The sequence below is a fragment of the Erwinia persicina NBRC 102418 genome, from assembly GCF_001571305.1.
Lineage (GTDB): Bacteria > Pseudomonadota > Gammaproteobacteria > Enterobacterales > Enterobacteriaceae > Erwinia > Erwinia persicina.
Map to the genome: position 1 here is coordinate 1 of NZ_BCTN01000022.1, position 56263 is coordinate 56263.

General features: G+C 53.4%; 52 protein-coding genes and 1 tRNA gene. 40 read left to right on the forward strand and 13 right to left on the reverse strand.

All coding sequences use genetic code 11. The features are described from left to right. Window positions 1–48 precede the first annotated feature (48 nt). From EPE01S_RS19210 to nagB, 6 genes are all read right to left on the reverse strand, one after another. Window positions 49–125: transfer RNA gene (locus EPE01S_RS19210), tRNA-Met, on the reverse strand. Between the two features lie 220 nt (window positions 126–345). Continuing rightward, window positions 346–2010 (reverse strand): asparagine synthase B, encoded by a 1665-nt coding sequence (asnB, locus tag EPE01S_RS19215; RefSeq protein WP_062748389.1) that lies wholly within the window; start codon window positions 2008–2010, stop codon window positions 346–348. 276 nt (window positions 2011–2286) lie between these two features. After that, a complete protein-coding gene (locus EPE01S_RS19220) occupies window positions 2287–3039 on the reverse strand; it encodes an HAD-IIA family hydrolase (protein WP_062748489.1) in 753 nt (250 codons plus the stop codon). A gap of 18 nt (window positions 3040–3057) precedes the next feature. Next, window positions 3058–4281 carry a DNA-binding transcriptional regulator NagC gene (gene nagC, locus EPE01S_RS19225; protein WP_062748391.1) on the reverse strand — a complete coding sequence of 408 codons (1224 nt, stop codon included), beginning with the start codon at window positions 4279–4281 and terminating at the stop codon, window positions 3058–3060. Window positions 4282–4288: 7 nt separating this feature from the next. Continuing rightward, window positions 4289–5437 (reverse strand): N-acetylglucosamine-6-phosphate deacetylase, encoded by a 1149-nt coding sequence (nagA, locus tag EPE01S_RS19230; protein ID WP_062748393.1) that lies wholly within the window; start codon window positions 5435–5437, stop codon window positions 4289–4291. Between the two features lie 97 nt (window positions 5438–5534). Continuing rightward, window positions 5535–6335 carry a glucosamine-6-phosphate deaminase gene (nagB, locus tag EPE01S_RS19235; RefSeq protein WP_062748395.1) on the reverse strand — a complete coding sequence of 267 codons (801 nt, stop codon included), beginning with the start codon at window positions 6333–6335 and terminating at the stop codon, window positions 5535–5537. A gap of 334 nt (window positions 6336–6669) precedes the next feature. Between nagB and nagE the strand changes: the two genes are divergently transcribed. After that, window positions 6670–8619 carry a PTS N-acetyl glucosamine transporter subunit IIABC gene (gene nagE / locus EPE01S_RS19240; protein ID WP_062748491.1) on the forward strand — a complete coding sequence of 650 codons (1950 nt, stop codon included), beginning with the start codon at window positions 6670–6672 and terminating at the stop codon, window positions 8617–8619. A gap of 212 nt (window positions 8620–8831) precedes the next feature. Continuing rightward, entirely contained in the window at window positions 8832–10499 is a 1668-nt protein-coding gene (gene glnS, locus EPE01S_RS19245) for a glutamine--tRNA ligase (RefSeq protein ID WP_062748397.1), read from the forward strand. Between the two features lie 40 nt (window positions 10500–10539). On the opposite strand, the gene EPE01S_RS19250 is transcribed toward glnS, so the two are convergent. After that, window positions 10540–11418: a LysR family transcriptional regulator gene (locus EPE01S_RS19250; protein ID WP_072277486.1), complete on the reverse strand. Its 879-nt coding sequence runs from the start codon at window positions 11416–11418 to the stop codon at window positions 10540–10542. Window positions 11419–11510: 92 nt separating this feature from the next. On the opposite strand from EPE01S_RS19250, the gene EPE01S_RS19255 reads away from it, so the two are divergent. The 6 genes from EPE01S_RS19255 to EPE01S_RS19280 all read left to right on the forward strand — a co-directional run bounded on the left by EPE01S_RS19255 (window position 11511) and on the right by EPE01S_RS19280 (window position 19258). Further along, window positions 11511–12869, forward strand: coding sequence for an MFS transporter (locus EPE01S_RS19255; RefSeq protein WP_062748401.1), 1359 nt, complete (start codon window positions 11511–11513; stop codon window positions 12867–12869). Next, on the forward strand, window positions 12857–13246 hold the full coding sequence (locus tag EPE01S_RS19260) for a hypothetical protein (protein WP_062748403.1): 390 nt from the start codon (window positions 12857–12859) through the stop codon (window positions 13244–13246). The genes EPE01S_RS19255 and EPE01S_RS19260 overlap by 13 nt, the downstream gene beginning before the upstream one ends. A 118-nt stretch (window positions 13247–13364) precedes the next feature. Beyond that, a complete protein-coding gene (gene mtr / locus EPE01S_RS19265) occupies window positions 13365–14612 on the forward strand; it encodes a tryptophan permease (protein WP_062748405.1) in 1248 nt (415 codons plus the stop codon). A 218-nt stretch (window positions 14613–14830) separates the two neighbouring features. After that, window positions 14831–16234: a chitoporin ChiP gene (gene chiP / locus EPE01S_RS19270; protein ID WP_062748407.1), complete on the forward strand. Its 1404-nt coding sequence runs from the start codon at window positions 14831–14833 to the stop codon at window positions 16232–16234. A 27-nt stretch (window positions 16235–16261) separates the two neighbouring features. Next, window positions 16262–16582: a ChiQ/YbfN family lipoprotein gene (chiQ, locus tag EPE01S_RS19275; protein WP_062748410.1), complete on the forward strand. Its 321-nt coding sequence runs from the start codon at window positions 16262–16264 to the stop codon at window positions 16580–16582. Window positions 16583–16603: 21 nt separating this feature from the next. Continuing rightward, window positions 16604–19258: a beta-N-acetylhexosaminidase gene (locus tag EPE01S_RS19280; protein ID WP_062748412.1), complete on the forward strand. Its 2655-nt coding sequence runs from the start codon at window positions 16604–16606 to the stop codon at window positions 19256–19258. Window positions 19259–19315: 57 nt separating this feature from the next. Here the strand turns inward: EPE01S_RS19280 and fur are convergent, their stop codons facing one another. The 4 genes from fur to ybfF all read right to left on the reverse strand — a co-directional run bounded on the left by fur (window position 19316) and on the right by ybfF (window position 22169). Further along, window positions 19316–19759, reverse strand: coding sequence for a ferric iron uptake transcriptional regulator (fur, locus tag EPE01S_RS19285; protein WP_062748415.1), 444 nt, complete (start codon window positions 19757–19759; stop codon window positions 19316–19318). 394 nt (window positions 19760–20153) lie between these two features. Beyond that, window positions 20154–20684: a flavodoxin FldA gene (gene fldA, locus EPE01S_RS19290; RefSeq protein ID WP_062748417.1), complete on the reverse strand. Its 531-nt coding sequence runs from the start codon at window positions 20682–20684 to the stop codon at window positions 20154–20156. A 141-nt stretch (window positions 20685–20825) separates the two neighbouring features. Continuing rightward, window positions 20826–21107 carry a LexA regulated protein gene (gene ybfE / locus EPE01S_RS19295; RefSeq protein ID WP_062748419.1) on the reverse strand — a complete coding sequence of 94 codons (282 nt, stop codon included), beginning with the start codon at window positions 21105–21107 and terminating at the stop codon, window positions 20826–20828. Window positions 21108–21404: 297 nt separating this feature from the next. Then, window positions 21405–22169, reverse strand: coding sequence for an esterase (gene ybfF / locus EPE01S_RS19300; RefSeq protein ID WP_062748421.1), 765 nt, complete (start codon window positions 22167–22169; stop codon window positions 21405–21407). Between the two features lie 262 nt (window positions 22170–22431). On the opposite strand from ybfF, the gene seqA reads away from it, so the two are divergent. Further along, the gene (seqA, locus tag EPE01S_RS19305; protein ID WP_062748423.1) at window positions 22432–22974 is read left to right on the forward strand and encodes a replication initiation negative regulator SeqA; all 543 of its coding nucleotides are present in this window, start codon (window positions 22432–22434) and stop codon (window positions 22972–22974) included. A 24-nt stretch (window positions 22975–22998) separates the two neighbouring features. Beyond that, window positions 22999–24639 (forward strand): phosphoglucomutase (alpha-D-glucose-1,6-bisphosphate-dependent), encoded by a 1641-nt coding sequence (gene pgm / locus EPE01S_RS19310; RefSeq protein WP_062748425.1) that lies wholly within the window; start codon window positions 22999–23001, stop codon window positions 24637–24639. A gap of 45 nt (window positions 24640–24684) precedes the next feature. Here the strand turns inward: pgm and kdpE are convergent, their stop codons facing one another. Beyond that, window positions 24685–25368 (reverse strand): two-component system response regulator KdpE, encoded by a 684-nt coding sequence (kdpE, locus tag EPE01S_RS19315; RefSeq protein WP_062748427.1) that lies wholly within the window; start codon window positions 25366–25368, stop codon window positions 24685–24687. A gap of 288 nt (window positions 25369–25656) precedes the next feature. Here kdpE and EPE01S_RS19320 point away from each other — a divergent pair, with 288 nt between their 5' ends. The 11 genes from EPE01S_RS19320 to nei all read left to right on the forward strand — a co-directional run bounded on the left by EPE01S_RS19320 (window position 25657) and on the right by nei (window position 34870). After that, window positions 25657–25863, forward strand: a complete 207-nt coding sequence (locus EPE01S_RS19320; RefSeq protein ID WP_062748429.1) for a YbfA family protein — start codon at window positions 25657–25659, stop codon at window positions 25861–25863. 121 nt (window positions 25864–25984) lie between these two features. Beyond that, the gene (locus tag EPE01S_RS19325) at window positions 25985–26944 is read left to right on the forward strand and encodes a YbgA family protein (RefSeq protein ID WP_062748432.1); all 960 of its coding nucleotides are present in this window, start codon (window positions 25985–25987) and stop codon (window positions 26942–26944) included. 14 nt (window positions 26945–26958) lie between these two features. Then, window positions 26959–28392, forward strand: coding sequence for a deoxyribodipyrimidine photo-lyase (gene phrB, locus EPE01S_RS19330; RefSeq protein ID WP_062748434.1), 1434 nt, complete (start codon window positions 26959–26961; stop codon window positions 28390–28392). A 2-nt stretch (window positions 28393–28394) separates the two neighbouring features. Continuing rightward, window positions 28395–29138 (forward strand): type 2 GTP cyclohydrolase I, encoded by a 744-nt coding sequence (locus EPE01S_RS19335; RefSeq protein WP_062748436.1) that lies wholly within the window; start codon window positions 28395–28397, stop codon window positions 29136–29138. 178 nt (window positions 29139–29316) lie between these two features. Next, window positions 29317–29973: a 5-oxoprolinase subunit PxpB gene (gene pxpB / locus EPE01S_RS19340; protein WP_062748438.1), complete on the forward strand. Its 657-nt coding sequence runs from the start codon at window positions 29317–29319 to the stop codon at window positions 29971–29973. Further along, window positions 29967–30905, forward strand: a complete 939-nt coding sequence (gene pxpC, locus EPE01S_RS19345) for a 5-oxoprolinase subunit PxpC (RefSeq protein WP_062748440.1) — start codon at window positions 29967–29969, stop codon at window positions 30903–30905. Before pxpB ends, pxpC begins: the two co-directional genes overlap by 7 nt. Beyond that, window positions 30889–31626 carry a 5-oxoprolinase subunit PxpA gene (gene pxpA / locus EPE01S_RS19350; RefSeq protein WP_062748442.1) on the forward strand — a complete coding sequence of 246 codons (738 nt, stop codon included), beginning with the start codon at window positions 30889–30891 and terminating at the stop codon, window positions 31624–31626. The genes pxpC and pxpA overlap by 17 nt, the downstream gene beginning before the upstream one ends. A 67-nt stretch (window positions 31627–31693) precedes the next feature. After that, window positions 31694–32422, forward strand: coding sequence for a DUF969 domain-containing protein (locus tag EPE01S_RS19355; protein ID WP_062748444.1), 729 nt, complete (start codon window positions 31694–31696; stop codon window positions 32420–32422). Further along, window positions 32422–33411 (forward strand): DUF979 domain-containing protein, encoded by a 990-nt coding sequence (locus EPE01S_RS19360; RefSeq protein WP_062748446.1) that lies wholly within the window; start codon window positions 32422–32424, stop codon window positions 33409–33411. The genes EPE01S_RS19355 and EPE01S_RS19360 overlap by 1 nt, the downstream gene beginning before the upstream one ends. A gap of 7 nt (window positions 33412–33418) precedes the next feature. Beyond that, a complete protein-coding gene (gene pcp, locus EPE01S_RS19365) occupies window positions 33419–34060 on the forward strand; it encodes a pyroglutamyl-peptidase I (RefSeq protein WP_062748447.1) in 642 nt (213 codons plus the stop codon). An 18-nt stretch (window positions 34061–34078) separates the two neighbouring features. Further along, window positions 34079–34870: an endonuclease VIII gene (gene nei / locus EPE01S_RS19370; RefSeq protein ID WP_062748448.1), complete on the forward strand. Its 792-nt coding sequence runs from the start codon at window positions 34079–34081 to the stop codon at window positions 34868–34870. A 95-nt stretch (window positions 34871–34965) separates the two neighbouring features. Here nei and EPE01S_RS19375 read toward each other — a convergent pair whose 3' ends face one another. Further along, window positions 34966–36246, reverse strand: a complete 1281-nt coding sequence (locus EPE01S_RS19375) for a citrate synthase (RefSeq protein WP_062748449.1) — start codon at window positions 36244–36246, stop codon at window positions 34966–34968. 629 nt (window positions 36247–36875) lie between these two features. Between EPE01S_RS19375 and sdhC the strand changes: the two genes are divergently transcribed. The 19 genes from sdhC to cpoB all read left to right on the forward strand — a co-directional run bounded on the left by sdhC (window position 36876) and on the right by cpoB (window position 56099). Continuing rightward, window positions 36876–37265: a succinate dehydrogenase cytochrome b556 subunit gene (gene sdhC / locus EPE01S_RS19380; protein WP_062748450.1), complete on the forward strand. Its 390-nt coding sequence runs from the start codon at window positions 36876–36878 to the stop codon at window positions 37263–37265. Then, the gene (sdhD, locus tag EPE01S_RS19385; protein ID WP_062748452.1) at window positions 37259–37606 is read left to right on the forward strand and encodes a succinate dehydrogenase membrane anchor subunit; all 348 of its coding nucleotides are present in this window, start codon (window positions 37259–37261) and stop codon (window positions 37604–37606) included. The genes sdhC and sdhD overlap by 7 nt, the downstream gene beginning before the upstream one ends. Continuing rightward, the gene (sdhA, locus tag EPE01S_RS19390; RefSeq protein WP_062748454.1) at window positions 37606–39372 is read left to right on the forward strand and encodes a succinate dehydrogenase flavoprotein subunit; all 1767 of its coding nucleotides are present in this window, start codon (window positions 37606–37608) and stop codon (window positions 39370–39372) included. The genes sdhD and sdhA overlap by 1 nt, the downstream gene beginning before the upstream one ends. A 15-nt stretch (window positions 39373–39387) precedes the next feature. Beyond that, window positions 39388–40104: a succinate dehydrogenase iron-sulfur subunit gene (locus EPE01S_RS19395; RefSeq protein ID WP_062748456.1), complete on the forward strand. Its 717-nt coding sequence runs from the start codon at window positions 39388–39390 to the stop codon at window positions 40102–40104. Between the two features lie 229 nt (window positions 40105–40333). Next, window positions 40334–43141, forward strand: coding sequence for a 2-oxoglutarate dehydrogenase E1 component (gene sucA, locus EPE01S_RS19400; RefSeq protein ID WP_062748458.1), 2808 nt, complete (start codon window positions 40334–40336; stop codon window positions 43139–43141). Window positions 43142–43154: 13 nt separating this feature from the next. Continuing rightward, window positions 43155–44375, forward strand: a complete 1221-nt coding sequence (gene odhB / locus EPE01S_RS19405) for a 2-oxoglutarate dehydrogenase complex dihydrolipoyllysine-residue succinyltransferase (protein WP_062748460.1) — start codon at window positions 43155–43157, stop codon at window positions 44373–44375. A 90-nt stretch (window positions 44376–44465) separates the two neighbouring features. Then, a complete protein-coding gene (gene sucC / locus EPE01S_RS19410; RefSeq protein ID WP_062748462.1) occupies window positions 44466–45632 on the forward strand; it encodes an ADP-forming succinate--CoA ligase subunit beta in 1167 nt (388 codons plus the stop codon). Next, window positions 45632–46504, forward strand: a complete 873-nt coding sequence (gene sucD, locus EPE01S_RS19415; RefSeq protein WP_062748464.1) for a succinate--CoA ligase subunit alpha — start codon at window positions 45632–45634, stop codon at window positions 46502–46504. Before sucC ends, sucD begins: the two co-directional genes overlap by 1 nt. Before the next feature lie 627 nt (window positions 46505–47131). Further along, a complete protein-coding gene (gene cydA, locus EPE01S_RS19420) occupies window positions 47132–48700 on the forward strand; it encodes a cytochrome ubiquinol oxidase subunit I (RefSeq protein WP_062748466.1) in 1569 nt (522 codons plus the stop codon). Between the two features lie 15 nt (window positions 48701–48715). Further along, a complete protein-coding gene (gene cydB / locus EPE01S_RS19425) occupies window positions 48716–49855 on the forward strand; it encodes a cytochrome d ubiquinol oxidase subunit II (protein ID WP_062748468.1) in 1140 nt (379 codons plus the stop codon). A gap of 15 nt (window positions 49856–49870) precedes the next feature. After that, a complete protein-coding gene (gene cydX / locus EPE01S_RS19430) occupies window positions 49871–49984 on the forward strand; it encodes a cytochrome bd-I oxidase subunit CydX (protein WP_062748470.1) in 114 nt (37 codons plus the stop codon). Continuing rightward, the gene (gene ybgE / locus EPE01S_RS19435; protein ID WP_062748472.1) at window positions 49984–50280 is read left to right on the forward strand and encodes a cyd operon protein YbgE; all 297 of its coding nucleotides are present in this window, start codon (window positions 49984–49986) and stop codon (window positions 50278–50280) included. The genes cydX and ybgE overlap by 1 nt, the downstream gene beginning before the upstream one ends. A 246-nt stretch (window positions 50281–50526) precedes the next feature. Continuing rightward, window positions 50527–50931 carry a tol-pal system-associated acyl-CoA thioesterase gene (gene ybgC / locus EPE01S_RS19440; RefSeq protein ID WP_062748475.1) on the forward strand — a complete coding sequence of 135 codons (405 nt, stop codon included), beginning with the start codon at window positions 50527–50529 and terminating at the stop codon, window positions 50929–50931. 5 nt (window positions 50932–50936) lie between these two features. Next, complete coding sequence (tolQ, locus tag EPE01S_RS19445; RefSeq protein WP_171148735.1) at window positions 50937–51614, forward strand: Tol-Pal system protein TolQ; 678 nt, start codon at window positions 50937–50939, stop codon at window positions 51612–51614. Window positions 51615–51627: 13 nt separating this feature from the next. After that, on the forward strand, window positions 51628–52056 hold the full coding sequence (gene tolR / locus EPE01S_RS19450; RefSeq protein ID WP_062748479.1) for a colicin uptake protein TolR: 429 nt from the start codon (window positions 51628–51630) through the stop codon (window positions 52054–52056). 29 nt (window positions 52057–52085) lie between these two features. Beyond that, window positions 52086–53318 (forward strand): cell envelope integrity protein TolA, encoded by a 1233-nt coding sequence (gene tolA / locus EPE01S_RS19455; RefSeq protein ID WP_062748481.1) that lies wholly within the window; start codon window positions 52086–52088, stop codon window positions 53316–53318. Window positions 53319–53427: 109 nt separating this feature from the next. Then, entirely contained in the window at window positions 53428–54720 is a 1293-nt protein-coding gene (gene tolB / locus EPE01S_RS19460; protein WP_062748483.1) for a Tol-Pal system beta propeller repeat protein TolB, read from the forward strand. Between the two features lie 44 nt (window positions 54721–54764). Further along, on the forward strand, window positions 54765–55283 hold the full coding sequence (gene pal / locus EPE01S_RS19465; protein WP_062748485.1) for a peptidoglycan-associated lipoprotein Pal: 519 nt from the start codon (window positions 54765–54767) through the stop codon (window positions 55281–55283). 9 nt (window positions 55284–55292) lie between these two features. Next, window positions 55293–56099: a cell division protein CpoB gene (gene cpoB, locus EPE01S_RS19470; RefSeq protein WP_062748487.1), complete on the forward strand. Its 807-nt coding sequence runs from the start codon at window positions 55293–55295 to the stop codon at window positions 56097–56099. The last annotated feature ends 164 nt before the right edge of the window (window positions 56100–56263 follow it).

Below are 56263 nucleotides of genomic sequence, written 5' to 3' on the forward strand. Positions count from 1 at the left end.
CCTAAATCTGGTGCGTCTACCAATTTCGCCACTCCCGCGCAAAAAAGATGGTGGCTACTACGGGAATCGAACCTGTGACCCCAGCATTATGAGTGCTGTGCTCTAACCAGCTGAGCTAAGTAGCCATCTTTTTTCGCGTAACCTTCTGCGGCGTTGCGGGGCGCATTATGCGGAGTTGGCCTAAAAGCGTCAACAAGTTTTTTCCCGTTTTTTGTCACAATCGTGTTGTTTGACTGCCTTGTGACCAGGATGTCGATAAAATCAACGAATTCTGAAGTTAACAGACGCAACCGCTAATTAAAAACGGGCCGCAGGGGCCCGTTTGTGTTGCATAACAACCAACAATTAGTAAGCGGACTGGTGGACGCCGACGGCGCGGCCTGAAGGATCGTCCATGTTTTTGAAGGCTTCGTCCCATTCGATTGCCTTAGCAGAGGAACAGGCCACTGACGGACCGCCTGGGACGCATTCTGCCGCGCTTGGCAGCGGGAACAGCTCTTCAAAGATTTCGCGATACAGGTAGCCTTCTTTTGACGTCGGCGTGTTGTAAGCGAAGCGGAAGTGCGCGGTTTGCAGCTGCTGATCGCTGATCTGTGCGGCAGCCACTTCTTTCAGGGTGTCGATCCAGCTATAGCCTACGCCATCAGAGAACTGCTCTTTCTGACGCCAGGCGACGCTTGCTGGCAGGTAAGACTCAAAACACTCGCGCAGGATGTGTTTTTCCATTTTCCCGTTGCTGCCACACATTTTGTCCTGCGGGTTGATGCGCATGGCCACGTCCAGGAATTTCTTATCCAGGAACGGCACGCGCGCTTCCACACCCCAGGCCGACATCGCTTTGTTAGCACGTGCGCAGTCGAACATATGCAGAGCATGAAGTTTGCGTACGTTCTCTTCATGGAATTCGCGGGCGTTCGGTGCCTTATGGAAGTAGAGATAACCGCCAAAGACTTCATCAGCACCTTCACCGGACAATACCATTTTGATACCCATTGCCTTGATTTTACGCGACATCAGGTACATTGGCGTCGAGGCGCGAATAGTGGTCACATCATAGGTTTCAATGTGGTAAATCACATCACGGATGGCATCCAGGCCTTCCTGCACGGTGAAATGGATCTCATGGTGGACGGTGCCCAGGTGTTCTGCCACGGCTTTTGCTGCGGTCAGGTCAGGAGAGCCTTCCAGGCCGACGGCGAAGGAGTGCAGCTGCGGCCACCAGGCCTCGCTCTTATCTTGATCTTCTACGCGCTTGGCCGCAAAACGTTTGGTCACCGCAGAGATAATGGATGAATCCAGTCCGCCTGACAGCAGCACACCATAAGGGACATCTGACATCAGGTGACTTTTCACCGACTCTTCCAGCGCGTTTTTCAGCGCTGCCGTGTCGGTGGCGTTGTGTTCAACGGCATCATACTCGAACCAGTCACGCTGCCAGTAGCGGCGGATCTCACCATCGGTGCTGGACAGGTAGCTGCCTGGCGGAAACTCTTTCATGCTGCGGCAAACCGGTACCAGCGCTTTCATTTCTGAAGCCACATACAGGTTACCGTGCTCGTCGTTACCCATATACAGTGGGATGATCCCAATATGGTCACGGCCGATTAAATAGGTGTTCTTCACGCTGTCATAAAGGATAAAGGCGAACATGCCCTGCAGGTCATCAAGGAAGTCGATGCCTTTTTCCTGATACAGCGCGAGGATCACTTCGCAGTCAGACTCGGTCTGGAACGCATAGCGATCGCTCAGTTCAGCGCGCAGGGCCTGATGGTTATAGATTTCACCGTTTACCGCAAGGACGTGTGTATGGTCTGCATTGTACAGCGGCTGTGCGCCATTGTTGACGTCGACAATCGACAGACGCTCATGAACAAGGATCGCATTGTCATTCGCATAAACACCTGACCAGTCCGGGCCACGGTGACGCATCAGACGTGAAAGCTCCAGGGCCTTCTTGCGCAGTTCAGCAGGATCGCTTTTCAGATCGAGTACACCAAAGATAGAACACATATACAGCTCCCTAACGACTTACCTTGCGGTGATGATATTGGTTTAAAGCGACAGTTATCGCGTCATGACTATGAAAATGCGCTAAGCCGTCAGGTGATGCAAGTATTTTAGTCATTAGGTGAAAAATAGCCCGTTGCCCCGGCTTGATCCTTAGCGGATATTCATTTTTTTGGTCTTTTTATTGAGGAATGTGCAATAGATGATAAAAAGTGGATGAAAAATGTCCAGCGAGGAAAAAGGCATTGCCCGGCAGGCCGGGCAGGGAAGGTGTAAAGACTAGATAATGTCGATATCGGCAACCGAAGGGTAGATCCAGGTGGGGCGGAACGGCATGGCGTCGACGTCACTGAGCGTGGAAACCCCCGACAGCACCAGAATGGTTTCCAGTCCGGCCTGAAAACCGGCAAGAATATCCGTGCGCAGGTTGTCACCCACGATCACCGTCTCTTCTGAATGCGCCTGCATCTTGTTCAGCGCGGCACGCATAATCCACGGGCTGGGTTTACCGACGTAAAATGGCTGGCGGCCGGAGATCTTTTCGATACCGGCACACAACGCACCGCAGGCCGGCGAGAAACCGTGGCCGTGGCTGTCCGGATTGGTAGCGATAAAACGCGCACCGTTCGCCACGAACCAGGCGGCTTTATGCATCATGTCCCAGTTAAAGGAGCGGGTCTCACCCACGATCACAAAGTCGGGGTTGATATCCGTGATGGTAAAACCGGCCTTGTACAGCTCATGGATCAGGGCCCCTTCGCCGACGACATAGGCTTTCTTCCCTTCCTGGCGCTTCAGAAAATCTGCCGTGGCCATCGCTGAGGTATAGAAGACGCTGTCCGGCAGCTCAATGCCGGCGGAGGCAAAGCGGTTTGACAGATCCATGGCGGTTTGCGAAGGATAGTTCGTCAGCACCACCAGAGGCATATTATTGCCGACGATACGCTGTAAAAACTCGCGAGCGCCAGGTACGGCCGTATTATCGTGCATCAGCACGCCGTCGATATCGCAGATAACGTTCTTTATCGTCATGCGTTCAGATTCCATCATTTAATTAACTTCCAGCAGTCGTTGCAGCAAAATGCCATTGAGCATCGCCCGTTTTGCCAGAGCAAAAGCACCAATCGCCGAACGATGATCGATCGCCGAGCGCACCACCGGCAAATTTTTACGGAACGCATTTAGCGCCTGGGTATTAATGCAGCCTTCAATGGCAGGTAGCAGCACTTTGTCGGCTTCCATTATTTCACCCGCGATGACAATTTTTTGCGGATTGAACAGGTTAATGGCGATGGCGATGGCTTTACCAAGATGGCGTCCAACGTGCTCGATGACTTCCGCCGCCAAAGCGTCGCCACGGTTGGCGGCACGGCAGATGGGCTGAATGTGACAGTCGTCCAGTGTGAGACTGCTTGGATAGCCCTGGTTCAACAGATGTCGTACACGGTTTTCAATCGCACTGTTGGCAGCAATGGTTTCCAGACAGCCAAAGTTGCCGCAGTGACAACGTTCGCCCAGCGGATCGACCTGGATATGTCCCAGCTCTCCCACGTTACCGTTACTGCCGAGGAAAATATGCCCGTTGGCAATAATACCGGCCCCCGTACCGCGATGAACACGCACCAAAATGGAGTCTGCACAGTCACGCGATGCGCCAAAATAGTGCTCCGCCAGCGCCAGGCTGCGAATATCGTGGCCGACAAAACTGGTGACGTTAAACCGTTTTTCAAGGTTGGCAACCAGTGGCCAGTGACTGACATTAATATGAGGCATATAACGGATAATGCCGTTATTCGGGTCGACCAATCCGGGCAGAATGACGGAGATAGCGATCAGCTCGCGCAGCTTGCGCTGATGAAGTTCTGAAAAGTCGGCAATGGCCTTGAACAGCGCATTTTCCAGTGTTTCCTGAGTGCGTTCAGGCAGTGAGTAGTGCTCTTCCGCCAGCGATTTACCACTCAGATCGAACAGCGTGACAGTCGCATCATGACGGCCCAGTCTGACACCAATCGTGTTAAACCCCCGGGTTTCCGTGATGATGGAGATGGCACGACGGCCTCCGGTAGAGGCCTGCTGATCGACTTCTCTGATCAGACCACGGTCAATAAGCTGACGCGTGATCTTGGTAACACTGGCGGGGGCGAGCTGACTGTGCTCGGCAATCTGGATTCGAGAGATAGGGCCCTGCTGATCGATCAGCCGGTAAACGGCCGCACTATTAAGTTGTTTAACAAGATCAACATTTCCGATTTGTGCCTGGCCGCCGGTGGTCATTAAATATCTACTCGCTTAAGACCTCGTTACCATTAACGATGGTCCGGGTGATTTTGTAATCGCGGGTGAACACGGTCAGATTGGCCACTTTTCCGGCTTCAATCGTCCCTAAACGTGCCTCTACCCCCATTGCGCGGGCTGGGTAAAGCGTTGCCATACGAAGCGCTTCATCAAGTGCGATGCCGACATGTTCGACGCTGTTAGCTACCGCTTCGATCATAGTCAATGCAGAACCACTGAGCGTGCCATTCTCATCAACACACAGCCCGTTGCGATAGTATATTGTTTTACCAGCAAAAATGAACTGATCAATGGCAGCGCCTGCTGGTGCCGTCGCGTCGGTAACCAGGATCAGCTTGTCACCTTTGATTCGTTTAGCATTGCGAATGTTTGCGTAATGGACGTGGAGCCCATCGGCAATAATGCCGCACCAGACCTCAGAAGAGTCAAACAGCGCGCCGATCAGACCAGGCTCGCGGCCGCTGGTGGTCGGCATGGCGTTATAGAGATGCGTCGCAAAGGAAACCCCGGCGTCAATCCCGGCGAGGGCTTCATCATAGGTGCCGTGTGAATGGCCGGCAGAAATCACAATGCCGGCATCACGCAACTGACGGATTACAGCGGCATCGACTTTTTCCGGAGCGAGTGTGATTTTGCCGATCACATCGGCATTGGCGCACAGAAAGTCAACCAGCGCCTGATCGGGCGCCCGGATCAGATCGGGATTGTGCGTGCCTTTTTTCAACGGATTGAGCCACGGCCCTTCAAGATGTAGACCCAGCGCCTGATTGCTGTTCTGGGCCAGCCAGGCACGCATCACCTCAACAGCACGCTTCATCAGTTCATCTGTGCTGGTGATAAGCGTTGGCAAAAAGCTGGTGCAACCCGATTTCTCGTTGGCTTTTTGCATCGTTTGCAGCGTTTCAACGCTGATAGCGGCAATATCATCATTAAACTGCACGCCACCACAGCCATTTAACTGCAGATCAATAAAACCAGGAGCAATAATCGCGCCATCCACCTGACGCGTTTCAATGCCTGTGGGCAGATCTTCCAGTGGGCAGATGCGTTCAATCAGACCATTGGCGATGACAACCGCATGGCGATCGAGGATTTTGTGGCCAGTGTAAATGCGGCCCTGGGTTAATGCGTACATAGCTATTCTCCTGACTTTCCTGATATTGCTTGTCCTGCCGTCAGAAATTTTCTTCCGGCAGGCACCAATCTGTCATGACAGCGCCCGTCAGGGACGATCACAGATCTTTGATATTTCCTGCTTCCATCTCGCGGAAATATTTCACCGTTTTCATTTTCAACTCCATGGTGGCCGGTTCGTCACACACCACCACGGCTTTAGAATGGAGTTGCAGACAGCTGATAGTCCACATATGGTTCACGTTGCCTTCAACGGCGGCCTGCAGTGCCTGTGCTTTGAGATGACCGGTAACCAGGATCATGACTTCTTCTGCATCCAGCAACGTACCCACGCCTACGGTCAGGGCATACTTGGGGACCTGATCAACGTCACCGCCAAAGAAGCGTGAGTTAGCAATACGGGTCTCGTGAGTCAGGGTTTTGATGCGGGTACGTGAAGCCAGTGATGAAGCCGGTTCGTTAAAGGCAATATGACCGTCGTTGCCTACGCCACCCATAAATAAATGGATTTTGCCGTAAGCACGGATCTTTTCTTCATACTGGCGACATTCTGCGTCAATATCTGGGGCATTACCATTGAGAAGATTGATATTTTCAGTTGGAATATCAACGTGATCGAAAAAGTTACGGTACATAAAGCTGTGATAGCTTTCCGGATGCTCTTTTGGCAGGCCAACGTATTCGTCCATATTGAACGTCACTACATGCTTGAAGCTAACCTGGCCCGCTTTGTGCATCTCAATCAGGTGCTTGTACGCTTCCAGCGGGGTGCCGCCGGTAGGCAGACCCAGAACGAAGGGACGGTCAGCCGTTGGTTTGAACGCATTGATACGGTTAACAATATGGCGTGCTGCCCATTTTCCGACCTGGGCTGGCATTGCCAGAGGAATCAGTCTCATCTTGCACCTCGTAGTAGCAGAGTTGGGAATAGAGTAAAACGGTGATCTGTCTGAGCGCTGACTAAGCGTAACCCGATTGGCACAGGCTGACAGTGGGTTTTATCCGTTTTGATTTTTCGGATCATAAAATAAGTTTGTGCAGTTAGCCAGTCACATGCTAACAATAATGCGTTTTTAAGTGATTTTTGTCACATAAATGCAGGTTTAATTTGCGAAGCGAATTAATTTTTTTTTACACTTCGCTTCGTGGTGTGTAGTGTCGAACTGACAAAAAAAAGCCGTGAAAAAAAACAGACGGTTTTTGCCGCCCTAACCGGGCTCACAGGGGGAAATGGTGAATATTCTAGGATTCTTTCAAAGATTAGGGCGGTCGTTACAGCTGCCTATCGCAGTGTTGCCTGTTGCCGCACTGATGCTGCGCTTCGGCCAGCCTGATTTACTCAATATGCCGTTTATTGCGCAGGCGGGCGGGGCCATATTTGACAACCTCGCCCTTATCTTCGCGATTGGTGTGGCATCTACCTGGTCCAAAGACAACGCCGGCGCGGCAGCCCTTGCCGGTGCCGTGGGGTATTTCATTCTGACCAAGGCAATGGTCACCATTAATCCGACGGTCAATATGGGCGTGCTGGCGGGGATCATCACCGGTCTGGTTGCCGGTATGGCCTACAACCGCTGGTCTGACATTAAGCTGCCGGACTTCCTGAGTTTCTTCGGTGGCAAACGTTTCGTTCCGATTGCGACCGGTTTCTTCTGTCTGGTGCTGGCGGCGGTATTTGGTTATGTCTGGCCACCGGTACAGGCCGGCATCCATGCAGGCGGTGAGTGGATCGTCTCGGAAGGGGCCTTCGGTGCGGGTATCTTCGGCTTCGTTAACCGTCTTCTGATCCCAACGGGCCTGCATCAGGTACTGAACACTATTGCCTGGTTCCAGATCGGTGAGTTCACCAATGCGGCGGGTGCGGTCTTCCACGGTGATATCAACCGTTTCTATGCGGGTGATGGCACGGCGGGGATGTTTATGTCGGGCTTCTTCCCGATCATGATGTTCGGTCTGCCGGGTGCTGCGCTGGCAATGTACCTGGCGGCACCAAAGGCGCGTCGTCCGATGGTAGGCGGTATGCTGCTGTCCGTTGCCGTCACCGCATTCCTCACCGGCGTAACTGAACCGCTGGAATTCCTGTTCATGTTCCTGGCACCGATGCTGTATCTGATCCACGCCATCCTGACCGGGATCAGCCTGTTTGTTGCCACCTCACTGGGCATTCATGCGGGCTTCTCCTTCTCTGCGGGCGCCATCGACTATGCCTTAATGTATAAACTGCCGGCGGCCAGCCATAACGTCTGGTTACTGCTGGTGATGGGGCTGGTGGCGTTTATTGTTTACTTCGTGCTGTTCAGTGCGGTGATTCGCATGTTGAACCTGAAAACACCGGGCCGTGAAGATGAAGGCGACCTGCTGGTCAAAGATGAGGCCAACAGCAACACCGAAGAGCGGCTGGCTGATCTTTCCCGCCAGTACATTGGCGCGATTGGCGGATCAGATAACCTGAAGGGAATTGATGCCTGTATTACCCGTCTGCGTTTGTCAGTAAAAGATGCCTCGCTGGTGAATGATGCGCAGTGTAAACGCCTCGGTGCGTCCGGCGTGGTGAAACTGAATAAGCAAACCATTCAGGTCATTGTGGGGGCGAAAGCCGAATCCATCGCTGAAGAGATGAAAAAACAGATCGCGAAAGGGCCGGTGGCGGCAGCGGCGGCAGTGAGTGCTGCACCGATGACTCCGACGGCTGTACCTCAGGCTGTGCCTAATGTGGCGAAAGGAATTGTAGGTTCGCTGGTGGCACCGGTTAGCGGCACGGTCGTGGCCATTGAGCAGGTACCGGATGAAGCCTTCGCCAGTAAAGCCGTTGGTGACGGTCTGGCGATCAAGCCCACCGGCAGTACGGTGGTGGCACCGGCTTCCGGCACCCTGGTTAAGATCTTTAACACCAACCATGCCTTCTGCCTCGAAACGGAAAAGGGTATCGAAATCGTTGTGCATATGGGACTCGATACGGTGGCGCTGGAAGGTAAAGGCTTCACGCGTCTTGCCGAAGAGGGCGCGACGGTGGTGGCCGGTCAACCGGTGCTGGAGATGGACCTGGCATTCCTTAACGCCAATGCCCGTTCGATGATCAGCCCCGTGGTGGTCAGCAACATCGAAGATTTCGCCGGGATCACCCTGCTCGCCGGTGAAACGGTGGTGGCAGGCGAAACGCGGATATACGAAATTAAAGGCTAACAGCGTCATTGAGTGCGACTGTGGCAGGGCGGGAAGCGATTCCCGCCCTTTTTTATGTGATTCCCGCAACAAACGGTTGTTTCCCCTGTCAGCTTTGTGGATCATACTCCGATATTTCATAGCTAAATTATACTTGTCATTCTTCCGGTAGCCGCCTGGCGACAACCTGAAGAAATGAGAGCCAATGCCCAGCATTAATTGAGGAAATTGAGATGAGTGAGGCTGAAGCCCGCCCAACTAACTTTATTCGTCAGATTATCGACGAAGATCTGGCGAACGGTAAGCACAGTTCAGTGCACACCCGCTTCCCGCCTGAGCCGAATGGCTATCTGCATATTGGTCATGCGAAATCAATCTGCCTGAACTTTGGTATCGCTCAGGATTATCAGGGGCAGTGTAACCTGCGCTTTGATGACACTAACCCGGTGAAAGAAGATCTGGAGTTTGTTGAATCAATCAAGCGTGATGTGCAGTGGCTGGGCTTTAAGTGGAGTGGTGACGTACGCTACTCATCTGACTATTTCGAGCAACTGCACAATTATGCCGTTGAGCTGATTAGTAAAGGGCTGGCGTACGTTGATGAACTGTCACCGGAGCAGATCCGTGAATACCGTGGCAGCCTGACCTCAGCGGGTAAAAACAGCCCCTTCCGCGATCGCAGCGTGGACGAAAACCTTGCCCTCTTTGCTAAAATGCGCGCGGGCGGCTTTGCCGAGGGCACCGCGTGTTTACGAGCCAAAATTGATATGGCTTCCAACTTTATCGTTCTGCGCGATCCGGTGATCTACCGCATCAAATTTGCCGAACATCATCAGACCGGCAATAAGTGGTGCATCTATCCGATGTATGACTTTACCCACTGCATCTCTGATGCGCTGGAAGGCATTACTCACTCACTGTGTACGCTGGAATTCCAGGATAACCGTCGCCTGTACGACTGGGTGCTGGATAACATCACCATTCCGGTTCATCCGCGTCAGTATGAATTCTCTCGCCTGAATCTTGAATATGCCATCATGTCCAAGCGTAAGTTGAGTCAGTTGGTGACCGAGAACGTGGTGGAAGGTTGGGATGATCCCCGTATGCTGACTGTTTCGGGTTTGCGCCGCCGTGGCTACACTGCGGAATCCATCCGTGAATTCTGCCGCCGCATTGGGGTGACCAAGCAGGACAATATTGTTGAAATGGCCGCTCTGGAATCCTGTATCCGTGACGACCTCAATGAGAATGCCCCGCGTGCTATGGCAGTGATGGATCCGGTAAAAGTGGTGATTGAAAATCTGCCTGCGCACCACGATGAGGTGATCACCATGCCTAATCATCCGAGCAAGCCGGAAATGGGTACCCGCGAAGTCCCGTTCAGTCGTGAGATCTACATCGATCGTGCTGACTTCCGTGAGGAAGCAAACAAGCAGTACAAGCGGCTGGTGCTGGGCAAAGAAGTGCGTCTGCGTAACGCCTATGTGATCAAAGCCGAGCGCGTGGCAAAGGACGATGAAGGCAACATTACCTGCCTGTTCTGTACCTGTGATGTGGATACTCTGAGCAAGGATCCGGCCGACGGGCGTAAAGTGAAGGGCGTTATCCACTGGGTGTCAGCTGTTCATGCCCTTCCGGCAGAGTTCCGTCTGTACGATCGGCTGTTCAGCGTACCGAATCCGGGGGCGGCAGAAGACTTCCTGGCCAGCATCAACCCGGAATCTCTGGTGATCCGTCAGGGCTTCGTGGAGCCCGGGATGCAGCAGGCGGAGGCGTCAGCCCCATATCAGTTTGAGCGTGAAGGCTACTTCTGCGCTGACAGTGTCTACTCCAGTGCCAGCAATCTGGTGTTCAACCGCACCGTTGGCCTGCGTGACACCTGGGCGAAAGTCGGCGAGTAAGCTGCTACTCCGAAGAAAAGGGCGTTGATGCGCCCTTTTTTTATAATTCCGCACACAGATAATCAATAAACAAACGCGTTTTACGCGGCAGGGTGACCCCGGCGGCAAACACGGCGCTGACCGGCTGTACCGGAAGCTGCCAGTCACTAAACAGGATCTGTAACGCTCCGTCCGCCACATCCTCAGCCACCAGCCATTCAGGCAGTACCGCCACGCCCAACCCCTCCAGCGCCATCTGGCGCATAATCTGAGCAGAATTGGCGCTGTAACTTGCCTCACTTTTAATCTCGCAGTGTTCTTTATCCAGACTGAAACGCCAGCGGCCCGGATGGGGCAAATTGCTGTTATGTATCCACGGTAATGCGGCAGTCTCACTGAGGTTTTGCAGCGGGTAGCGGGCCACAAGGTGAGGGGAGGCCACCAGCCATATCCGGTATTCGCCCAGTTTGCGGCTCCTGAGTGAAGAGTCTCGCAGCGTGCCCAGGCGGATAGCGATATCCAGTTTGTGGCTGACCAGGTCGTCCAGCGATGCACCCACGTTATAACTGAGTTTCAGAGCGGGATGCTGCCGACAGAAACGGGCAACGAGGGGCATCAGACAGCGCTGACCATATTCCCAGGTTGAGGTGATACGCAGCTCACCGGAAAGGGGCTGGCTGTCATCGGTAACGCGGCTAACCGCCTGTTCGATTTGGGAAAATATCGTCCTGAACTCTTCATAAAGCTGACTTCCGCTTTCCGTCAGCGCCAGATTGCGGGTATTGCGTACCAACAGAGTCACGCCCAGCACCTGTTCCAGTGTTTTGACATGCAGGCTGACCATGGCCTTACTCAGACCGAGATTATCAGCGGCACGGGTAAAACTGCCGCTGTCGACGACTGCGAAGAACGTGTGGATCTTATCGAGATGGGTATGCACGGAATTGTTCACTTTTATAAAACAATATTTTCAATTTATGCCAGTCGATTTAGGTAGTCAATCACCGCTATGCTGCGCCCGGAGGTATGACTATGAGTTATCGTTACCGTGTTGCCGTCATTTTTTTGCTCGGTTTTTTTATTGATTGTATTAATATTTTTATGTCGGCTGTTGCCCTGCCGGAGATAGCCGGGCAGCTGAATATTGCCAGCGGATCGCTTAGCTGGGTGGCGAACAGTTATATCCTTGGGCTGACGGTGATTATTCCGGTCAGCGGCTGGCTGGCTGGCCGCTTCGGTGCACGCCCGGTGCTGGTGGTATCGATGATCCTGTTCAGCCTGGCGGCATGGGGTTGCGGTCGGTCCGATTCATTTACGTTACTGGTGCTGTGGCGTTTTTTACAGGGTATGGCGGGGGGACTGCTGATCCCGATAGGGCAGGCGCTGACGTTCAACCTGTTCCGGGGCAGGGAGCGGGCAACCATTTCTACGCTTATCATGTGTGTGGCGCTGATAGCCCCTGCACTTTCTCCCCTTTTAGGGGGAGTGATTGTGGACACACTCTCGTGGCGCTGGATTTTCTGGTGCAATATTCCGTTTAGTCTGGCTGCCGCTGTACTGGCCGCACTGTGGATAAAGCCTGAAACGCTGACGGCTATTCGCCCTGACATTTGGGGCATTCTGCTGGTCTGTCTGTCGCTGACTGCCGTGCTGCTTGGGCTCTCACGGCTGAGTGAGCCGGGTTCCGCGCTCCCGGCCTCGCTGTGGCTGCTGTCGGGGCTCTGTCTCGCATTCGCTTATCTGAAACATTACCGGCGTCAGGCGCAGGCGGTAATAGATCTGAGTCTGCTGCGTAACGCCCGGCTTCAGCTTGCAGTGGTGGTGTATTACGCGGTACCGGGCCTGTTTACCGGTGTAAACCTGCTGAATATATTTTATCTGCAACAGTGCCTGCATTTTTCTGCCGAGCGCAGCGGGGCTGTTATGCTGTTTTACGGCGGTGGTGCGCTGGTGGCGATGTTGCTGTGCGGTCGTCTCTACCATCGTCTCGGAACCGCCATCCTGTTCAGCACGGGCTTAGTGCTCCATGCCGTCGGTATCGCCATGCTGGCGCTGGTACAGAGGCCGGAACAGATCCTGGTGTTGAGCCTCGCCTACCTGTTGATGGGCATTGGCGGCGGAATAAGCGCCAATACGGCGCAAACCAGCGCCCTGACCGATTTTCACGATCGGCAGATGACGCGGGCCAGCGTGATATGGAATATTAACCGTCAGCTTTCATTCAGCCTGGGGGCGGCCCTGCTGACGGTGCTGTTCAGTTTACTTAATCACTTTTATCCTGCAGCGCAGTCATATCAGCAGGTTTATATCATAGCCGCCGTTACCGGGCTGCTTCCGCTGTGGATGATCTCCCGCCTCACCCGTCATAAGGATACCCTGTGTCAACATTAACCGAAAAAGCCCGTGAAAGTGTACTGGTGTTACATGAACAGATTGCTGCCGTATTTAATGGTAATGAAAGTCAGTTAACGCCGCTGCTTTCACACTTTGACCCCGACTTTGTGATGGTCACGCCCACCGGTAAGAGTCTGGCGATGCCTGAGGTAGCGGCACTGTTTGCACGCCTGGTCGGCGGGCGGCAGGGGCTGCATATTACCATTGAACAGTGTCAGACCCTGGCCCAGTTTGGCCAGGAGGTGGCCATTCAGTATCACGAACGGCAGCAGCAGGGGGAAAATCATACTCACCGAATTTCACTGGCGGTGATTAACTGTGGCGTTGAGCCACCGCGCTGGCGATATTTACAGGAAACGATGGTGACCAACTGATTACTGTACTAGTTCGCGAGTGTGAAAATGTGTAGACTATGCGGCATTATGGCCGTTTAGCCAGTGGATTATCCCGGCAAAGGGCATGTTTTTTTACTGCTTCCGCTAAGGGATTGTTATGGCTGTACCGGCTTCTGCTGTTCGCTTACCGTCGACACTGTGGGGAACACTGATTATCAGCGGCACCATCATTGGTGCCGGAATGTTTTCTCTTCCTGTGGTGATGTCCGGTGCCTGGTTTCTCTGGTCCTCGGCTCTGCTGATTGCCACATGGTTCTGTATGTTGCTGTCCGGGCTGTTATATCTTGAAGCCAGTCTGCATTATCCCGCCGGAGCCAGTTTCGATACCGTTACACGTGACCTGCTGGGGCGTGGCTGGAATCTGGTTAATGGCCTGTCGGTAGTCTTTGTATTGGGTATCCTGACCTACGCCTATATTTCTGCCAGCGGAGCGATTATACAGCGCAGCCTGGGGCAGTTAGATATCGGCATGTCGGCCCGGGTGGCTGGTCTGCTGTTTACGCTGCTGGTGGCACTGTTTATCTGGCTTGGGACGGCGGTGGTTAGCCGCATGACGCTGATTTTTCTTGGCGCAAAGGTCATTACTTTTTTGATGATTTTTGGCGGGCTGCTGTGGCATATCGAGCCGGTCAATCTGCTCGACAGCCAGGGAACGGAGAGCGATTATTTACGCTATCTGTGGGCCGTCGTGCCTTTCTGCCTGGCCTCTTTTGGCTATCATGGCAATATTGCCGGGTTGATCAGTTATTATCATAAAAATGCAGCACGCGTCAGCCGCTGTCTGGTTTTTGGCACGTTAATGGCTCTGGCGATCTATTTTATCTGGATCATTGGCACCATGGGTAATATTCCGCGCAGCGAATTCAAAGTGATTGCTGCGCAGGGGGGAAATATCGATGTGCTGGTCGGGGCGCTATCGGGTGTGTTGCATAATCGCTATCTGAATCTGATGCTGGACATCTTCTCTAACTTTGCTGTTGCCTGCTCTTTTCTTGGTGTCAGTCTCGGCTTTTTTGATTACCTTGCCGATTTGTTTAAGCTGGATAATTCTGCACTCGGACGATTGAAAACTACGCTACTGACGTTCAGCCTGCCGTTAACGGCTGCACTCATCTGGCCTGATGGTTTTTTGCTGGCTATTGGCTATGCGGGGCTGGCTGCGACCGTCTGGGCAGTCGTGACGCCTGCACTGCTGGCCAGACAGTCCCGGCGACGTTATTCCACTGCCAATTGGCGTGTCAGGGGAGGTAACGCGCCGATTATCCTGGTGCTGTTGTTTGGTTTGCTGAATGCGCTGGTGTCGCTACTCTCTTATGGCGGGTGGTTACCGCTCTATACGGGCTAAACTGTATAATAGTAAAATACCATTAGTAGAAATACGAAAGTGGTATTTTTATTTCCCGTGAGTTTGTGGTGTCGATCATGTTTTTACATTCATAATTTATTTTCAATTGATAATTCGCGTCGCGAAAAATAATATGCATCCGTGGGTGATACAAGGCGTTAATTAATTCATCGCCAAATGGAATTATTTTCCCATCCGATAAGAATAAGGATTATTCGATGCATAAAATTACCTCTGGGCGAAGTTCGCTAGCGATTCCGCTGGCGTTGAGTTTAATTTCATCTGGTGTTTTTTATTCTTCACCTTCTGTTGCTACTGGTTTTATTACAGATTCTGCACTTAATGGCAGCATTTACTACTGGCAGCGGCAGCGCGACCGTAAAGATCTCGAGCCAGCGAGTGATAAATATGGCCAGTATCAGCAAAACCTGCACCATTCTACCTTTAACGGCAGCCTGGATTTCTCTTCAGGATTGGCTGCTGACATTATCGGTTTAGACCTGGCGGTGTTTAGCGCTCTTGAAATGGCGAACAGCGGCCCAGCGGCTCCAAATGAAATTGGTTTCAGTAATGCGAAAACCCGCTGGGATGAACGCTGGAGCGGTGACCGTAGTGGCACCAGTATCTATAAGGCTGCAATAAAAGTTAAATATGATGATATATGGCTAAGGGCGGGGTATTTACAACCCACGGGACAAACTCTCCTGGCCCCACACTGGAGTTTTTTACCTGGCACTTATCTCGGTGCGGAAAGTGGATATCGGCATGATTTTGGCGATGCGGGTGTGTTGTCATTTTCGTATATGTGGAGCGACCGTTATAAAGCCCCCTGGTATGAAAATATGTATAACTTCCGCAAAGCCGATGGCTCTACGGGAATACGTTATCTGCATTCATTAGGGTTAAAATATGAATTCACCAACAAATTAGTTTTAGAAGGAGCGTTCGGACAGGCAGCAGATTACATGGACCAATATTTTGCTAAAGCATCTTATGCTTTTCCACTTATTGGCAATGATCTGCGCACCAGCTGGCAGTTCTATGGTGCCAAAGATAAAGAACATGGCGGTGCGGAAAATATTAATGATGTTTACGAGGGGCTGGCGTGGCTTCAGGCGTTGACTCTGGGCTATATCGCGGGGCCATTTGATTTTCGCCTTGAAGGAACCTGGGTAAAAGCTGAGGGTAATCAGGGCTATTTCCTTCAGCGTATGACACCCGGTTACGCCTCCTCCAATGGTCGCCTTGACGTATGGTGGGATGCCCGGTCCGACTGGAATGCCAATGGTGAAAAAGCGCTGTTTGCCGGGGTTATTTACGATCTCGTCAGTTGGCAGTTACCTGGGTGGGGTGTGGGTGCCTCTTATGCCTATGGCTGGGATGCGAAACCCAGCAGTAATCCGGTTTATAACCAGAGCTCGCGTTTAAAAGAATCGGCGTGGAACCTTGATTTACTCTATACGATTCAGGAGGGCGCGGCGAAAGGGACGTTGTTCAAGCTGCATTACACCCGCTATGACAACCACAGCAATATTCCCAGTTACGGCAGTGGGTACAACAATATTTTCCAGGATGAAAAAGACGTTAAATTTATCGTAATTGCGCCTTTCACCCTGTTTTGATTGCGCAGGACTGACAGGAGAATGGGTATGAAAGCAGGGATAACAATTTTCTTGATGCTGCTGTTGTGCGGCTGCATGTCGCAGATGCAGCGTAGCAATACGCCAGAGCGCGAAGCCTGGCGCAGCTGTATTAATCAGGCAAACAGCAGCGCTGAAAAGGTCAAGGCCTGCAAACCGCTACCTGGCTCTCTGCACCAGCAGCCACAGCACCAGCAGTTTGCCCGCCAGGAAAGTGTGCGAGTCCTTGACTATGAACGCTGCCTGGACGCGGAACAAATGGGCGGCGGTGAAGGTGTTAATGAACGCTGTGGCAAACTTTGGCAGGAAATTCAGCAGGCTAATCAATAATTGACAAGGAAGGATGCAATTATGAATGTTAAAAGAACCAGTCAGTTAGCACTGGCAGTTATCGCTATTCTGGGAAGCAGTACCGGTCTCGCGAGCCAGCAACTGGTGGATCAAATCAGTCAGTTCGGTGTTAGCTATCAGGTTACTGATAACCATGCTGCGCTCAACGGTGTGGACTGTGCTGTACTTGGGGCTGACTGGGCTTCCTGCAACCGCGCCACGATTACGCTGACGAACAATGGGCCAACAATCACCAGTAAAAACTGGGCAATCTATATGAGCAACGTCCATAAAACGCTGGCTGTTCAGAACGATCAGTTTCGAATGGTGCATATTGTCGGCGATCTGACCCGGCTGGAACCTACGGATAAATTTGTCGGTTTGGCACCCGGGGCTTCTGTCGTCATCCCGATTGTTAATGAGTACTGGCAGCTATTTAGCACGGACGTGATGCCACGCTGGTATGTGACGTCCGGTGATGCTAAACCAAAAATCATTCAGGCTACGGATACAGAAGATCTCTCTCGTTTCGTGGTTCCGATTGGTGATCAGTGGAAACGCACTCCTGAAGATAAAAATATTCTGATGGAAGCTGGCAGCCGCTACGTGAAAAATCAAGATGTTAAACAACTTGCTGCCAGCGAACTTCGTGGACAAATTCTTCCCACTCCGCTGAAAGTGGTGATAGCGGAAGAGGATGCCGATCTCAGTCAGGGCATAAACCTTAATTTGGCGAGTTTACCGAAAGATCGGGCGGAAGCCGTTAAACAACGTTTCTCCCTGCTGGGCGTCAAACTGAATGCGGCAGGTTATCCTATCTTTACCACCGTGAACCCAGCAGCCCTGAAAGATATTCCTTCGATATCAGGGGCTTATCGTTTGGTTGTCTCGAAAGATAAAGCCGAGGTGATTGGGTACGATGCGCAGGGGGTTTACTACGGTCTGCAGTCAATTATGTCACTCCTGCCAGCAGACGGAAGTCATCGTATTGCCACCTTGAAGGCCGATGATGCACCACGCTTTAGCTACCGCGGCATCTTCCTTGATGTGGGCCGAAACTTTCACAGTAAAACGGCCATCCTGAGGATGCTTGACCAGATGTCCGCCTGGAAAATTAACGTCTTCCACTTCCATCTCACGGATGATGAAGGCTGGCGTATTGAAATTCCTGGCCTGCCAGAGCTGACTGAAGTGGGCAGCCGACGCTGTCACGACCTCAAAGAACAGCGTTGTCTGTTACCGCAGTTGGGCTCAGGGCCGTTCAGCGATAATAACGGAAGTGGCTACTTCAGCCGTGACGACTACATTGAGATTGTGAAATTTGCTGAAGCACGCGGTATCCAGGTATTGCCAGAAGTCGATATGCCTGCCCATGCCCGCGCTGCCGTGATCGCCATGGAAGCGCGTTATCAGCGCCTGATGAACGCTGGCCGTGCAAAAGAAGCGTCAGAGTACCGTCTGGTCGATCCAGGAGATAACTCCAATAGTACGTCGGTACAACTTTATGACCGGACCAGCTATCTGAACCCATGCCTGACTTCCTCACTGCATTTTGCTAATAAGGTCATCAGTGAAATTCAGCTTATGCACCGCGAAGCCGGGCAGCCACTGCGTAGCTGGCACTTCGGGGGTGATGAAGCGAAAAATATTCGTCTTGGTGTTGGCTATACCGATATCAAACACCCTGAGGCGGGTAAAGGTCAGCTTGATCTCAGCAGGGAAGATCAGCCGTGGGCGAAGTCCCAGGTTTGTCAGGCCATGATTGCATCAGGTAAGGTCAGCGATCTGGGGCATCTTCCGAGCTATTTTGCTGTGAAGGTCAGTGAATTAGTCAAAAAACACGGTATTGAGCGAATGCAGGCCTGGCAGGATGGTTTGAAAAATGCCCAGGATGCCCATGCGTTCGCTACGCCTGAAGTTGCGGTAAATTTCTGGGATACGCTTTACTGGGGTGGCTTCGACACGGTGAATGACTGGGCGAAAAAAGGCTATCAGGTGATTGTTTCAAACTCAGACTATCTCTATATGGATTTCCCGTCTGAGGTGAATCCACTCGAAAGGGGCTATTACTGGGGCACTCGTTATAATGATGAACGTAAAATGTTCAGTTTTGCGCCGGATAATATGCCACAAAATGCAGAAACTTCTGTTGATCGTGACGGTCAGTTCTTCAATGCGAAATCTGACAAACCATGGCCTGGTGCAACCGGTATGTCGGCACAGTTGTGGAGTGAGACTGTACGCACTGATGACCAGATGGAGTCTATGATCTACCCGCGTATGTTCTCTGCAGCAGAGCGCTCCTGGCATCGTGCGGCTTGGGAGCAGGATTATCAAGCTGGCAAAGAGTATCGGGGCGGTGAAACGCAATGGATTGACCAGCGTGCTTTACACGATGACTGGCAGCGATTCGCCAATATTCTTGGTCAGCGAGAGCTGGCTAAACTCGATAAGCATGGCATCAGCTATCGTTTACCGGTGCCAGGCGCACGCATTGTGGCTGGCAAACTTGAAGCTAACACGGCCTTCCCTGGTTTAGAGATGCAGTTCAGCACCGACGGCGGAAAGCGCTGGCAGTATTACGACAGACAAAACCTACCAACGGTAACCGGAGACGTGCAGATTAGAGCGGTAAGCCCGGATGGGCAGCGCTTCAGCCGACAGGAATCATTGTAAGACAGGCATAAAAAAACCGATGGCAGGGCCATCGGTTTTTGCATTCAGTCGATCAGATTACTTATCGTGCAGAGTCTCGTCTTCACGGCAATCACCCAGCGAACAGTGGCCATAAAGATACAGGCTGTGGTTGCTCAGTTTAATACCATGACGCGTAGCGATTTCACGCTGACGCTCCTCAATATATTCGTCTCTAAACTCAATGACTTTACCGCAGTCCAGGCAGATCAGGTGATCGTGGTGGTGCTGTTGGGTCAGTTCGAAAACGGATTTACCGCCTTCAAAGTTGTGGCGGGTAACGATCCCCGCGTCATCGAACTGGTTCAGGACACGGTAAACCGTAGCCAGACCAATTTCTTCGCCCATATCAATCAGGCGTTTGTACAAGTCTTCCGCACTGACGTGATGGCCCTCTGGTTCCTGAAGCACTTCCAGAATTTTCAGTCGGGGAAGCGTGACTTTCAGGCCGGCCTTCTTTAATGCGGTGTTATTGTCAGTCATGCGGATATTGTCCTGTTACTTTGCGAGTCACTTAGTGGCTGAAAAGCCCTGAACATCGGTCGGCGCTAAAAATGAGTGCGTTTCAGTATAGAACTGATAATTCGAAATGAAAACCAAAAGGGATGCCTGAAACCGCAAGGGATGTAAGGATAAGTGTCGTTACATCCAGGGAAGCGCGCGCCCGGATTATGTTGGTTTAACATCTCGATCTGCCTCATCTCATCGCCCTTAGGGCGACTCACGTCCTCAATAATGGGGCTTGCGCTGAGAAAGCGGGTAACCGATGGGGTTATTGTACAGTTTTGCAGATGAAAGTTACAAATATGTATCTATTACTTCTATAGGAAAAACCACTCACTTGATGTGAGATACCTCCCACATCAAGCTGTTATAGCTATGCTTCGATAATGTCTTGCAGCTGAAGTTCATCTGAAATTTGTTTTACCCACTGCTCAACACGCTCGTTGGTGAGCTCCGGCTGACGGTCTTCATCAATGGCCAGGCCAAGGAAGTGGGTGTCATCTGCCATGCCTTTAGAGGCTTCGAAGTGATAGCCTTCACTCGGCCAGTGGCCAACAATGACGGCACCGTTCGGCTCAATGATGTCACGGATAGTGCCCATCGCATCACAGAAGTACTCCGAGTAATCTTCCTGATCGCCACAGCCGAACAGGGCCACGAGTTTACCGTTGAAGTCGATCTCTTCCAGCGTCGGGAAGAAGTCATCCCAGTCACACTGTGCTTCACCGTAGTACCAGGTCGGGATGCCCAGCAGCAGAATATCAAAGGCTTCAAGGTCTTCTTTGCTGCTTTTAGCAATATCACGAACTTCTGCAACATCTTTCCCCAGTTGCTTCTGGATCATTTTTGCAATGTTTTCGGTATTGCCTGTATCGCTACCAAAGAAAATGCCGACGAGTGCCATGAGCTTAATAACCTCTTGAATCTTAATGATATGGTGACTGCTGATTTTTTAGCAGATATCGTTAATGATAACAGACCGCCGTAAGCGGATAAATGAGTAATACTGCTGGTTTTGTCGCTGAGTGCTTACCCCCCGAAAGAATCAGGGCTGATGGCTTTGCAGCTGTGCCAGCAGCATCTCTTCAATCAGCTCACTTCGGCTCATATTACGCTCGAAAGCCAGCTGATTCAGGACATCCACCGCGTCGCTGTTCATTTTCAGCTCAACACGTTTCAGGCCGCGCACTTTATCACGCTTGAGCTGATTACGTTTGTTGATACGCAACTGCTCATCACGCGTCAGCGGATTGGTCTTGGGTCGTCCCGGACGACGTTCATCTGCAAACAGATCGATCGTTGTGCGGTCCGTATTCTCTTTTGCCATAGGAATCGTCGTACTGAAAGGCTGGATGACTGATGAATTGGCCGATATGCCGTCTGAGGGTTCAGCAGCGGCAAAATTTTAGCGCGCCATCATACCCCAGTGAAAGTGGTGACGACAATCATTTATCCCCCTTCATTCTTCAAGCGGTCGGGGGGATGATGGCGTCCTTAATCCGGCCCTTCCTGGGCCTGTTCCCGGCCACTGAGTGATTTCTGCTCACACCCTTGACCCGAACGTCTTGCTGCCCTGCAGCAACACGCATGATTTTGGTTATGATAACCGGAGCAAATAATTTTTTTACAGCGCCAAAAAACGACGAATAGCACGTAACACCGCATCGGGCTTTTCGGCATGTACCCAGTGCCCGGCACCGCTTATTACATGTGCACGGGCCTGCGGGAACTGTGACATTAGCGCATCACGATATTCGTCTGCCAGATACGGTGAGCGGTCTCCGCGAATGAAAAGCACCGGGTGCGGCCAGGCCGGTAGCGACTGCCAGCCAATAATGTCGTCATAACAGGACAACAGCACGGGAACGTTGAAGCGCCACTCACCATCATGAAATGATTTGAGCAGAAACTGAATCACGCCTTCTTCGTCAATCGACTGCCGCATCAGCGACGCTGCTTCACTCCGTGAGGTGATAGCGGCATTTGTCACGGCGTTCAGGGCAGTGAAGATGTCATCGTGGTGACGGGTGGTGTAAGCCACTGGCGCAATATCAATCACCACGATACTCTCTACCCGATCGGGGGCCAGCGCGGTCAGCGCCATAGCGATCTTCCCGCCCATTGAATGCCCGATCACACTAAAGCGATCGACCTGCAAGCCGTCAAGCGTTTCCAGGATGTCCTGAGCCATCAGCGGATAATCCATCTCAGGCGCACGCGAAGACAAGCCGTGATTGCGCACATCGAGTTGAATCAGACGGCGATCGTCTTTTAATCCCCGGGCCAGTACGCCCAGGTTGTCCAGGCTGCCGAACAGGCCGTGGATCAACACCAGAGGCAGTCCATGAGTCGCAGATTGTTCAGATTGCAGGCGGAAATTCAAATTCATAGCGAAAGTTCTTACAGTTGGCACGAGGGCTTAGGGTATCATGGATCCCACAATTTCTGCCGCTGGTGCGAATCACGGAGATGATCTTTTTGCGGCATATTCCGACTTTTGCCCTGAAAAGGGCATGGCGCTACACCCCGGCAGGATTTAACTTTATAATCCTGATGTTAGAACTGGGCAGGCTAAACGCCGTGAGGGTGACGAGAGTCTTCGTCCCTGAGTAACCGGGTTCTGATACAAGCACTAACCGTACTGGATAAAGATGAAAACGATCGAAGTCGACGAAGAGCTATACCGCTATATTGCCAGCCACACTCAGCATATTGGTGAAAGTGCATCAGATATTTTGCGCCGGATGCTGAAATTCACCGCCGGTCAGACCATGTCAGCGGTATCCGCCTCTGCGATGGCAAAAGAGCCTGTTGCGGGTGGCATTAAAACGGAGTCCCGGCCGCAGGATCGCGTTCGCGCGGTGCGTGAGCTGTTGCTTTCGGACGAGTATGCCGAGCAGAAGCGGGCGGTAAATCGTTTCATGCTGATCCTGTCAACTTTATACAGTCTGGATGCCAAAGCGTTTGGTGCAGCGACTGAATCGCTGCAGGGTCGAACCCGCGTCTACTTCGCGGGTAACCAGCAAACGTTGGTAGAAAATGGCACCCATACGAAGCCTCAGCACGTTCCGGGCACACCGTACTGGGTGATAACCAACACAAATACTGACCGTAAGCGCAGCATGGTGGAACACATTATGCTGTCGATGCAGTTCCCGGTGGAACTGACAGAGAAAGTTTGCGGTACCCTCTAACTGAAGCGTCAGGGAGAAGCGCCAATGGCCAATCACCCCCGTGCCGGCCAACCAGCCCGGCAGAGCGATTTGATTAACGTTGCACAATTAACATCTCAGTATTATGTCCTGCAGCCTGAACTGGGTAACGCAGAACATGCGGTGAAATTTGGCACTTCCGGCCATCGCGGTAGCGCGGGCCGTCACAGCTTCAATGAGACTCACATTCTGGCTATCGCACAGGCGATCGCCGAAGAACGTAAAAAGAATGGTGTGACCGGTCCCTGCTACGTCGGCAAAGATACCCATGCGTTGTCTGAGCCGGCCATCATCTCGGTACTGGAAGTGCTGGCCGCTAACGGTGTGGATGTGATCGTACAGCAGGATAATGGCTACACGCCAACGCCGGCCATTTCCCATGCAATCCTCGAACACAACAAAGCCGGTGGTATTCAGGCAGACGGTATTGTGATCACGCCGTCGCACAACCCCCCGGAAGATGGCGGCATTAAATACAATCCGCCAAACGGCGGGCCTGCCGACACCAACGTGACAAAAGTTGTGGAAGATCGTGCTAACGCGTTGATCAAAGATGGCCTGAAAGACGTGAAACGCATTCCACTGGATCAGGCGTGGGCCAGCGGTCATCTGACTGAACAGGATCTGATTCAACCTTATATTGAAGGTCTGGCGTTGATCGTGGATATTCCGGCGATTCAGAAAGCAGGGCTGAAAATTGGCGTTGATCCGCTGGGCGGCTCAGGTATTGCCTACTGGCAGCGAATTGCGGAATTCTACAAGCTGGATCTGACCATCGTTAACGATGCGGTCGATCAGACTTTCCGCTTTATGCATCTCGACCACGACGGCGTGATCCGCATGGACTGCTCGTCTGAGTCGGCGATGGCGGGCCTGCTGGCGCTGCGCGACAAGTTCGATCTGGCCTTTGCCAATGATCCTGATTACGACCGTCACGGTATTGTGACGCCTGCAGGACTGATGAATCCAAACCACTATCTGGCGGTTGCGATCCAGTACCTGTTCCAGCACCGCCCACAGTGGGGTCAGGACGTTGCCGTGGGTAAAACCCTGGTGTCCAGCGCGATGATTGACCGCGTGGTTGACGATTTAGGGCGTAAACTGGTGGAAGTGCCGGTAGGCTTCAAATGGTTTGTCGACGGCCTGTTTGATGGCAGCTTTGGTTTTGGTGGTGAAGAAAGCGCAGGGGCTTCCTTCCTGCGTTTCGACGGCACACCATGGTCAACCGATAAAGACGGCATCATTATGTGCCTGTTGGCAGCCGAAATTACCGCGGTCACCGGCAAGAACCCACAGCAACACTACGATGAACTGGCTCAGCGTTTTGGTGCGCCAAGCTACAACCGTATCCAGGCACCGGCGACCTCGGCTCAGAAAGCCGCGCTGTCTAAGCTTTCCCCTGAAATGGTCAGCGCTGACACCCTGGCGGGCGATCCTATTACCGCGCGTCTGACGGCGGCGCCCGGGAACGGGGCATCCATTGGCGGTCTGAAAGTCATGACCAAAAATGGCTGGTTTGCTGCACGTCCTTCCGGTACGGAAGACGCTTATAAAATCTACTGCGAAAGCTTCCTTGGTGCTGAACACCGCGAGAAGATTGAGAAAGAGGCCGTAGAAATTGTCAGCGCCGTGCTGAAAAACGTCTGATTGCTCAGGCTGTGCATGAAAAGGGCTCACTGGTGAGCCCTTTTTTTATGGCATAAAACGGTAGCCCACGCCGGTCTCGGTTAGCAAATGCTGCGGGCGGGCGGGGTCACACTCCAGTTTCTGCCGCAGATGTCCCATATAGATACGCAGATAGTGGCTGTGCTCTACCGCATTCGGCCCCCAGACCTGAGTCAGCAACTGGCGCTGAGTCATCACTTTCCCCGGGTGATTAATGAGGCTGACCAGCAGGCGAAATTCAATCGGGGTCAAATGCAGATCTGCACCTTCACGCATCACACGGCGGGCGGCAATGTCCACCCTGATGCTGCCAAAATTGACCTCTGCGGCGGGCCCCTCATTTCCCGGTTGTGGACGGTGACGCATCGCCACCCGAACCCTGGCCAGCAGTTCGCCAACGCCGAAAGGTTTACTGAGGAAGTCATCCGCGCCGGCATCCAGAGCACTTATTTTATCCTGCTCATCGCTGCGCGCTGACAGCACAATCACCGGCATACTGCTCCACTGGCGTACTTCACGAATAAACTGCGTCCCATCGCCATCCGGCAGACCGAGATCAAGTATTACCAGCTCCGGTTTGCGTGTGGCGGCTTCAATGAGACCGCGACTCAGGGTGTCGGCATCGACCACGCGGAAACCTTCGCCCTCCAGTGCCACACGCAGAAAGCGGCGGATCTCTTTTTCATCTTCGACAATCAGGATGGTGGACACAAAACCTCAGCAGCTAACCAGAGTGGAGAGAGACGTCATGATAACAGCTGCTAATTTAGCAAAAAGTCAGCAGGGCGTCCGTGTTTGGCGACAATTCTCTGATGATGTTAATAAAGGGATCGGTATTGCAGTGGATATTTAACCAAACTGTAACCTTATTTCATTTTTCATACCAAGAATGATTTTTTTTTCGTCAAAAGTGGTCGGATCAGTAGTAAAATTACACCTCAGGGGGTATTATTTTGTTCAGATTACACACAGCCACTTTTATTCATCTCAGGAGGACGTATGAGTCTTTATCATAACTATTCATCTACTCGGATTTTCATGCGTCGCACTGCGGTGCTGTTGATCGGCATCGCTGCGCTGCCGATCATGCTGTTCCGCCACGATCGCGCCCGTTTCTACAGCTACCTGCACCGTGTCTGGGCGAAAACCAGCGATCAGCCAGTCTGGCTGGCACAGGCTGAAGCGGCCGGATGTGATTTCTACTGATTGTATTGAGAGCTATACCTCAAAAGCTGTTTAATCCCGCCGTCAGGCGGGTTTTTTTTGCCTGTTGCCCTGAGTTTACGCTACACTGAAATCTGTACAAGATATTTGAGGTTGTATAATTATGGGCGATAAAATTCCGGTTGGTATCAGTGCCTGTCTGTTAGGCGAAAAAGTCCGTTTTGACGGCGGCCATAAGCGCAATGAATTTGCGGCTGAACAACTGGCGCCCTTCCTGCGTTATGAACCGGCCTGTCCTGAAATGGGCATTGGCCTGCCCACGCCACGCCCTGCGTTGCGTCTGACAGAAGGGCCGGGAGAGAATGACATTTCCCTGTGCTTCAGTAACGGGCAGGAGGCACCGGTGACTGAAAAGATGGCCGTCTGGTCTCAGGAGAAAGTCAGCCGCCTGCGCCACCTCTGTGGTTATATCGTCTGTGCTAAATCGCCGAGCTGTGGAATGGAGCGGGTGCGGATTTATCAACCCGATAACAATAACAATCGCAAAGTGGGTATTGGTGTGTTCACCCGCGAGCTGATGGAACAGATGCCGTGGCTACCGGTGGAAGAAGATGGACGCCTGCATGATCCGCTGCTGCGTGAAAACTTCGTCGCCCGCGTTTATGCCCTGCATGAATTTAACCAGCTCTGGGCCAGTGGGCTGACACGCGCCAGGCTCGTCGCTTTCCATACGCGTTATAAGCTACTGCTGCTGGCGCACTCTCAGCCTGCCTACCGTGAAATTGGCCCCTTTGTCGCGAAGATGGATCAATGGGAGTCCCTGGAAGCCTTTGCGCTGGAATATCGCCAGCGCCTGATGGACCTGATGAAGAATGTCGCTTCACGCAGCAATCATACTAACGTGCTGATGCATGTTCAGGGCTACTTCCGTCGTGAGCTGACTTCGCCTCAGCGTCAGGAACTGGCCGGTCTGATCGACCATTATCGCCAGGGTATTCAGCCTTTACTGGCGCCCATCACTTTACTGAAACATTACATGGCGGAATTCCCGCATCCGTGGCTGGCCGGGCAGCGCTATTTCTCGCCTTATCCGGAAGCGCTGCGCCTGCGGTACGGACATTAATCTCAGGGAGCTTTATGACAACTCATCTGGTCTGGCTGCGCAATGACCTGCGTATTAATGACAACCACGCGCTTCATGCTGCCTGCCGCTCAGAGAATGCACGCGTTATTGCCCTGTTTATCGCCACGCCCGCTCAGTGGGCGTCGCATCATATGGCCCCGAAACAGGCGGAATATATCTGGCAAAGCCTGCTGGATGTACAGGCTTCGCTGGCGCAAAAAGGCATCCCTCTGTACAAAGCGGAATGTGATGATTTCAGTGCCTCCGTCTCTCTGCTGCAGGCCTTTTGCCGGGAACATAAAGTCGATCGCCTGTTTTATAACTATCAGTACGAAGTGCACGAACGTCAGCGCGACGCTGAGGTGGAACGCACGCTGTATAACGACGATATTATGGTTCAGGGATTTGACGACAGCCTGCTGCTGCCACCGGGCAGCGTGCTGACCGGCAGCCGCGAGATGTACAAAGTCTTTACGCCGTTCAGTAAGGCGTTTGTAAAACGTCTTAAGGAAGGACTGCCGGAGTGTCTGCCTGCGCCAGATGTCAGAAGCAGCGGGGCGATTGAGGTGGAAGACAGTAGCAAGTCGCGCTTTGATTATCCCTGTGAGGCAATTGATGCCGACCTGTTCCCGGTGGGAGAGAAAGCCGCCATTGCCCGCCTGCGCGCGTTTTGCCAGCAACCGGTCACCCTTTACCCGGAGCAGCGCGATCTGCCCGCCCTGGACGGTACCAGTCGTCTGTCGGTCTGTCTGGCGACAGGAGTACTGTCTCCGCGTCAGTGTCTGCACCGGCTGCTGAAGCAGCATCCCCAGGGGCTGGAGGATACGAAGGTCTTCGTCTGGTTGAATGAGTTGATCTGGCGCGAATTCTATCGTCATCTGCTGGTGGCTTACCCTGCGCTGTGCCGGCATCAGCCTTTTACTCAGTGGACGAAAGGCGTGAGATGGCGAGACGATCCGCAGGGACTGCAGGCATGGCAGGAAGGAAAAACCGGCTATCCGATTGTTGATGCCGCCATGCGCCAGCTGAACACGCTGGGCTGGATGCACAACCGCCTGCGCATGATCACCGCCAGTTTTCTGGTGAAAGATCTGCTGATCGACTGGCGGGAGGGCGAACGCTATTTTATGTCACAGCTGCTGGATGGCGATCTGGCCGCGAATAACGGTGGCTGGCAGTGGGCCGCGTCTACCGGTACCGATGCCGCCCCGTATTTCCGCATCTTTAACCCCACGACCCAGGGCGAGCGCTTTGACAAAAGTGGGCAATTCATCCGCTACTGGCTGCCTGAGCTGCGTAATGTACCGGAAAAATACATTCACCAGCCGCACGAGTGGGCAAAGAAAAATCATCAAAGTCTCGATTATCCTGCGCCGATCGTGGAACATAAACAGGCACGCCTGCAAACCCTGGCTGCCTTTGAGGCAGCACGAAAAAAGACGGACTGATTATGCTGAATACTGAACTCGAACAGCGTGTTAACCAACTCCTGAATACGGCGGACTTCAAAGACTATGCGCCTAATGGCCTGCAGGTTGAAGGCCGCAGCGAGATTAAAAAAGTGATTACGGGTGTAACCGCCTGCCAGGCGCTTCTTGATGAGGCCGTGCGTTTACAGGCGGATGCCGTACTGGTTCACCACGGCTATTTCTGGAAAAGCGAAGCGCCAGCGATTAAAGGGATGAAACGTCAGAGACTGAAAACCCTGCTGGCAAACGACATCAACCTCTTTGGCTGGCATCTTCCCCTGGACGGACACCCGGAGATCGGTAATAACGCCCAACTGGCGAAGCTGTTCGGCATTGAGGTGAAAGGGGAAATTGCACTGCTGTTGCCGTGGGGTGAACTGAAAGAGCCTGTTAGCGGCGACGTCTTTGCTCAACGGATCAGCGCGGCGCTGGGTCGTGAGCCGCTGCACTGTGGCGACAATGCGCCTGCCCTGATCCGACGGGTGGCCTGGTGCAGCGGTGGTGGCCAGGGGTATATCGATCAGGCCGCCGCATTTGGCGTGGATGCTTTTATCAGCGGTGAGGCGTCCGAGCAGACCATTCACAGCGCACGTGAGCAGGGCCTGCACTTCTTCGCCGCCGGCCATCACGCCACTGAGCGTGACGGAATCAAAGCGCTGGGCGAATGGCTCGCGCGTGAGCATGGCCTGGATGTCACCTTCATCGATATCAATAATCCTGTCTGACCCTTCCTGCCTGTCAGCGCCCGGAGAAATCCGTGCGCTGAAGGTTGACTCCGTTATAACAATTCCGCATAACTGTCTGTCATATTTGCAATAAGTCCGATTTGTGACCTGCTGGCGGTCGTCATACCGCGGCGGATCGAGAGGATATTGCCCATTTTCGGCTTTGAGGAGACGCCTTTTGCAACGAGCACGTTGTTACCTGTTAGGCGATCGGGCTGTGGTGCTGGAGCTTGAACCGCCGGTATCACTCGCCAGCCAGCAACGTATCTGGGGACTGACACAACGATTACAGGATCGCCCTGAAGTGATCGAGGTTGTGCCGGGGATGAATAATATCACCGTGATGCTGCGCGATCCGCAGCAGACCGCGCTGGATGCGATTGAATGGCTGCAGCAGTGGTGGGAAACCAGTGAATCTCTGCAGCTGGAATCGCGACTGATAGACATCCCGGTGGTTTATGGTGGACAGGGCGGCCCCGACCTTGATGAGGTGGCGCATCACAGCGGCCTGAGTCCGTCGCAGGTGGTGGCCTGCCATACGTCGGTAGATTACGTTGTCTACTTTATCGGTTTTCAGCCGGGTTTCCCCTATCTCGGCGGGCTGGATGAGCGGCTACATACTCCGCGCCGTGCTGAACCCCGCGTGCAGGTGCCGGCAGGATCGGTGGGTATTGGCGGCAGCCAGACCGGCGTGTATCCACTGGCGGCCCCGGGCGGCTGGCAGCTGATCGGTCATACGCGCACCGCACTGTTTACCCCCGACACCCATCCCCCGGTGCTCCTGCGCCCTGGCGATCGCGTGCGTTTTGTGCCGCAGAAGGAGGGCATATGTTAACGATTATTCGTGCCGGGATGAGCACCAGCATTCAGGACGGCGGCAGGGTAGGCTGGCGAAAATATGGCATCAGCCTCAGCGGTGTACTGGATCATCCCGCGATGCAGACCGCCAATATGCTGGTGGGCAATGCGCCTGACAGTGCGGTGCTGGAGATCACCCTGGGCCAGTTTTGTGCAGAATTCAGGCGCGATGGCTGGCTGGCTCTGACGGGGGCAGGCTGTCATGCCGAACTTGACGGAAAACCCGTCTGGACGGGGTGGCGGACCGCGGTGAAAGCGGGGCAGCGTCTGACGTTAAGCCTGCCGCAGCGTGGCATGCGCAGCTACCTGGCGGTCGATGGCGGATATATTATTGACGACAGACTGGGTTCTGACAGTACCGATCTTAAAGCCGGGTTTGGGGGGTTTGCCGGACGGAGTCTGGCTGATGGCGATCAGCTGCCGCTGGGTCAACCGTCGCGGCAGTTTCATCAGACGGCAGGCGTCCGTCAGCTGCTGTGGGGCAATCGCGTGCGTGCGCTGCCCGGGCCGGAATACCACGAGTTCAGCGAAGAGAGCCAGGAAGCCTTCTGGCGCACGGCCTGGCGATTGAATCCGCAAAGTAACCGCATGGGATATCGTCTGCAGGGGCGAAAGCTGCTGCGTGATACCTCCCGCGATCTGCTGTCACACGGTTTGCTACCCGGCGTGGTGCAGGTTCCGCCAAACGGTCAGCCGATTGTGCTGATGGCCGATGCACAAACGACCGGAGGTTATCCCCGTATCGCCTGCGTGATCGAAGCCGATCTCTATCATCTGGCTCAACTGCGCCTCGGTGAGCCGGTTCATTTTGTTCACTGCACACTGGAAGAGGCGTTGCTGGCTAAGCGTGAGCAGCAGCGTTCACTGGATCACATGGCCTGGGGGTTAGAGAATGAAAGTCGATCTTAATGCCGATCTCGGTGAAGGTGCAGGCAACGATCTGGCGCTGTTACAACTGGTTTCATCGGCGAACATCGCCTGTGGTTTCCACGCAGGGGATGCACAGACCATGTTGCAGTCCGTGCGTTGGGCGCTGGAGTATGGCGTCGCGATTGGTGCGCATCCCAGCTTCCCGGACCGTGAAAATTTTGGCCGTACGGCAATGCAGCTGCCGCCGGAAACGGTGTATGCCCAGGTGGTTTATCAGATTGGTGCACTGAAAGCGTTGGCTGAAAGCGAAGGAGGCCGACTGGTTCATGTTAAACCACATGGCATGCTGTATAACCAGGCCGCGGTTGATACGCTGCTGGCCCAGGCCATAGCCAAAGCCGTTAAAGCGGTCGACCCGGCGCTGGTGCTGGTCGGGCTGGCGAACAGCGAACTGATCCGTGCCGGTGAACATTATGGACTGGCCACCCGACAGGAGGTCTTTGCCGATCGGGGGTATCAGCCTGATGGTTCACTGATACCCCGGGGTCAGCCCGGTGCGCTGGTGGACAGCGATCGGCAGGCGATTAGCCAGACGCTGGCCATGATCCAGCAGGGCCAGGTGCAGAGCCTGAGCGGTGAATGGGTGAAGGTTCAGGCTGATACGGTGTGTCTGCACGGCGATGGTGCCCATGCCCTTGATTTTGCCCGTCAGCTGCGCCAGGCATTCAGCCAGCAGCACATCGCTGTTACCTGCCGCTAACGCGGCTCTCTGTGATGACGCCCCGACACGATGTTGGGGCGTTTTTTTCTGTTTTTAAGGAGTCTTTATGGACGCTGTCGTTAATCTCTGGCCCCTTGCGGGGATCGCCGCCATCGTGGTCGGGTTTTTACTGCGGTTTAACCCGGTGATTGTGGTCGTCGTTGCCGGGTTAATCACCGGACTGACGGCCCAGATGCCTGTAGCGGATATTCTGGAAAAACTCGGTTCCGGGTTTCTTAATACCCGTAATCTGCCATTTATTCTTTTACTTCCTCTGGCCATCATTGGCCTGCTGGAGCGCAACGGATTGAAAGAGCGTGCTCAGGCCTGGATCGCCCGTATTCGCAGTGCGACTGCCGGACGGCTGATGATTGTCTATCTGCTGGCGCGTGAGATCACCGCGGCGCTGGGGTTGACGAGTCTGGGGGGACACCCGCAGATGGTGCGCCCGCTGCTGGCACCCATGGCCGAAGGGGCGGCGGAAAGTCGCTATGGCGAACTGCCTCCGGCGGTGCGCTATCGTCTGCGTGCTATGGCAGCCGCGACCGATAACGTCGGGCTGTTTTTTGGCGAGGATATTTTTGTTGCCTTTGGTGCCATTATCTTTATGCATAACTTTATGCAGGAGTCGGCAGGAATACAGACCGAACCGTTGCATATTGCTCTCTGGGGCATTCCCACCGCGCTGTGCGCATTTTTAATTCATGCCGTGCGGCTGCACCGTCTGGATAAAACCCTGGCGAATGAACTGAGCAGGCTCAATGCCAGTGCGCTGCAACAGAAGGAGGGCCGCTGATGTTTGAGCAAAATTATCTGTACTGGCTGGCGGGTACCATTCTGCTGGGGGTTGCGCTGATGTCCTGGCGTGACAAAAGTAACCCGCGCCGTCTGACGACCGGATTGTTCTGGGCACTGTATGGCCTGGTGTTCTTTATCGGTGAATGGACGACCGATCTGGTCAGCGCACGTACGCTGCACATTGGTATCGGTGTGGGTGTGGTGGTGATGGCGCTGATTGCCGGTTTTGGCGGCGTGAAGCTGGGAAGCTACTCACAGCGAACCCCGGAGCAACGCACAGAACGGGCGGAACGTCTGGGAAATCGCCTGTTTATGCCCGCGCTGATTATTCCCGTTGTCACGGTGATTGGCGTGCTGATCTTCAACAATATTCCGGCACTTCAGCAGGCGGTGTTTGGAGCGGGCAATCATGCCACGCTGATCACCTTGTTTTCCATGACGGTGGGTTGTCTGCTGGCCTGGCTGCTGGCGCTGAAGATCACGCGCGAATCGCCGGGGCAGTCTCTGCAGGAAGCACGCCGCCTGCTTGACTCGATTGGCTGGGCATTTATTTTGCCGCAGATCCTGGCGACGCTGGGCCTGCTGTTTACCAGCGCGGGTGTGGGGACGGCGATTTCCCACCTGACCGAAACGTATCTGGCCGTAGACAATCGCTTTATTGCGGTGGTGCTTTACGCTGGCGGCATGGCGCTCCTGACCATGGTAATGGGCAATGCGTTTGCGGCCTTCCCGATTGTGACCGCCGGTATCGGCATCCCCATTCTGGTCTTACAGCACCACGGTAACCCGGCGGTGATGGCGGCGATCGGCATGTTCTGCGGTTACTGCGGCACGCTGATGACGCCGATGGCGGCAAATTTCAATATCGTGCCTGCCAGGCTGCTGGAACTGCCGGATCGCAACGCGGTGATCAAAGCGCAGATCCCGACCGGTGTGCTACTGTTGATTGCCAATATATTCCTTTTGTATTTCCTGATGTTTTTGTGAGGGAACGATGAAAACAGTACTGATCACGGGCTTCGAGCCCTTTGATGGTGAACGTATCAATCCTTCCTGGGAGGCGGTCAGCCAGCTGCACGACCGCCTTATCGGCAATGCTAAAGTGATTGCCCTGCAGTTACCCTGTGTTTTCGGTGCCTCGCTTGAGGTCCTGTATAGCGCGATAGAGAAGGTGAAGCCTGATATTGTTATCGCCGTAGGGCAGGCCGGTGGCCGCAGTGAAATCAGCGTTGAACGTGTGGCAATCAACATCGATGATGCCCGTATTCCGGATAATGTGGGAAAGCAGCCGATCGATGAACCGGTCGTCGAGCAGGGGGCCGCCGCATATTTTTCAACGCTGCCCATTAAATCCATGGTGGCCGGGATCCGTGAGGCTGGCATCCCGGCGTCAGTGTCGCAGACCGCCGGGACGTTCGTCTGTAATCATGTGATGTATGGTCTGTTGCATCATCTGCGCCGTCGCAAAACGCGCAGCGGATTTATTCATATTCCCTGGCTACCTGAACAGGCCATTCACCATCCCGGGGCACCCAGTATGTCGCTGGCGATGGTCACGCTGGCTCTGGAGATGGCCATTAGCATCGCTCTGGCAGTCGAAGAGGATATCCGGCTGGAAGGTGGAGCCACGCACTGACAGAAAGGGAAAATCGTTATGCCAGAAGGTCCTGAGATCCGCCGTGCCGCAGACCGGCTGGAAGAGGCTATAAAGGGTAAAGTGCTGACCGACGTGTGGTTTGCCTTTCCGGCGCTGCAAACCTACCAGCAGGCGCTGGTAGGGGAGCGCGTGATCGCTATTGAGACCCGGGGGAAAGCGCTGTTAACCCACTTTTCTAATGGTCTGACACTGTACAGCCATAACCAGCTGTACGGCGTCTGGCGCGTAGTGAAAACGGGCACTGAACCGGTCAGTAAGCGACAGCTGCGCGTGCGGCTGGCGGCGAAAGATAAAACGCTGCTGCTGTTCAGCGCCTCCGAGATCGAACTGCTCAATGCCGAAGGCGTGGCAAGCCATCCTTTTCTGCAAAAGATCGGACCGGATGTGCTGGATATGTCACTGACCGAAGCCGAAGTGCGCGAGCGTCTGCTGTCACCGCGTTTCCGCCGTCGCCAGTTTAGTGCGCTGTTGCTGGATCAGACGTTTCTTGCCGGGCTGGGCAACTATCTGCGCGTGGAAATCCTCTGGCAGGCAAAGCTCGCCCCCCAACATAAAGCGGAAGGGTTAACCAGTGAGCAGATCGATGTGCTGGTCACGGCATTGCTGGCGCTACCGCGACTCTCCTACCAGACGCGGGGGCAGGGGGGGGAGAACCATCACCATGGCGCTCTGTTCAGCTTTAAAGTGTTTCACCGTGCCGGGCAGGCATGTGAACGCTGCGGCACTACGATTGAACGAACCCTGCTGTCATCGCGGCCCTTTTACTGGTGCCCCGGTTGCCAGACGTAAAAAATTAAGGGCCGATCAACAAGCGATCGGCCCTTACGTTTACGCGCTCTGTCATGGCACGAGCGGGCCTGATGTTCCGGCCCGTCCGTTAACAGTTACTTGATTTTAGAGCTGAAATCACGCTGGTCATAGCCAGTGTAAAGCTGGCGTGGACGGGCAATTTTCACACCGTCGTCATGCATTTCTTTCCAGTGGGCAATCCAGCCTACAGTACGCGCCATCGCAAAGATCACGGTAAACATAGACGATGGAATACCCATCGCTTTCAGAATGATGCCGGAATAGAAGTCAACGTTTGGATAGAGTTTACGCTCAATGAAGTACGGGTCGTTCAGCGCAATATGCTCCAGCTCCATGGCCACTTCCAGCAGGTCATCTTTCATGCCCAGCTCTTTCAGCACTTCGTGGCAGGTTTCACGCATCACTGTGGCACGGGGATCGTAGTTTTTGTAAACGCGGTGGCCAAAGCCCATCAGACGGAATGAATCGTTTTTGTCTTTCGCGCGGCGCAGGAACTCAGGAATATGTTCCACGGTACTGATCTCTTCCAGCATCCGCAGACAGGCTTCGTTTGCACCCCCATGCGCTGGCCCCCACAGGGAGGCGATACCGGCCGCGATACAGGCAAAGGGATTCGCACCCGAAGAACCTGCGGTACGGACGGTTGACGTCGATGCGTTCTGCTCATGGTCGGCGTGCAGGATCAGAATACGGTCCATCGCACGTTCCAGCACCGGGTTCACCACATACTCTTCGCAAGGCGTAGAGAACATCATATGCAGGAAGTTACCGGCATAGGAGAGATCGTTGCGCGGATAAGCGAACGGCTGACCGATGGAGTATTTGTAGCACATCGCGGCCATCGTCGGCATTTTAGACAGCAGACGGAAAGCTGCAATCTCACGATGACGCTCAATATTGACGTCCATTGCGTCATGATAGAAGGCGGCCAGCGCACCGGTCACACCGCACATAACGGCCATTGGATGCGAATCACGGCGGAAGCCGCGGAACAGATGATGGATCTGTTCGTGCAGCATGGTATGACGTGTCACCGTGGTTTTAAATTCTTCGAACTCTTTTGCTGTTGGTGCTTCACCGTTCAACAAAATGTAACAAACTTCCAGATAGTTTGAGTGCAACGCCAACTGGTCAATCGGGAAACCCCGGTGCAGCAGAATGCCTTCATCACCATCGATATAGGTAATTTTCGATTCGCAGGACGCAGTAGAAGTAAAGCCAGGGTCAAAGGTAAAATACCCCTTAGAACCCAGATTACGGACGTCAATCTCTTCCGGACCCAATGTACCTTTCAGCACATCAAGCTCAATTGGATCTTCGCCATCCAGGGTTAGCGTTGCTTTTTTATCAGCCATTTACAGTCTCCTTAGCGCCTTATTTAGGGATCTTTATCACCGGGAAATATCTTTCCCAGCCTTGTGCCTGGCGCAGAAGGTCATCAACTCTGTGGCATCTTTTTACGTGCAGGGTACAGAGTGACGGGCGCGTGCGGGCCGGGATGACATCATCCTGATGCGTAATATGGTTGTGTAAAGATCCGGTCTGGTGATGACTTATGCTAGCGTCAATACCCGATGCTTTATGGGTAATCCCAACCAATGTTACATAACTTGTGCTTAGGGGAAAGTGTATCCCCATAACTTTTGAGTATCATAGAACTTTTATCCGTCCGTTTGTAACAAGAATGTTGAACTTTTGTCAAATCAGATAATTAAAAATGTATGAAATATGAAAACCGTGAGGCTGATCACTGTTCCGCTGAAATGTGACCAAAGAGTTTGTAGGGGAATTGTAATGAGTTTGTGAACCCCCTATACTGCGCCCAGGTCTCCGGAAATACCCTGCAGTAGGAGCCACCCAGCGTTTCATACGCGTCGTTTTTGACACTGGACGTTGTAGTTTTGGTGCCTGGCGCGAATGCTTGCCTTATTAACGCTGTCTGACCCGCCTTCAGGACCGGAGGAAGCAAAATAAGAAAGGCTGTGTGGGCAAAATCGTGAAAAAACAAAGACCTGTCAATTTGGATCTCAGTACGATCCGGTTTCCCTTAACCGCAATTGCGTCCATTCTCCACCGCGTTTCCGGCGTGATCACTTTCGTGTCGATCGGGATTCTGCTCTGGTTACTGGGTCTGTCGCTTTCCTCTCCCGAAGGTTTCCTTCAGGCTGCTGCCGTAATGGATAGCTTTATCGCCAAATTTATCATGTGGGGCATCTTAACCGCACTGGCATACCATATCGCTGGCGGTATTCGCCATATGATGATGGACTTTGGCTTCCTCGGCGAAACCTTAGAAACTGGCAAGCTTTCAGCGCAAATTGCGTTCGGTATCACTGTCGTGCTCTCAATTCTGGCTGGAGTCCTCGTATGGTAAGCAACGCTTCTGCACTGGGTCGCAATGGCATCCATGACTGGCTGTTGCTGCGTGCTGCCGCTATGGTGATGACCCTCTATGTAATTTATCTCCTCGGCTTTATCGTGATGTCAGGGACCCTGACCTATGACATCTGGCGCGGATTCTTCTCATCTTCCTTTACGAAAGTGTTCACCCTTCTGACGCTGTTCTCCATTCTGGTGCACGGCTGGATTGGGATGTGGCAGGTACTGACAGACTACATTAAACCACTGGCGTTGCGCATGATGCTGCAGCTGGTGATTGTGGTCGCGTTGTTAGTGTATGCAATTTATGGAACTGTCGTAGTGTGGGGTGTGTAATGAGTTTGCCAGTCAGAGAATTTGACGCCGTGGTGATCGGCGCCGGCGGTGCGGGTATGCGCGCTGCCTTACAGATTTCCCAATCGGGCCAGACCTGTGCCCTGTTGTCTAAAGTTTTCCCGACCCGTTCCCATACCGTGTCTGCGCAGGGCGGTATCACTGTCGCACTGGGCAATACCCACGACGACAACTGGGAATGGCACATGTATGACACGGTGAAAGGTTCCGACTATATCGGTGACCAGGACGCCATTGAATATATGTGTAAAACCGGACCGGAAGCGGTGACCGAATTAGAGCATATGGGACTGCCCTTCTCCCGTCTGGATGATGGCCGCATCTATCAGCGTCCGTTCGGTGGCCAGTCCAAAAACTTCGGTGGTGAGCAGGCGGCAAGAACCGCGGCCGCGGCTGACCGTACGGGGCATGCGTTGCTGCATACGCTCTATCAGCAGAACCTGAAGAACAAAACCACGATCTTCTCTGAATGGTATGCGCTGGATTTGGTCAAAAATGCGGACGGTGCCATTGTCGGTTGTACCGCGCTGAACATTGAAGATGGTGAAGTGGTCTACTTTAAAGCCCGAGCCACGGTGCTGGCGACAGGCGGAGCCGGACGTATTTATCAGTCAACCACTAACGCCCATATTTGTACCGGTGACGGTGTGGGCATGGCGCTGCGTGCGGGTGTCCCGGTGCAGGATATGGAAATGTGGCAGTTCCACCCAACTGGCATTGCCGGTGCGGGTGTGCTGGTCACGGAAGGGTGCCGTGGCGAAGGGGGTTACCTGCTGAACAAGCACGGTGAACGCTTTATGGAGCGTTACGCGCCAAATGCGAAAGATCTTGCAGGCCGCGATGTTGTCGCCCGTTCAATGATGATTGAAATCCGTGAAGGCCGTGGATGTGAAGGCCCTTGGGGTCCGCACATCAAACTGAAACTGGATCACCTCGGTAAAGACGTGCTGGAGTCCCGTCTGCCGGGCATTCTGGAACTGTCGCGTACCTTTGCCCACGTTGATCCGGTGAAAGAGCCAATTCCGGTAATCCCAACCTGCCACTATATGATGGGGGGGATCCCAACGCGGGTGACCGGTCAGGCGCTGACCGTTAACGAGCAGGGGCAGGATACTGTGGTGCCTGGCCTGTTTGCCGTCGGTGAAATTGCCTGCGTATCGGTCCACGGTTCTAACCGACTGGGCGGTAACTCGCTGCTTGACCTGGTGGTGTTCGGCCGTGCGGCGGGCCTGCATTTGCAGGAGTCGATTAACGAGCAGGGCACACTGCGTGACGCCACCGAAGAAGAGATTGACGCTTCGCTGGCGCGTCTGAACCGCTGGAACAATAACGTGACGGGTGAAGATCCGGCTGAACTGCGTAAAGCCCTGCAGACCTGCATGCAGCATAACTTCTCGGTCTTCCGTGAAGGTGATGCAATGGCGAAAGGCCTGGCCGAGCTGAAAGTGCTGCGTGAACGTCTGAAAAACGCCCGACTCGACGATCGTTCCCCGGACTTCAATACGCAGCGTATTGAGTGCCTGGAACTGGACAACCTGATGGAAACGGCGTACGCCACTGCCGTTGCCGCTAACTTCCGTACCGAGAGCCGTGGAGCTCACAGCCGTTTCGACTATCCTGAACGTGACGATGCAAACTGGTTATGTCACAGCGTGTATCTGCCGCAAAGTGAAAGCATGACGCGCCGTGAGGTGAACATGCAGCCGAAACTGCGTGCGGCCTTCCCGCCGAAAGCACGTACTTACTAGTTTGCGGAGATAAACATGAGACTCGAATTTTCCATCTATCGTTACAACCCGGAAGTCGATGATGCTCCGCGTATGCAGGAATACACGCTGGAGTCAGAAGACGGCCGTGACATGATGCTGCTGGACGCGCTGATGCGTCTGAAAGAGAAAGACCCGACGTTAGCATTTCGCCGTTCCTGCCGTGAGGGCGTATGTGGTTCTGACGGCCTGAACATGAACGGAAAGAACGGTCTTGCCTGTATTACCCCAGTCTCTGCTTTGGGGAACGGTAAACAGAAAATTGTCATCCGCCCGCTGCCCGGTTTACCGGTGATCCGCGATTTGGTGGTGGACATGGGCCAGTTCTATGCTCAGTATGAGAAGATTAAGCCTTACCTGTTGAATAATGGGCAAAAACCGCCAGCAAGAGAGCACCTTCAGGAACCCGAACAGCGTGAAAAACTGGATGGCCTGTACGAGTGTATCCTGTGTGCCTGCTGCTCCACCTCATGCCCGTCATTCTGGTGGAATCCGGACAAATTTATCGGTCCGGCAGGCCTGCTTGCCGCTTACCGCTTCCTGATTGACAGCCGCGATACGGAAACCGATGCGCGCCTCGACAATCTGAATGATGCTTTCAGCGTATTCCGCTGTCACAGCATCATGAACTGTGTGAGCGTATGTCCGAAAGGGCTGAACCCAACGCGCGCCATCGGCCATATTAAGTCGATGCTGCTGCAGCGGGGCGCGTAATAGTGATGTCCGGGAGCCTGAGGGTTCCCGGCGTTTTACCAGGTCATCTTTGTAAGGTGTTTTCGGCAGAGCGATGTTGCCGGAAACCCTTTGCAAAGGTTCCCTTACGGGCCGGTCGCTCGTAACGAAGAACCGTACCACGGTAAGCCGTTAACGCGGCGCGGGACTTGCAAAGGTTCCATTACAACCACGGCGAAAAAAAAAGCACAAATATGCTTAAGGGATCACAATGCAGAACAGCGCGATGAAACCCTGGCTGGACTCCTCCTGGCTGGCCGGCGCGAACCAGTCCTACATAGAACAGCTCTATGAGGACTTCTTAACCGATCCTGACTCTGTTGATGTGGCCTGGAAATCTCTTTTCCAAGAGCTTCCTGGCACTGGGGTTAGACCTGAGCAATTCCACTCCACCACTCGCGAGTACTTCCGCCGCCTGGCGAAAGATGCATCGCGCTATACCGCCTCCGTTAGCGATCCTGAAACTAATGCCAAACAGGTCAAGGTACTGCAGCTGATCAACGCCTTCCGTTTTCGCGGGCATCAGCAGGCAAACCTCGATCCGTTAGGACTGTGGAAGCAGGAGGCGGTGCCCGATCTCGACCCGGCCTACCATGGTCTGAGCGAAGCCGATTTCCAGGAAAGTTTCAATGTAGGTTCCTTTGCCATTGGCAAAGACACGCTGAAGCTGGCGGATCTGTTTGCCGCTCTGCAACAAACCTATTGCGGTTCGATCGGTGCGGAATATATGCACATGACCAACACCGAAGAGAAACGTTGGATCCAACAGCGTCTGGAATCGGCGGTAGGGCAGGCTTCTTATTCTGTTGAAGAGAAGAAGGGCTTCCTCAAACAGCTGACTGCCGCAGAAGGTCTGGAGCGCTACCTTGGGGCAAAATTCCCTGGGGCAAAACGTTTCTCACTGGAAGGCGGTGATGCGCTGGTGCCGATGCTGAACGAGATGATCCGTCATGCCGGTAAGAGCGGTACGCGCGAAGTGGTGCTGGGAATGGCGCACCGTGGCCGTCTTAACGTGCTGATCAACGTGTTGGGGAAAAAACCTCAAGACCTGTTTGACGAATTCGCTGGTAAGCATAAAGAGCATCTCGGCACCGGCGATGTGAAGTACCACATGGGCTTCTCATCAGATGTGGAAACCGAAGGCGGCATGGTTCACCTTGCGCTGGCGTTTAACCCTTCTCATCTTGAAATTGTCAGCCCGGTGGTAATGGGGTCAGTACGTGCCCGTCTTGACCGCCTGGATGAACCTGCCAGCAATAAAGTCTTGCCGATCACCATCCATGGTGATGCTGCGGTTATCGGCCAGGGCGTGGTGCAGGAAACCCTGAACATGTCTCAGGCGCGCGGTTATGAAGTGGGCGGTACCGTGCGTATCGTGATCAATAATCAGATCGGCTTTACCACATCTAACCCTAAAGATGCGCGTTCAACGCAGTACTGTACTGACATCGGAAAAATGGTGCTGGCCCCGATCTTCCACGTTAATGCGGACGATCCGGAAGCCGTTGCCTTTGTGACCCGCCTGGCGTTGGATTTCCGTAACACCTTTAAACGCGACGTGTTTATTGACCTGGTCTGTTATCGCCGTCATGGCCATAACGAAGCGGATGAGCCAAGCGCCACGCAGCCTGTCATGTACCAGAAAATCAAGAAACACCCGACGCCGCGTAAATTGTATGCTGACAAGCTGGAAGCCGAACAGGTCGCCAGCCTGGAAGATGCCACGGAAATGGTCAACCTTTACCGTGATGCGCTGGATGCCGGTGAATGTGTCGTGCCGGAATGGCGTCCAATGAGCCTGCATTCGTTCACCTGGTCACCGTATCTGAACCACGACTGGGATGAAGGCTATCCGGAATCTATCGAACTGAAGCGCTTGCAGGAACTGGCAAAACGCATCAGTACGGTACCAGAGTCAGTCGAAATGCAGTCGCGTGTCGCGAAGATTTACAACGACCGCGCAGAAATGGCTGCAGGTAATAAACCGTTTGACTGGGGCGCTGCAGAGAACCTGGCTTACGCCACGCTGGTGGATGAAGGCATTCCATGCCGTCTTTCCGGCGAGGATATGGGGCGCGGCACCTTCTTCCACCGCCACGCGGTTATCCATAATCAGGCGAATGGTTCAACCTATACCCCATTGCAGCACGTGCACAACGGTCAGGGTACCTTCAAGGTCTGGGACTCCGTCCTGTCGGAAGAAGCGGTACTGGCATTTGAATACGGCTATGCCACGGCAGAACCGCGTACCCTGACTATCTGGGAAGCGCAGTTTGGTGACTTTGCTAACGGCGCGCAGGTGGTGATTGACCAGTTCATCAGCTCCGGCGAGCAGAAATGGGGCCGTATGTGTGGCCTGGTAATGCTCCTGCCGCACGGCTACGAAGGTCAGGGCCCTGAGCACTCCTCAGCGCGTCTGGAACGTTATCTGCAGCTTTGTGCTGAACAAAACATGCAGGTTTGCGTGCCTTCGACGCCAGCGCAGGTTTACCACATGCTGCGTCGTCAGGCGCTGCGCGGTATGCGTCGTCCGCTGGTGGTCATGTCACCGAAGTCACTGTTACGTCATCCGCAGGCCGTATCTTCACTCGAAGAGCTGGCAAGTGGCACGTTCCAGCCTGCGATTGGTGAGATCGACGATCTTGATCCGAAAGGGGTCAAACGCGTCGTGCTCTGTTCCGGTAAGGTCTACTACGATCTGCTGGATAAACGTCGTAAAAACGAACAAACCGATGTCGCGATCGTGCGTATTGAGCAGTTATATCCCTTCCCGCATAAAGCGGTGCAGGATGTTCTGCAACAGTATTCTCACGTGCATGATTTTGTCTGGTGTCAGGAAGAACCCCTGAACCAGGGCGCATGGTATTGCAGCCAGCATCACTTCCGCGAAGTCGTGCCGTTTGGGGCTTCATTACGTTATGCCGGTCGCCCTGCATCCGCATCCCCGGCAGTTGGCTATATGTCCGTTCACCAGCAGCAGCAGCAAGATCTGGTTAATGACGCGCTGAACGTTGAATAATTAAGGAAAAAGAATGAGTAGCGTAGATATCGTTGTTCCTGACCTGCCTGAGTCCGTGGCTGATGCCACTGTAGCAACCTGGCACAAAAAACCTGGCGACAGCGTCAAGCGTGACGAAGTGCTGGTAGAAATTGAAACCGATAAAGTGATCCTGGAAGTCCCTGCCTCCACGGATGGCGTACTGGAAGCGATCCTGGAAGAAGAGGGCGCAACCGTCGTTTCCCGTCAGGCACTCGGTCGACTGAAAGAAGGCAACAGCGGCGGCAAAGAAACCTCTGCTAAAGCTGAAGCCAATGAGTCTACTCCGGCACAGCGTCAGAGCGCCTCCCTGGAAGAAGAAAGTAATGATGCTCTCAGCCCGGCAATTCGTCGCCTGATCGCTGAACATAACCTCGACGCGGCAGCCATCAAAGGCACCGGTGTTGGCGGTCGTCTGACCCGTGAAGATGTTGAAAAACACCTGGCGAAAGCGCCAGCTAAAGCGGCAGAGACTAAGCCGGCCCCTGCGGCGACAGCGGCCCCATCGCTGGGTAACCGCAGCGAGAAGCGTGTACCAATGACCCGCCTGCGTAAGCGCGTGGCTGAACGCTTGCTGGAAGCCAAAAACAGCACGGCGATGCTGACGACCTTTAACGAAGTTAACATGCAGCCGATCATGGCACTGCGTAAGCAGTACGGTGATGCCTTCGAGAAACGTCATGGTGTGCGTCTGGGCTTTATGTCCTTCTACATCAAAGCGGTAGTAGAAGCGCTGAAACGCTATCCGGAAGTCAACGCCTCAATTGATGGCGAAGAAGTGGTTTACCACAACTACTTTGACGTCAGTATCGCGGTTTCCACGCCACGTGGCCTGGTGACCCCGGTATTAAAAGATGTGGATGCCTTAAGCATGGCTGACATCGAGAAGAAGATTAAAGAGCTGGCGGTGAAAGGGCGTGACGGCAAGCTGACCGTTGACGAACTGACCGGTGGTAACTTCACCATCACCAACGGTGGTGTGTTCGGTTCTCTGATGTCCACTCCGATCATCAACCCACCGCAGAGTGCGATCCTGGGGATGCATGCCATCAAAGATCGCCCGATGGCGGTCAATGGTCAGGTCGTTATTCAGCCAATGATGTATCTGGCCCTCTCTTACGATCACCGTCTGATCGATGGACGCGAATCAGTAGGTTATCTGGTGGCGATTAAAGAGCTGCTGGAAGATCCAGCACGTCTGCTGCTGGATGTCTAACTCCCTGAGCACGGCGTCACGCCGTGCTCAACCCTATGAGTAGCCGCCTCTGGCAGCTAAATCTTTTCAGACCTGAATGGATAGAACATCATGAACTTACACGAATATCAGGCAAAACAGTTGTTTGCACGGTATGGTTTACCGGCACCAACCGGTTATGCCTGCACCACGCCACGCGAAGCAGAAGAAGCCGCCTCTAAGATTGGTGCCGGCCCGTGGGTAGTGAAATGTCAGGTTCATGCCGGTGGCCGCGGTAAAGCGGGCGGTGTGAAAGTGGTTAACAGCAAAGAAGAGATCCGTGCTTTTGCTGAGAACTGGCTGGGCAAGCGTCTGGTGACCTACCAGACTGACGCACATGGTCAGCCGGTTAACCAGATTCTGGTTGAGTCTGCGACTGATATTGACCAGGAGCTCTACCTGGGCGCGGTGGTTGACCGTGGCACCCGTCGTGTCGTCTTTATGGCGTCAACCGAAGGCGGCGTGGAAATTGAAAAAGTGGCGGAAGAAACCCCGCACCTGATCCACAAAATGGCGCTGGATCCCCTGACCGGGCCACAGCCTTACCAGGGCCGTGAGCTGGCGTTTAAACTGGGTCTGACCGGTAAGCAGGTTGGCCAGTTTACTAAGATCTTTATGGGTCTGGCGACGCTGTTCCTGGAGCGCGACCTGGCACTGGTTGAGATTAACCCGCTGGTGATAACCAAGCAGGGCGACCTGGTCTGCCTGGACGGTAAACTGACGGCAGATGGCAACGCACTGTTCCGCCAGCCTGAGCTGCGCGAAATGCGTGATCCAAGCCAGGAAGACTCCCGTGAAGCTCACGCTGCACAGTGGGAACTGAACTATGTGGCGCTGGAAGGGAACATCGGTTGCATGGTCAACGGTGCCGGTCTGGCGATGGGTACGATGGACATCGTGAAACTCAGCGGTGGCCAGCCAGCTAACTTCCTTGATGTTGGTGGCGGTGCGACTAAAGAACGTGTTACCGAAGCCTTTAAAATCATCCTGTCTGATGATGCGGTGAAAGCCGTATTCGTTAACATCTTCGGCGGTATCGTACGCTGCGACCTGATTGCTGACGGCATCATCGGTGCAGTAGAAGAAGTGGGCGTTAACGTGCCGGTGGTCGTGCGTCTGGAAGGGAACAATGCCGAGCTGGGTGCCAAAAAACTGGCAGACAGCGGCCTGAATATTATTGCAGCAACCAGCCTGAGCGATGCGGCGCACCGTGTTGTTGCCGCAGCGGAGGGTAAATAATGTCTATTCTGATTGATAAAAACACCAAAGTTATCTGCCAGGGCTTCACCGGTGGTCAGGGTACCTTCCACTCCGAGCAGGCTTTAGCCTACGGTACGCAGCTGGTTGGGGGCGTGACCCCAGGCAAAGGCGGAACGGAGCATCTGGGTCTGCCCGTGTTCAACACCGTGCGTGAAGCGGTAGAAGCCACCGGGGCGACAGCCTCAGTCATCTATGTACCAGCCCCGTTCTGTAAAGACGGTATTCTGGAAGCGATTGAAGCGGGTATCAAGCTGATCATCACCATCACCGAAGGTATCCCGACACTGGATATGCTGACAGTGAAAGTTAAGCTGGATGAAGCTGGCGTGCGTATGATTGGTCCAAACTGCCCGGGTGTGATTACCCCTGGCGCCTGTAAGATTGGGATCATGCCTGGCCATATTCACCAGCCAGGCCGTATCGGTATCGTTTCCCGTTCCGGTACGCTGACTTATGAAGCGGTTAAGCAGACCACTGACATCGGTTACGGTCAGTCTACCTGCGTCGGCATCGGCGGTGACCCGATCCCGGGTTCAAACTTCATCGACATCCTTAAGCTGTTCCAGGATGATCCGCAGACCGAAGCCATTGTCATGATCGGTGAAATCGGTGGCAGCGCAGAAGAAGAAGCGGCTGCGTTCATCAAAGAGTATGTAACCAAGCCAGTGGTGGGTTACATTGCGGGCGTAACTGCGCCTAAAGGCAAACGTATGGGCCACGCCGGCGCCATCATTGCGGGTGGTAAAGGCACGGCAGACGAGAAGTTCGCTGCGCTGGAAGCGGCAGGCGTGAAAACGGTGCGCAGTCTGGCTGACATCGGTGAAGCGGTGAAAGCGGTACTTCCACAGTAACGTTGTCTGTCGTTGTACGGAATGAACAATCAAGGCCACCTTCGGGTGGCCTTTTTTTTCACCGCTGTCCCACTCATTTCTGATGACAAAAATTTGCGTTAAATTATTATTAAATATCGCGGGCGTTATTTAACGTTAATTTCTTTTTTTATTGTTTATATATTTTAACCTTCATCGTGATAATACACACAAACCTTTAACAAACTGGTGTTGCTACCACAGGAGATGAGATCTAAATATTAATTTAGATCAAGAAAAGCAGAGTTATTTATTGGGTATATTACTGGCGTATTTTTGCTTTTTTAGTTTAAATTGCGCCACATCAAATTCAGGTAAAGTCCCTGTTAGATTGAAAATTGATACTCCCTGCTAAAAATAATACTGACGTCACAAAACCCCTTTAAACCTGTGTGTATAAAGGCGTATTATGAGAGTCAGGAGGTCGTTCTGAATCTTCCATACCTGTCACGGGCCATTTTTGTCACAGGGATGGGGTGCTTTTCTGTATCTCAGGAACCACTTTTCGGGGTTAAGCTTTTATTATTTATTGGGATGTCTCCAGGTAATTCTGAGTATTTAACTCGGGTATTCTTCTGTCGGAACCCACTTGCGGAGCAAGGAGTCAAAATGTTTGATATTGTCGAACTGTCGCGATTACAGTTTGCTTTGACTGCTATGTACCATTTCCTGTTTGTGCCATTAACGCTGGGTATGGCGTTTTTACTGGCTATTATGGAAACGGTTTACGTACTGTCAGGTAAACAAATCTATAAAGATATGACCAAGTTTTGGGGCAAGTTATTTGGTATTAACTTCGCTCTGGGCGTGGCCACCGGGCTGACTATGGAGTTTCAGTTCGGCACAAACTGGTCTTACTATTCGCACTATGTGGGGGATATCTTCGGTGCCCCACTGGCCATTGAAGGGTTAATGGCGTTCTTCCTGGAGTCAACCTTCGTCGGTCTGTTCTTCTTTGGCTGGGATCGCCTTGGCAAAGTGCAGCACATGGCCGTGACCTGGCTGGTGGCGCTGGGTTCCAACCTCTCCGCACTGTGGATTCTGGTCGCCAACGGCTGGATGCAAAATCCGGTTGCCTCCGAGTTTAATTTTGAAACCATGCGCATGGAGATGGTCAGCTTCTCCGAGTTGGTTCTGAACCCGGTCGCTCAGGTGAAGTTCGTGCATACCGTCGCGGCAGGGTATACCTGTGGTGCCATGTTCATTCTGGGGATCAGTGCTTATTATCTGCTGCGCGGACGTGACGTCGCCTTTGCTAAGCGTTCCTTCGCGATTGCAGCCAGCTTTGGTATGGCAGCGATCCTCTCCGTGATTGTACTGGGTGATGAGTCCGGTTACGAAATTGGTGACGTGCAGAAAACGAAACTGGCCGCGATTGAAGCCGAGTGGGAAACCCAACCAGCGCCCGCCGCCTTTACGTTGTTTGGTATCCCGGATCAGGAAGCACAGAAAAACCATTATGCTATCCAGATCCCGTGGGCGCTTGGCCTGATCGCCACCCGTTCAGTCGATAAGCAGGTCACGGGCCTGAAAGAGCTGATGGAGCAGCATGAAGTACGCATTCGTAATGGGATGAAAGCGTATGAGCTGCTGCAGGAGTTGCGTACTGGTAACAAGGATCCTGCAGTCCGTACTGCATTCAATGAAGCTAAACAAGATCTTGGCTACGGTTTACTGTTGAAACGCTACACACCGAATGTGGCCGATGCCAGCGAAGCGCAAATCCAGCAGGCAACGAAAGATTCGATCCCAAGCGTGGCTCCGCTCTATTTCTCCTTCCGCATTATGGTCGCCTGCGGTGTGCTGATGTTGTTGATCATTGGTCTGTCATTCTGGACGGTGATCCGTAACCGCATTGGCAAATGGCCACTTCTGCTGAGATGTGCTCTCTATGGCATTCCGCTGCCATGGATTGCGATTGAATCAGGTTGGTTTGTCGCTGAATACGGCCGTCAGCCCTGGGCCATTGGTGAAGTGTTGCCTACTGCAGTGGCAAACTCCTCCCTGACCGTTGGCGATCTGCTGTTCTCAATGGGGCTGATTTGTGGCCTGTATACGCTGTTCCTGGTGGCTGAAATGTATCTGATGTTCAAGTTTGCCCGCCTTGGCCCAAGCAGTCTCAAGACCGGACGCTATCACTATGAACAGTCCAGCATTGCCTCGCAGCCTGCACGTTAAGACAGGAGTCCATAAATGTTAACTTATGAAGAATTGCGTTTTATCTGGTGGCTGCTGATTGGCATTTTGCTGATCGGTTTTGCGGTCGCTGACGGTTTCGATATGGGCGTAGGAATGCTAACCCGCATTCTTGGCCGTTCTGATACCGAACGCCGTATTATGATAAACAGTATTGCTCCGCACTGGGACGGCAACCAGGTTTGGCTGATCACCGCAGGGGGGGCGCTGTTTGCGGCCTGGCCGATGGTCTACGCAGCGGCATTTTCCGGCTTTTATGTGGCGATGATTCTGGTACTTGCCTCCCTGTTCTTCCGTCCGGTCGGTTTTGACTACCGTTCCAAGATCGAAGATATGCGCTGGCGTGGCATGTGGGACTGGGGGATCTTTATTGGGAGTTTTGTACCGCCGTTAGTGATTGGTGTCGCCTTTGGTAACCTGTTACAAGGTGTGCCGTTCCATATCGATAATGATTTGCGGCTGTTCTACACCGGTAATTTCTTCCAGCTACTTAATCCCTTCGGCCTGCTGGCTGGGGTGGTCAGTCTGACAATGATCCTTACCCAGGGGGCCACCTATTTACAGATGCGTACCGTGGGAGAACTGCATTTGCGCACCCGCAAAGCGGCACAGATCTCTGCTGCGGTCATGATGGTGTGTTTCGCACTAGCCGGCGTCTGGATCGTTTATGGTATTGATGGCTATGTCGTGACATCTGCACTGGATCATAACGGGGCATCTAACCCACTGGTAAAAGAAGTGAGTCGTCAGGCGGGTGCCTGGATGCTTAACTTTAATAACGCCCCGGTTCTTTGGGCTATCCCGGCCCTGGGTGTAGTGCTTCCGCTACTGACTATTCTCTTTTCACGGATTGAGAAAGGGGCCTGGGCGTTTGTGTTCTCATCACTGACCCTGGCCTGTGTCATCCTGACGGCGGGTATTGCCATGTTCCCATTTGTGATGCCATCAAGCACGGTCCCTAATGTTAGTCTGACCATGTGGGATGCCACCTCAACGGTGCTGACACTGAAAGTCATGACCGTAGTGGCCGCCATTTTTGTGCCGATCATTCTGGCTTATACAACCTGGTGTTATTACAAAATGTTCGGTCGGCTGACCAAAGAACAGATTGAAAGTAACAGCCATTCTCTTTACTAAAGAAGGAGCGACATCATGTGGTATTTTGCCTGGATCCTCGGCACGCTGCTGGCCTGTGCCTTCGGTATCATTACCGCGCTGGCCTTAGAGCAAGCGGAAGCGTCTGCCGCGAGTAAAGAGAAACTGTAATGGGGGAGGGCATCGCTCGTCTTTATCAGCTGATGGATAAGCGCCCGTTACGGGTGCTTTCCCTGGTAGCCGCGTTGGTGCTGGCGGGATGTATGTTCTGGAACCCATCGCGCTTTGCAGCCAACAGCAGTGAGCTTGCTATCTGGCAGGGGTTGCTGCTGATGTGGGCGGTGTGTACCGGCGTGATCCACGGTGTTGGGTTCCGCCCGCGCCGCTTACGCTGGCGCGGCTTTTTCTCCCCCCTTCCGGCAATGCTGCTCCTCCTGAGTGGGGTCGGGTTTTTCTTCCTGTCATAATGCAGTGGGCCGGGTCGTCCTGGTCCGCTGTTTTCTCGTGTTTCCTTCCACACTGTTAGTGTCTTCAAACCTTTATTTAGCTGCATTTACGTCAATCGTTGTCTAACAAATGTGCTGAAATTAGTGAAGTTGTTACGGTGCAATAATTATTTTCATCAGCCTGTGGCAACCCATTCCCAATGTGTTAGGTCTTGCGTATAGTAGCAACGTTTTCCTGTACCAACGTTAGCATTACCGGGATGTAGAGTGAGTACAACGCTGTTTCGATGGCCGGTGCGTGTCTATTACGAAGATACGGATGCCGGTGGTGTGGTTTACCATGCCAGCTATGTCGCTTTTTATGAGCGGGCACGAACTGAAATGCTGCGTGAGCGCCATTTCAATCAACAGGTTCTGCTGGAACAGCAGGTTGCCTTTGTTGTGCGCCGTATCACGGTTGATTACCTTGCAGCTGCACGCCTCGACGATATGCTCGAAGTGCAATGCGAGGTTATTCGTATGACCAGAACGACCATGACATTCGCACAACGCATCGTTAATGCAGAAGGCCGTGTGCTCAATGAAGCAGAGGTCCTGATCGCCTGCATCAATCCACATCTAATGAAGCCGATAGCGCTTCCCAAGTCTATTGTCGCGGAGTTCAAGCAGTGACTGACATGAACATTCTTGATTTGTTCCTGAAGGCGAGCCTTCTGGTCAAACTTATCATGTTGATTTTGATCGGGTTTTCTATCGCCTCGTGGGCTGTGATTATTCAGCGAACCCGTATTTTGAATGCGGCCACGCGTGATGCAGATGCCTTTGAAGATAAGTTTTGGTCCGGTATCGAACTGTCTCGTCTCTATCAGGAAAGCCAGGCTCGTCGCGATGAACTGGGTGGTTCTGAGCAGATTTTTTATGCCGGGTTTAAAGAGTTTGCCCGCCTGCATCGTGCGAACAACCATGCCCCGGAAGCGGTGGTGGAGGGCGCAACCCGTGCGATGCGCATTTCCATGAATCGTGAGCTGGAAGCGCTGGAAAACCATATTCCTTTCCTTGGCACTGTCGGTTCAATCAGTCCTTATATTGGCCTGTTTGGTACAGTGTGGGGGATCATGCATGCCTTTATCGCGCTTGGCGCGGTGAAGCAGGCCACCCTGCAGATGGTGGCGCCAGGTATTGCTGAAGCACTGATTGCGACTGCTATCGGTCTGTTCGCGGCAATCCCTGCGGTTATGGCCTATAACCGCCTGACCCAGCGCGTGAACAAGCTGGAGCAGAACTACGACAACTTCATGGAAGAGTTCACGGCTATCCTGCATCGTCAGGCGTTCTCAAGCGACGTAAGCAAGTAAGTCGGAGGTTAGCATGGCCAGAAGGCGTGGTCGCGGTCGCCGCGACGTGAAGTCCGAGATCAATATTGTTCCATTACTGGACGTGCTGCTGGTGCTGCTGCTGATTTTCATGGCAACGGCGCCCATCATCACTCAGAGCGTGGAAGTTGATCTCCCGGACGCTACAGATTCTAAAACCGTCTCCAGCGATGATAATCCACCTGTGATTGTTGAAGTGGCCGGTGTCGGGCAGTACAGCCTGGTGGTCGATCACGATCGGATGGAACAGCTGCCAGCGGAACAGGTGGTGGCCGAAGCGCAGCGGCGCATTACGGCTAACCCGAAAACGGTGTTCCTGATTGGCGGAGCCAAAGAGGTTCCTTACGAGGAAATCATCAAGGCGCTGAACTTGCTGCATCAGGCAGGCGTGAAGTCTGTCGGGCTAATGACGCAGCCGATTTAATTCATTCGAACCGTTTTTGGGAACCGAGAGTGTCGAAGGCAACCGAGCAAGACGAAAAGTTAAAACGAGCAATAACCCTATCCGTTATTTTCCACATCATTCTGGTGGCGGTGCTGATATGGAGCTCGTTTGACGAAAACATCGATGCCAGTGGCGGCGGTGGCGGTAGCGATATCGATGCCGTCATGGTCGATCCAGGCGCGGTTGTGGAACAGTACAATCGTCAGCAAAATCAGCAGAGCGACAGTAAACGCGCTGAGCAGCAGCGTCAGAAGCAGGCTAAACAGCAGGCGGAAGAACTGCAGCAGAAGCAGGCGGCGGAGCAGCAACGACTGAAGCAGATCGAGAAAGAGCGTCTGCAGGCACAGGAAGAGGCCAAACAGCAGGCTGCGGAACAGGCCAGCGAACAGAAACAGGCTGCGGATACGGCGAAGCAGGCGCAGCAGGAACAGAAGCAGGCGGAAGCTGCGGCAGCAAAAGCCAAAGCCGATGCAAAAGCTCAGGCGGATGCTCAGGCGAAGTCCGCCGCTGACGCCCAGAAAAAAGCGGCAGAAGAGGCGAAAAAAGCCGCTGCTGACGCAAAGAAAGAAGCTGAAGCCGAAGCGAAAAAAGCCGCAGCTGAAGCCGCAAAAGTGAAAGCAGCGGCCGAGGCGAAAGCCAAAGCCACTGCCGATGCGAAAGCGGCTCAGGAAGCGAAAGCGCAGGCAGCGGCGGAAGCGAAAGAAAAAGCGGCAGAAGAAGCCAAAGAGAAAGCCGCAGCCGCAGCGAAAGAAAAAGCGGAAGCGGCAGCGAAAGCCAAAGCCGAAGCAGCGGCAAAAGCGAAAGCCGATGCCGCAGCGAAGAAGAAAGCAGCTGCAGAAGCCGCAAAAGAGTCGGGTGATGTTGGCGATCTGTTGGGCGATCTGACCTCCGGTAAAAATGCGCCGAAATCCGGTAATGCTGCCGGTGGTGGCGGTGCCGCAGGGCAGGGGACGCAGAAGAAGTCAGGCGCATCTGGCGCGGCAATTGACAGCTATCTTGGCCAGGTAAAAGGCGCGATTGAGAGTAAACTGTATAATGCGGATACGTACGCCGGACAGACCTGTGATATCCGTATTAAACTGGCACCGGACGGGTTTCTGACTTCAGCGATACCGGCGGGCGGCGATGCTGCGCTTTGTCAGGCTGCATTAACTGCTGCACGTACGGCGAAGATCCCGAAACCGCCAAGCCAGGACGTCTGGCAGGCTGTGAAAGAAGCGACAGTCGGGTTTAAACTGTAAGAATTCGATAATAAGCGGCATGTTGAACTATGTTATTCATGCCGTACTCTTAGGTTTCTTGATACAAGGCTAATTATCGTGGGTGCTATGCCCGGATAAGGGAGAAAGAATGAAGCAGGCATTTCGTGTAGCGCTGAGTTTTTTAATGCTGTTTGTCGCGGTAGCGCATGCAGAAGTCCGCATTGAAATTACTCAGGGTGTGAATACCGCACGTCCAATCGGCGTTGTGCCGTTTAAGTGGGATGGCCCGGGTGCAGCGCCGGAAGACATCGGTGGCATCGTTGCTGCCGACTTGCGCAACAGCGGTAAATTTAACCCAATCGATCGTTCACGCTTACCCCAGCAGCCGACCTCTGTCGCCGAAGTGCAGCCTGCTGCATGGACTGCGCTGGGTATTGATGCCGTAGTCGTAGGCCAGGTACAGCCGGGCGCTGACGGTAGCTATATGGTTTCTTACCAGCTCGTTGACACGTCCGGCAATCCGGGGGCGGTACTGGCGCAGAATCAGTTTAAAGTCACCAAACAGTGGCTGCGCTATGCAGCGCATACCGCCAGTGACGAAAGCTTTGAAAAACTGACCGGGATTAAAGGTGCATTCCGTACCCGTATCGCCTATGTAGTCCAGACCAACGGCGGCCAGTTCCCTTATGAGCTGCGCGTGTCAGATTACGATGGCTACAACCAGTTCGTGGTTCACCGTTCACCACAGCCATTGATGTCACCGGCCTGGTCTCCAGACGGCAGCAAAGTGGCTTACGTGACGTTTGAAAGCGGTAAGTCTGCTCTGGTTATCCAGACGCTGGCTAACGGTGCGATCAAACAGGTGGCTTCATTCCCACGTCACAACGGTGCACCGGCCTTTTCTCCTGATGGCAGCAAGCTGGCGTTTGCCTTATCGAAAACCGGCAGCCTGAACCTGTATGTGATGAACCTCGCTTCTGGCCAGATCAGCCAGGTGACTGACGGTCGTTATAACAGTACTGAACCGACCTGGTTCCCGGACAGCCAGAGTCTGGCCTATACCTCTGACCAGGCGGGACGTCCACAAATCTACAAAATCAGCGCCAGCGGTGGCACAGCCCAGCGTATTACCTGGGAAGGTTCTCAGAACCAGGATGCCGACGTGAGCTCTGATGGCAAATCAATGGTGATGATCAGCACCAACGGTGGCGCTCAACACGTCGCCCGACAAGATCTGGTAACGGGAGCCGTTCAACAATTAACGGACACGTTCCTGGATGAGACGCCAAGTCTCGCACCTAACGGCACAATGGTAATCTACAGCTCTACACAGGGTATGGGTTCCGTATTGCAGTTGGTTTCGACGGATGGGCGTTTCAAAGCGCGTCTTCCGGCAACCGATGGACAGGTCAAATTTCCTGCCTGGTCGCCGTATCTGTGATGCATGTGTAAATATGTATGGCAAACTATAATAGGAATTAAATAATGCAACTGAACAAAGTGCTGAAAGGCTTAATGCTGGCACTGCCAGTAATCGCAGTGGCTGCATGTAGCTCTCACAAGAACAACAACAATGACCAGACCAACGGTATGGGCATGGGTGACGGTTCTAACAGCGGCATGAACAGCGGTAACATGTCTTCTGATGAGCAGGCACGTCTGCAGATGCAGGAACTGCAGAAAAACAACATCGTCTACTTCGGCCTGGACAAGTATGACATCGCGTCTGACTTTGCTCAGATGCTGGATGCTCACGCTAACTTCCTGCGTAGCAACCCATCATACAAAGTGACTGTTGAAGGTCATGCGGATGAGCGCGGTACACCTGAGTACAACATCGCCCTGGGCGAACGTCGTGCTTCAGCAGTGAAAATGTACCTGCAGGGTAAAGGCGTTTCTGCTGACCAGATCTCTATCGTTTCTTACGGTAAAGAAAAACCAGCCGTACTGGGTCATGACGAGTCAGCGTATGCTAAAAACCGTCGTGCAGTACTGGTTTACTAAGAGAATCACATGATTAGTAGCTTCAGAACTCACCTGTTGAGTCTGTCGTTACTGGTTGGCGTAGCGGCCCCCTGGGCCGCTAATGCCCAGGCAACAATCAGTAACGTTGGCTCCGGCTCGGTCGAAGACCGTGTCACTACCCTTGAGCGTATTTCTAATGCTCAGGCGCAACTCCTCCAGCAGCTTCAGCAGCAACTTTCCGAAACGCAAAATGATATTGACTCACTTCGTGGTCAAATTCAGGAAAATAGCTATCAGCTGAATCAGGTCGTGGAACGTCAGAAAGGTCTTTATCAGCAGATTGATGCGCTGAGCAGCGGTGGTGCAAACGCCGGTGCCGCGGCAGCGTCAGGTGCCGGTGCGGCAGCTGCCGAGACGTCCTCTGATGGCAGTAATGCAGCGGCGGCACCTGCTGCTGCCGCTGCTGCTCCTACCCAGAGCGGCGATGCGAATACTGACTATAATGCCGCTGTAGCGCTGGTACTGGAGAAAAAACAGTACGATCAGGCTATCGCAGCGTTTCAGGCTTTTGTGAAGAAATACCCGGATTCAACTTATCAGCCAAATGCGAATTACTGGCTCGGTCAGTTGAATTACAACAAAGGCAAAAAAGACGATGCGGCTTACTATTTCGCTACAGTTGTCAAAAAGTATCCCAAATCGCCCAAGAGTGCTGATGCGCTGTTGAAGGTTGGGGTGATCATGCAGGAAAAAGGCGATAAAGCGAAAGCCAAAGCGGTCTATCAGCAGGTGGTGAAACTGTACCCTAACAGTGAAGCCGCAAAACAGGCTCAGAAGCGTTCAGCCGCACTGTAACTGACGACTTTTGTCCTCTTTTAGCCTGAATTGTGGTCTTACCGCGTGAAACCTAAGCAGTTGAACAACTTATCCTGAAATAGTGGTTGCGCTGGGAATTCAAATCAGTAATATATGCCGCCGTTGCCGGGGGATATGTTAAGAGACGCCAGCAGCACAAAAGT

Excerpts from the sequence above, each read along its gene's own strand:
- pal (WP_062748485.1), top strand. The coding sequence starts at position 54,765 with ATGCAACTGAACAAAGTGCTGAAAGGCTTAATGCTGGCACTGCCAGTA.
- tolR (WP_062748479.1), top strand. The coding sequence starts at position 51,628 with ATGGCCAGAAGGCGTGGTCGCGGTCGCCGCGACGTGAAGTCCGAGATC.
- chiQ (WP_062748410.1), top strand. The coding sequence starts at position 16,262 with ATGAAAGCAGGGATAACAATTTTCTTGATGCTGCTGTTGTGCGGCTGC.
- sucD (WP_062748464.1), top strand. The coding sequence starts at position 45,632 with ATGTCTATTCTGATTGATAAAAACACCAAAGTTATCTGCCAGGGCTTC.
- cydX (WP_062748470.1), top strand. The coding sequence starts at position 49,871 with ATGTGGTATTTTGCCTGGATCCTCGGCACGCTGCTGGCCTGTGCCTTC.
- EPE01S_RS19325 (WP_062748432.1), top strand. The coding sequence starts at position 25,985 with ATGGGCGATAAAATTCCGGTTGGTATCAGTGCCTGTCTGTTAGGCGAA.
- glnS (WP_062748397.1), top strand. The coding sequence starts at position 8,832 with ATGAGTGAGGCTGAAGCCCGCCCAACTAACTTTATTCGTCAGATTATC.
- pxpC (WP_062748440.1), top strand. The coding sequence starts at position 29,967 with ATGTTAACGATTATTCGTGCCGGGATGAGCACCAGCATTCAGGACGGC.
- asnB (WP_062748389.1), bottom strand. The coding sequence starts at position 2,010 with ATGTGTTCTATCTTTGGTGTACTCGATCTGAAAAGCGATCCTGCTGAA.
- nagB (WP_062748395.1), bottom strand. The coding sequence starts at position 6,335 with ATGAGACTGATTCCTCTGGCAATGCCAGCCCAGGTCGGAAAATGGGCA.
- ybfF (WP_062748421.1), bottom strand. The coding sequence starts at position 22,169 with ATGAATTTGAATTTCCGCCTGCAATCTGAACAATCTGCGACTCATGGA.
- fur (WP_062748415.1), bottom strand. The coding sequence starts at position 19,759 with ATGACTGACAATAACACCGCATTAAAGAAGGCCGGCCTGAAAGTCACG.
- chiP (WP_062748407.1), top strand. The coding sequence starts at position 14,831 with ATGCATAAAATTACCTCTGGGCGAAGTTCGCTAGCGATTCCGCTGGCG.
- sdhA (WP_062748454.1), top strand. The coding sequence starts at position 37,606 with ATGAGTTTGCCAGTCAGAGAATTTGACGCCGTGGTGATCGGCGCCGGC.
- seqA (WP_062748423.1), top strand. The coding sequence starts at position 22,432 with ATGAAAACGATCGAAGTCGACGAAGAGCTATACCGCTATATTGCCAGC.
- sucC (WP_062748462.1), top strand. The coding sequence starts at position 44,466 with ATGAACTTACACGAATATCAGGCAAAACAGTTGTTTGCACGGTATGGT.
- nagC (WP_062748391.1), bottom strand. The coding sequence starts at position 4,281 with ATGACCACCGGCGGCCAGGCACAAATCGGAAATGTTGATCTTGTTAAA.
- EPE01S_RS19320 (WP_062748429.1), top strand. The coding sequence starts at position 25,657 with ATGAGTCTTTATCATAACTATTCATCTACTCGGATTTTCATGCGTCGC.
- EPE01S_RS19360 (WP_062748446.1), top strand. The coding sequence starts at position 32,422 with ATGTTTGAGCAAAATTATCTGTACTGGCTGGCGGGTACCATTCTGCTG.
- odhB (WP_062748460.1), top strand. The coding sequence starts at position 43,155 with ATGAGTAGCGTAGATATCGTTGTTCCTGACCTGCCTGAGTCCGTGGCT.
- ybgE (WP_062748472.1), top strand. The coding sequence starts at position 49,984 with ATGGGGGAGGGCATCGCTCGTCTTTATCAGCTGATGGATAAGCGCCCG.
- fldA (WP_062748417.1), bottom strand. The coding sequence starts at position 20,684 with ATGGCACTCGTCGGCATTTTCTTTGGTAGCGATACAGGCAATACCGAA.
- pcp (WP_062748447.1), top strand. The coding sequence starts at position 33,419 with ATGAAAACAGTACTGATCACGGGCTTCGAGCCCTTTGATGGTGAACGT.
- cpoB (WP_062748487.1), top strand. The coding sequence starts at position 55,293 with ATGATTAGTAGCTTCAGAACTCACCTGTTGAGTCTGTCGTTACTGGTT.
- nei (WP_062748448.1), top strand. The coding sequence starts at position 34,079 with ATGCCAGAAGGTCCTGAGATCCGCCGTGCCGCAGACCGGCTGGAAGAG.
- pxpA (WP_062748442.1), top strand. The coding sequence starts at position 30,889 with ATGAAAGTCGATCTTAATGCCGATCTCGGTGAAGGTGCAGGCAACGAT.
- mtr (WP_062748405.1), top strand. The coding sequence starts at position 13,365 with ATGGCTGTACCGGCTTCTGCTGTTCGCTTACCGTCGACACTGTGGGGA.
- EPE01S_RS19280 (WP_062748412.1), top strand. The coding sequence starts at position 16,604 with ATGAATGTTAAAAGAACCAGTCAGTTAGCACTGGCAGTTATCGCTATT.
- cydB (WP_062748468.1), top strand. The coding sequence starts at position 48,716 with ATGTTAACTTATGAAGAATTGCGTTTTATCTGGTGGCTGCTGATTGGC.
- phrB (WP_062748434.1), top strand. The coding sequence starts at position 26,959 with ATGACAACTCATCTGGTCTGGCTGCGCAATGACCTGCGTATTAATGAC.
- nagA (WP_062748393.1), bottom strand. The coding sequence starts at position 5,437 with ATGTACGCATTAACCCAGGGCCGCATTTACACTGGCCACAAAATCCTC.
- EPE01S_RS19220 (WP_062748489.1), bottom strand. The coding sequence starts at position 3,039 with ATGACGATAAAGAACGTTATCTGCGATATCGACGGCGTGCTGATGCAC.
- EPE01S_RS19375 (WP_062748449.1), bottom strand. The coding sequence starts at position 36,246 with ATGGCTGATAAAAAAGCAACGCTAACCCTGGATGGCGAAGATCCAATT.
- EPE01S_RS19335 (WP_062748436.1), top strand. The coding sequence starts at position 28,395 with ATGCTGAATACTGAACTCGAACAGCGTGTTAACCAACTCCTGAATACG.
- cydA (WP_062748466.1), top strand. The coding sequence starts at position 47,132 with ATGTTTGATATTGTCGAACTGTCGCGATTACAGTTTGCTTTGACTGCT.
- EPE01S_RS19255 (WP_062748401.1), top strand. The coding sequence starts at position 11,511 with ATGAGTTATCGTTACCGTGTTGCCGTCATTTTTTTGCTCGGTTTTTTT.
- EPE01S_RS19395 (WP_062748456.1), top strand. The coding sequence starts at position 39,388 with ATGAGACTCGAATTTTCCATCTATCGTTACAACCCGGAAGTCGATGAT.
- sdhD (WP_062748452.1), top strand. The coding sequence starts at position 37,259 with ATGGTAAGCAACGCTTCTGCACTGGGTCGCAATGGCATCCATGACTGG.
- tolB (WP_062748483.1), top strand. The coding sequence starts at position 53,428 with ATGAAGCAGGCATTTCGTGTAGCGCTGAGTTTTTTAATGCTGTTTGTC.
- EPE01S_RS19355 (WP_062748444.1), top strand. The coding sequence starts at position 31,694 with ATGGACGCTGTCGTTAATCTCTGGCCCCTTGCGGGGATCGCCGCCATC.
- tolQ (WP_171148735.1), top strand. The coding sequence starts at position 50,937 with ATGAACATTCTTGATTTGTTCCTGAAGGCGAGCCTTCTGGTCAAACTT.
- sucA (WP_062748458.1), top strand. The coding sequence starts at position 40,334 with ATGCAGAACAGCGCGATGAAACCCTGGCTGGACTCCTCCTGGCTGGCC.
- ybfE (WP_062748419.1), bottom strand. The coding sequence starts at position 21,107 with ATGGCAAAAGAGAATACGGACCGCACAACGATCGATCTGTTTGCAGAT.
- pgm (WP_062748425.1), top strand. The coding sequence starts at position 22,999 with ATGGCCAATCACCCCCGTGCCGGCCAACCAGCCCGGCAGAGCGATTTG.